We start from the raw sequence: 57,671 nt of genomic DNA on the forward strand, positions 1-57,671 counted from the left end.
TGGCGACTGTGATGGAAATCCGCATATTCAGGCAGGATGACTTTGAAGCCGTGATCACTCTCTGGGAGCGCTGTGATTTACTGCGCCCGTGGAACGATCCTGAAATGGACATCGAACGTAAGCTTAATCACGACCCCGATCTGTTTCTGGTCGCAGAGGTGAACGGCGAAATCGTGGGGTCGGTAATGGGCGGTTACGACGGCCACCGTGGATCGGCGTACTACCTTGGCGTACACCCTGATTTTCGCGGACGCGGCATTGCGAATGCATTAATTAGCCGACTGGAGAAAAAGCTCATTGCCCGCGGCTGTCCGAAGATCCACCTGATGGTGCGTGAGGACAACGATGCTGTCATCGGCATGTATGAAAAACTCGACTACGAGATGGTTGATAGCGTCACGCTGGGAAAACGCCTGATTGAAGACAGGGAGTATTGATTGTTATCTCACTGATGCCAAACTGCTATTCCTGCACCGTTTCTCCCTTCTGGTCTCCCTCTCAGTAAAAATGTGCGCCTCCGTTAGCGCACTTTTCTTTTTAACTCAACGTATTGCTTAGCTTTGTAATGGTATTGCATGCAATTTGTTAGACTTTATGGGTAACAGTTTTCATTTGTAAAACGATTCTCATTTGTATTATTATTTATTAATGTTCTCCGTTTGATCTTGACATGTTTTTTCATGTTCTGATTTTGCTTACATTTTATTGCCTGGAAGATTGTGATTGCACTACTGACACCAGGAAGTTCAAGAGATGGAGTTGGATAGTGAGTCGTGAAAATCTTCAGGGGGCTTTACTCGGTGCGAATCGCACTGGCGGTAGCGCATTGCTGACCCCTCGTTCTCTTGCTCATTCCTATTCAATTGCCGCGTCGAATTCCGATACCCCTAACTGGCGTTCTCTGGCCTTTTTTGTGTTGTCCTGTGTGGCGCATGCGTTACTGGCGGTTTTCTTTCTATTGCACTATTCCCCGAAAGAAAACATTGAAGATATGGCGGGAAACGCGGGCGGCAGCATGCAGGTGACCATGATGGCGGCTGCGATGTCACAGGCTGCCGACACGTCGCCACCCGTAGCCGATCCTCCCGCTGCGCAACCGACGCCCGTGGTGATGCCAATCCTAACGCCATTACCAGAACACCCCAATCCTGTTATTAAACAACCCGTCATTGAGCGTAAACCTGTCACGCCGACAGCGGAAAAAAAGCCGCCCGTGCGTGAGAAAAAACAGCCTGAAAAGAAACCGGAAGAGAAGCCGAAAGAACAGCAGCAGGCTAGATCGCAGCAGACACAACAGACCGAGAAGAAAAGTGAGTCTCCCGTAGCAACAGCACAAAGCGGTGATGCGCCTTCCCCAACGCCATCCTCGGTTGGTATGCCGGGGAGCGCAACAACGGCCAAAGCGGGGGAGAGTGATAGCGGTCAGGCGACTCGCGGTGCAGGGAAAAGCAGTAGTCAAAATTTCAAAGCGCTGCATCGCCGCGTGAATTACCCCGCTCGGGCAAAAGCGCTGGGCGTGGAAGGAAAAGTGCGCGTCAAATTCGATATTACCGGTAGCGGTACGGTCACTAACGTACAGATTCTGTCTGAAACGCCAGACGGCGTATTTGGCGATGACGTGATGAAAGATATGGCGCGCTGGCGCTATCGGACGGAGGCACCAGTTGAGAATCAGGTGGTTTCCATCGTGTTCAAACTCAATGGTCATATTCAGGTTGATGATTAGCAATACATGTTACATGCAGTAATTACAAAAAATAATTTTATTTTTCAAATGATAAGGTTCACTGGGGATTTTGAATAAATGAATAAGAACGTCTATTTAATGATGATTTTGTCATTATTATCAGGGCCTGCGCTCGCACAGCAAAACGATACCTCTGTCGATGACAATCAGCAGAAAAACAATGCAGAAACCGAAGAAGAACAGCAGGGTGATTCCTCTTCAGGAAATGGCGAAGATACAATTTTAGTTCGCTCAACCCCGACCAGTCAGTCGATGGGAACGCAGATTCTTAATGCCGAGCAGATTAAAAAGATGCCGACCGGAAACGGCTCGGTCACTGAATTATTAAAGAATAACCCGAATGTACAGTTCGCTAATACGGCGAATAGCAGCAACACGCCGGGTGAATTGGCACCGGAAAATGTCTCGTTCCACGGCGAGAAATTTTACAACAATAACTTTATGATCGATGGGTTATCGAATAATAACAATATTAACCCTGGCGCTAATAAGGGAGTGTTAGATGGCGATCCGGATGGTTACAGTCCGATTGATTTACCCGCAGGTGGCACGCAATCATTCTGGGTTAACTCGGAACTGATTGAATCACTGGAAGTGTTCGACAGCAATATCTCCGCTAAATACGGCGACTTTACCGGTGGCGTGGTGGATGCCAGACTGATGGATCCCAAGCTGGCTAAAGCCTCCGGCAAAGTATCTTATCGTACAACGCGTGACAGTTGGACCCGTTATCATGTTGATTCTAATATCAGTGATGAATTCTACTCTGGTACTAACCTCTACTACCAACCGAGATTTAAGAAACAGTTCTATTCAGCTACCTTTAATCAACCGTTGAGCGATAAAGCAGGCTTTATTTTTGCCTATAACCGCCAACAGTCGGATATTCCCTTTTATCATTCCTATTTGGGGCAATGGGACGATCAGGAACGGATGAGTGAAACCTATTTGTTAAAAGGTTCTTATCTGACGGATAACGGCGATATTGTGCGTATGACAGGTATGTATTCCCCGCACGAATCTAAATATTATAAAAAGAATATCAAGAACGGTGCATTTACCAATACTGGTGGCGGCTATCGCTTCAATATGGAATGGGAACACAATGCCAACTGGGGGAAAATGACCAGCCTGGCGGGGTATCAGTTTGAGCAAAACAAAATCGAACATGAATCTAATCAATTTATTACTTGGATCAACAATGCTCCTTCATTAGGCTTTGTCTCCCCGTCACTGGATTGGCAATCGTCCATTAGAAATTCATCGATTGGCGGTTATGGGACATTTGCAACAGAAAAAAATACCACCACGTTAAAGCAGAATTACGAACTTAATCCTGCATTCTTACTGGGAATGACTCATCAGGTCGATTTCGGCTGGCAGGCTGATTTTGCGAATGCACAGTATCGTCGTTTTCAGGATGCCTATGCGGCCAGCGTTTCACCGAATGCGACCTACATTAATCGTGGCATTGTGTGCTTACCCGGTGATCCATTGTGTATTCCCGGCGAGCAATTTGCAGGTACCCGTACACTCTATCCGGCGCGTTCTGTGCAAGTCAGCTATAGCAGCTATGCTGCCTATCTGCAAGACAGCATGAGCTATGGGCGCTTGGAGGTAACCCCTGGGGTGCGTGTTACGTACGATGATTTCCTGGAGAATCTGAATTTTGCTCCTCGTTTCGCCGCTTCTTATGATGTCTTCGGCGATCGCTCAACGCGCTTGTTTGGCGGGGCCAACCGCTATTATGCGGCGAATATGCTGGCATATAAGCTGCGGCAGGGGATCGGTACGAGTATCGCACAAAGGCGTACCTCGTCTACTATTCCGTGGACCTCTAACCCAGAAAGAGCCGGTACGAATTACACCGTATCTGATTTAAAAACACCTTATAGTGATGAGGTGACGCTGGGTTTATCTCAACGAGTCATGAGCACCGTATGGACGGCCAAGTGGGTTAATCGTCAGGGGAAAGAGCAATTTGGTCGTGAAACGATTACTAATAATGGTTCAAGTTACCGTGTGATGAATAATGCGGGGCGGACTGAAGGGAATACATTGTCTCTGGAAGTGCAACCCATCAGCCCTCATCGTTTTAGCTTTGCTGAAGTGAATTGGTCATTTGGTGCTTATGTTTCGAAAAATAAAGCTAACTCAATTGCTTACTACGATGATAGCGATACAGATGAAGTTCGAGTTATTGTTGACAATAAGCTGATATATAAGGGCGACATGGATGCGATGGACTTCAATACGCCTTGGAATGCCTTCTTGAACGTGGATACTTACTTCCCGGCAATTCGCCTCAATTGGGGCCAGCGTGTAGGTTATACCTCCGGCTATAAAGGGTATTCTTCTCTGCCATTGTATACTGTGTGCCCTGGTGGAAGTCCTGCATGTGACGCCGATCCTGGTTTTACTGGAAGTGCACAGGAATATGTGTCCACTAAATATGATAGCTTTATCTCTTATGATTGGCGTTTTTCCTATTCGCAGCCAGTATATAAAAAACAGACATTGGACATCACGTTGGATGTGCTGAATGTGCTCGATAACGTGGTTGAAACTCAGCAGAAAACGAATATCAATACCAAAATTGTGACCTATAAACCCGGCCGTCAGTTCTGGCTTGGCGTCGCTTACACCTGGTAAATCCTATGCCCCGCCTACGTCACAGCCTGACGTAGGCGGGGCATTTTGCATTCATGCATTCATGCATTCAGAAATTGCCTTACAGGCAAAAATAAAAACGAAAAGGTTGTTATGAACTGGAAGAAATGTTGCTGGTTATCGCTAACGGCTGTCGGCCTGTTAGCTGGAAGCGTTGTGAGCCAGGCCGAGGAAGTTAAAAGTCCGTTGCCAGCTTTTAAAGAAGGAACGCTGGCGAATGGATTGCGTTATACCCTCGTGCCGCTGGAAGGGCAGAAGTCACGGGTAGATGTTCGCCTGATTGTGGATGTCGGTTCGATTGATGAGAAAGACAACGAATCCGGCGTGGCGCACATGGTGGAACACATGGTGTTCCGCGCCAGCGATGCGTTTCCTCAAGGTGTGAGTACGGAACTGCATAAGCAAGGCTGGGGACGCGGACAGAGCTATAACGCGGTGACCAACTACGAGCGCACCATGTACATGATGAGCCCGCCGAAAGGGAATCGCGATCTGGGGACGACCTTGCAGGCGCTGAGCCAGATGACAGGTCACGCCAAGCTGCTGCAAAGCGATCTTGATGATGAGCGCAAAATTATTCTGGAAGAGTGGCGTGGCAAGCTGGGCGTAGCGGAACGCATGAACCAGCAGCGCGTACAGGCGATTCGCCATGACTCTCGCTATCCTTCCCGCCCGACGATTGGCACGGAAAAATCGATTAACGAAACACCAGCTAGCGTACTACAGGATTTCTATCAGCGCTGGTATCACCCGTCGAATATGCGGTTGATGATTATCGGTGATATCACGCCTGCGGAGGCGGAGCGCGACATTCAACGCTATTTTGCACCGCTGCCGAATGTTGCCGTGCCAGCCCGTGATTACTATGAGCCATTACTGAAACCGCAGCTCAAAGTGGCGCGTTTGCAGGATAGCCAAAGTGGTAGCAGTCAGGTGTCATTTGTCTACCGTTTCAATGACAAAGACACATTCGGCCAATCCGATTACCGTCACCGTTTGCTCACACAAATCACACTGTCTGCGGTAACGCGTCAGGTTCGCCGACAGCAGGCAGAGCTGCCGCAGGACGCCAGCAGCCTGGTGGTGCGTAAATCGGATATCGGTAAAACGACGGCGGCATTGGGCTTTTTCGCCAATGTGATGCCGGGAGGCCATGATGCCGCGATTTCTGCTGTACTGAAAGAGATCGAGCGGTTCAAACGCTATCCGTTAAACGAGCAGGACATCACGGAGATCACATCCGACATTCGTGAAGTCGCGCAGCGTATGAGTACTACCCCTGAAACCCGTGAGTTTGCAGACTGGGTGCAGCAGTTGACCATCGTCTGGCAGCAGGATCGCCCGTATGTCGGCAGCCAGCAGCGCGGTAAAGATGCGCTGGACGCGCTGGACACCATCACCGCGGAAGAGGTGAACCGCCATTGGCAACGCTGGTTAGCTTCTCCAGATACGTTGGTACAGTTTAGCGTGCCGGGTGCGACACCTTTCACGCTGCCGAAGCCAGAGGCGATGCGTAAGTTACAAGCTCAGTGGGCCGCAGCGACGCTGGCACCGTTACAGGTAGAGAAAGAAAAAGTCATCCCTGAGCTTCCTGCCGTGACGCAAAGCGGGAAACGTACGGCGATGAAGACGTTTGCCGCACAGAAGGTCGAGCAGTGGCAGTTGAGTAATGGCGATCGCGTCGTGTGGCTGCGTGCGCCGGAAGCGGGCAAGAAAGTGTATCTCACCGCGACGAGTCAGGCAGGATTCATGGCGACTTCGCTGAATCCGTGGCAGGCACAGTTGGCGAGTCAACTGGTCAATCAGAGCGGCCCTGCGACATGGAGTGGTGAAGCGCTAACGAACTGGAAAAAAGATAAATCCCTGTCGCTGAGCATCGATCAGGAAGCGGAGCAACTGACGGTAAACGGGAGCGCCCCCACTGAGCAACTAGCCAGTCTGCTGGGGTTATACCGCGAGTTGAATGTGGCACCGGGTATCGATCCTGAGGTGATGAAAGAGAGCATGATGAGTCTGGCGCGTCAGAAGGCCAATGACGATCAGTCCGTCGGTGGAAAACGCGCTGGCGAAATTGCCAAACTGCGCTTTGGTGGGCCAGCCTGGCAGCAACCTGAAATTGCAGAGCTGAAACAAATCTCAGCGCCAGCGTTGCTTTCACAGTGGCATAAAGCCGCTGCCGCACCGGTCACCTACTATCTGATAGCGGATATGCCTGCTGCACAGCTGTTGCCACAGGTTGAACGTTACCTTGCGACCATACCGCGTCAGCCTGCCAGCGAGGTGAAATCACATCTGGCACTACCGGGTAAACGTGAGGCGACATCGGCTATCAATATCGAACCGCGTGCCGATATTCTGGCCTGGAGTTTCACGCCACATACATGGACGCCACAAGCCGCAGTGCAGGTGAGTATTGCTCGTAATATTGCGAATAAATACCTCAAGACGAGCCTGCGTGATGACGCACTGGGTATTTACCGCATGCGTGTCGATAGCGAGCTGGAAGATAAAAAACAGCGTATTGAGACGGAAGTGAGTTTCAGCAGCGCGCCAGAACGTGCGCAAGAGCTGTGGAAACTGGCCGAGCACGTCTTTGCTGAACTGCCGACGAAGATTACTCAGGAAGATTTGGACGATCAAAAAGCACAGTTTATCCGTGCAGAAAAAGGGCGTCAGAGCGATCTCATGACAATACAGCGCCGCCTGCTTCTGAGCTACCGTCACTATGACGATCCGCGCTATCTGAGCAGTGTATCCAAACTGGCTGACAGCATCACGCTGGAAGGCGTGCGGGCGATGTCGGCGAAGCTGTATAACCCGGATAACCGCGTGCTTTACATCACCTTGCCGCAAGAGGTGAAAGAGTGAAAAAGATTGCGGCACAGTTTGCCGATCTCTGCCGCCCTTTCTGGCGGGGAAAACAAGGCTTGCTAGCGCTGTTGCTTCTCATCGCCGCCACCAGTATGGGATGGGCAATTGTCTATCTCAACGTGTTACTCAATGATTGGAGTAAAACGTTTTACGATGCGCTAGGGTCGTTTGATAGCAACGTGCTGATCTCTCTTATGAAAGAGTACGGCATCTATATCTTGATTTACATCGTGGTATTTGTGCATCAGGACTGGCTTACTCGCTGGCTGATCATTCGTTGGCGCAGTGCTCTGACGGAAGAGTTGGTGAATAGCTGGCTGGCAAAGCGGGCGTTCTATCGGATGTCGATAGCAGGAAAAATCGATAACCCCGATCAGCGTATCGCCGAGGATATCAGCTTGTTTGTGGATAAAACGGTCAGTCTGGTGGTGTCGTTTTTGGTTGTAACTGCCCAACTGTCGTCTTTCGTCATCATCCTCTGGGAGTTATCGGGCGTACAGCGCTTTACGTTGTTCGGCGAGGAGTGGGTAATCAAAGGCTATCTGGTTTGGGCTGTCATTCTCTATACCGTATTTGGCACGTTGATAACGCACCTTATTGGTAAACGGCTGCACGGTATTAACTATGAGAAACAACGGGCCGAAGCGAATTTTCGTGCGTCCTTGTTGCGTAAGCATGATAACGCCGAGCAAATTGCGCTCTATGGTGGTGAACAGCAGGAAAAAAACCATCTTCAACGGCAATTTTCTGCGATTGTCTCTAACTGGTGGCGTTCAATGAATGCGGAACGTAATCTGGGCTTTTTCACCACGGGTTACATGCGTATTAGCTTGATCGTTCCTATTTTTGCCGCCTTACCTGCGTTTTTGAGCAAAACGGTGACGCTAGGTGGGCTGATGCAGATCCGTGGCGCGTTTGCACAAGTGCATGGTGCATTGAGTTGGTTTATTCGCATGTATCGGGAATTCATGGAGCTTTCCGCGAGCATGGAGCGTCTCAGCCAGTTTAAACAGGAAATTAAACGCCATCAGTCTGAACAAGAAACGATCCCCGTTGGCGAGCGTTTGCAGGTGGATCAGCTTTCTTTCACCACGCCGCAGGGTTCTCCGCTGTTGCAAAATGTGGATCTGAGCTGCGAAGCAGGTAGCTGGAGTAAGTTTTCTGGCCGCAGCGGGCTGGGGAAATCTACGCTGCTGCGTACGTTAAGCGGTCTGTGGCCGTATTACGATGGCCGTTGGCAGTCGCTTGAAGGGCGCAGCCTGCTGTTGCCGCAGCAAAGCTATCTGGGGCAGGGTACGCTGGCGGAGATCCTCTGCTATCCGCATCCGCCGCTGGCTGACAGTGAGATGCTGCGTCAGACGCTGGATAGCGTCGGGCTGGGCGCGTGGCGCGATCGTCTGGATGAGCAACTGAACTGGGATCGGGTGTTCTCCGGCGGGGAGCGGCAGCGGGTCGCCTTTGCTCGCGCGCTGATTGCCAAACCCGATACGCTCTATCTGGATGAAGCGACTAGCAATCTGGATCATGACGCCGCCAGGCAGCTTCTGGCACTGATCAAGATGGCGTTGCCTGCGTGTACCGTGGTGGCAATTACGCACCAGACAGAGCTGGACGATCTGTTCCCGCACCGTTATGACTTAACCGATTTCTCCTCACAGCGCAGTTGATGCTGCCCGCAGGCCTTCCGAGTGTCGGGAGGCCTGCGGTTCTGGTAGGTTTCTTCCCATATGCCCCCTATAATCTTCCGCAGGATTATCTAATGCCGATCGTTTAAGGATCGAGATAGCGGGGCGACCACGGTGCGAGGCATCCCTGCGGGAGCCTCATCCCCGTGTTTCCCCTCAATCCACGATTAGGTGAATGCCAGGCATCTGGGTCATTTCGTCTTTTACGGCACTTTTCGTCGCTTGCAGACTCCAATCCCCATCTTATTAGGGTGGCTGATGACGGAAGCCGTTCAATCTTGAGGAGTACATGCTATGAATTTTCGCCCGCTGGGTTTATCGCTGGTGCTGGGTTTACCGCTGTTGCTGAGTGGATGCAGCACGCTTTCCAATTTCTCCTGGTCCAGCCTGTCGCCGTTTAACTGGTTCGGCAGTTCGCTGGAGGTGACCGATGCGGGTGTCGGTGGCATTAATGCCGGTACGCCATTGTCCGAAGGGGCGCTACAGAGCGCGCTGGATGGTGGTTATCAACTGCGTAGCGGAATGGGTACCTCCAACGGTCAACTGGTCGCGTTTTATCAGGCGCTGGATGGTAAAGAAGTGAAGATGATCATCAGCGGCCAGCCGAAGGGCAGCGTACGCAAAGTTGAGGTCATGGATCCAGCGATTGGCAGCGCAGGCGGTGTGAAAATTGGTGATGTTTTTAGCAATACCTACAGCAAAGCGTTTGAATCCTGCCAGTTAGGGCAAGGTGATGATGCGCAGAGCGTAGAATGTGCCGCCCCGCAGAGTACGCATATCAGCTACGTCTATTCCGGCGAATGGAGCGGCCCGGAAGGCTTGATGCCGCCGGACGATATTCTGAAGACCTGGAAAGTGAGCAAAATAGTGTGGCACGCGCAGGCGCGTAACACATCCGCTTTATAAAAGGGTGTCTCGTAACGGACTAATTTGTCTTTACGCAAGGTAAAAGTCAGGCGGCTTCCGGTATGATACCTGAGCCGCCTGATATCTTTTTCGGTATCCGTATTCGGTATCACGACCGTAGTAAAGCATAACAACAAAAGAAAAAACTGACGCTTGAGGAAGCAGAAATGACACCAATTCAAAGCGGTATTTTATTGGAACACCGCCGTTTTGCCATTTTTATGGAAGCGATGATTCAGGGAGAGTTTGATGCTATCCGGCAGGGATGCAAAAAATTCTGTCAGACATTACAAGCGTTACAGCAGCAGTATCCCGACGCGGGATTAGGCGCGGTGCTGGCATTTGGCAACGATGTCTGGCGCGATCTGGACTGCAACCGCGGCGCAGAGGAACTCAAGCCCTTTACGCCGTTGGGCAACGGGCTCGCTCCTGCCACGCAGCGCGATCTGCTGATCCATATCCAATCGCTGCGCCATGATGTGAACTTCACGCTGGCTCAGGCGGCGCTGGCCGCATTTGGTGGGGCGATTCGTATCGAGGAAGAGACGCACGGCTTCCGCTGGGTGGAAGATCGCGATCTCAGTGGTTTCGTTGACGGCACGGAAAACCCGCAGGGCGATGCCCGCCATGCCGTGGCGATTATCCCAGAAGGCCAGCCGGATGCGGGCGGCAGCTACGTGTTTACCCAACGTTGGGAACACAATCTGAAGCAGTTGCAGCGTTTTAGCGTGGAACAGCAAGAGCAGATGATCGGGCGCACGAAGCGGGATAACGAAGAGTTGTCTTCCGATGAACGCCCTGTGACATCGCATCTCAGCCGCGTGGATTTAAAGGAAGACGGCAAAGGGCTGAAAATTCTGCGCCAGAGCCTGCCTTATGGCACCGCGAGCGGAAAAAACGGGCTCTATTTTGTCGCCTACTGCGCACGTTTGCATAATATTGAGCAGCAGTTGCTGAGCATGTTCGGCGATCGTGACGGTAAACGTGATGAGATGCTGCGCTTTACGCGTGCCGTCAGCGGCAGCTACTTCTTCGCGCCGTCTCTGGATCAGCTTTTATCGCTGTAAGATCCAACGCGTTTTCCTGATGCCTGTACCTGCGCAGGCATCCATTCTTTTCAATTCTCTCCGTTCTCAACGTTTCACTTCCCGTCAGGCTATTTGATCGCGCCTTTTTTTACGTTTCTCTTGCCTCGGGGTTATGCCCTTTAGCGCTTAAAAAGCCCGAAATGTTATATATAAAGGTTATATGTTAACCGTCACTTCCCCCTACACTGAGTTGCGCTGACAAGTGCATTTTTTCAAAAAACGGCTATGCAAACGATAGATCCCCCATAACAAAGCCTACCGAATAGGCGCTAACTCTGGCAGGACATAAGATGAATCACGTACAGGTGAAAGGCTGGCTGGTGAAAGGTTCTCTGGCGCTGTCATTGCTGCTGGGTGGGCAGAGCGCTGTCTCCGCTACCGAGCTGCTGAACAGCTCTTATGATGTGTCACGTGAGCTCTTTGTTGCGCTCAATCCCGGTTTTGAAAAACAGTGGCTGTCGCAGCATCCTAACGATCCGCTGACGATCAAACAGTCGCATGCCGGCTCGTCTAAGCAAGCGCTGGCTATTCTGCAAGGCCTGAAGGCCGATGTCGTGACCTATAACCAGGTGACGGACGTCCAGATCCTGCACGATCGCGGGCAGTTGATTCCCGCCGATTGGCAAGCGCGTTTACCGAATAACAGCTCTCCATTCTACTCCACCATGGCGTTTCTGGTTCGCAAAGGCAACCCTAAAGGGATTCACGATTGGAACGATCTGGTGCGTGATGACGTTAAGCTGATTTTCCCGAATCCGAAAACCTCCGGCAATGCCCGTTACACCTACCTTGCGGCCTGGGGCGCGACCAGTAAAGCCAACGGTGGCGATGAGGCCAAAACTCGCGAGTGGGTAAAGCGCTTTCTGGCGAACGTCGCGGTATTTGATACCGGCGGCCGTGGCGCAACCACCACGTTTGTGGAGCGCCAGTTGGGCGATGTGCTGATCAGCTTTGAATCCGAGGTGAATAACATTCGCAACCAGTACGGCGCTGAGAACTACGAGGTGATCGTCCCGAAGGTCAACGTGCTGGCGGAGTTCCCCGTGGCGTGGATCGACAAGAATGTCGAGAAGAATGGCACCGAGCAGGCGGCAAAAACCTATCTGAATTATCTGTATAGCCCGGAGGCGCAGAAAATCATTACCGACTTTTACTACCGTGTGAATAACCCTGAATTGACGCAAACGCTGAAATCCCGCTTCCCGGAGACTACTTTATTCCGGGTGGAAGATCAGTTTGGAACGTGGCCGCAGGTGATGAAAACCCACTTCGACACCGGTGGTGAGCTGGATAAACTGCTGGCGGCTGGTCGTCAGTAATGTCTTTAGGGCCGGGTAATCTGTTTTCTGGTTCAGGTAAACGGGTGCTGCCGGGATTCGCATTGAGTCTGGGCAGCAGTCTGCTGTTCGTTTGTCTGATTCTGTTACTGCCTTTAAGCGCGCTGGTGATGCAGCTTTCAGAAATGAGTCTGGCGCAGTACTGGGCGGTGATTTCCAATCCGCAGGTGGTGGCGGCTTACAAAGTAACGCTCTTGGCGGCAGGGCTGGCGACGGTATTTAATGCGGGATTTGGCCTGTTAATGGCGTGGATTCTGACGCGTTATCGCTTTCCCGGACGAGCCCTGCTGGACGGGCTGATGGACTTACCCTTTGCGCTTCCCACGGCTGTGGCTGGACTAACGCTGGCCGCGCTATTTTCAACCACTGGCTGGTATGGGGCATGGCTGGCTGAATTCGGTATCAAGGTGTCGTACACCTGGCTGGGGATTGCGGTGGCGATGGCGTTCACCAGTATTCCTTTTGTGGTGCGTACCGTTCAGCCTGTGCTGGAAGAATTGGGGCCAGAATACGAAGAGGCGGCGCAGACCCTGGGGGCGAATCGCTGGCAGTGTTTTCGCTATGTCATTTTACCGGAATTAACTCCGGCGCTCTTAACGGGCACCGCGATGTCGTTTGCCCGCAGCCTGGGTGAATTTGGCGCGGTCATCTTTATTGCAGGGAATATCGCCTGGCAGACGGAAGTTGTTTCGCTGATGATTTTTATCCGCTTGCAGGAGTTTGATTTCCCTGCCGCGAGCGCGATTGCTTCCGTTGTGTTAGCGGCTTCCTTATTAATACTGTTCGCCGTCAATGTGCTGCAAAGCCGTTTTGGCCAACGGACCCGGAGCGTGTAATGGCTGAGATTCCTACCGTGAAGACTCGGCGTCAGGCTCATCCTGTTCGGCAGGAACGCAACCGGGGGAGGGCAGCGCTGATTGCGCTGGGCGTGATATTATCGCTCATCATGCTGGTCATCCCTTTGGTGTCAATTTTTGCCGCGGCGCTGGCGCACGGGCTGGGGGGCGTCTGGCGTAACCTGAGCGATCCTGACATGCTGCATGCGATTGGCCTCACGCTGCTGGTGGTCGCGATTGTTGTACCGGTAAATCTGGTCTTTGGCACGCTGCTGGCGTGGCTGGTCACGCGCTTTCAGTTTCCGGGGCGGCAACTGCTGCTCACGCTGATCGACATTCCTTTTGCCGTCTCGCCGGTGGTCGCGGGTTTACTGTATCTGCTTTTTTACAGCACCAACGGGCCGGTTGGCGGCTGGCTGGATGAGCAGGGGATACAGCTGATGTTTGCCTGGCCGGGCATCGCGCTGGTGACCATATTCGTGACCTGCCCGTTTATGGTCAGGGAGCTGGTTCCGGTGATGATGAGTCAGGGCAGTCAGGAAGAAGAGGCTGCCGTGCTGCTTGGTGCCTCGGGCTGGCAGGTGTTCTATCGGGTGACGCTACCGAATATTCGCTGGGCGCTGTTGTATGGCGTGGTGTTGACGAATGCCAGAGCGATTGGCGAGTTTGGCGCGGTATCCGTGGTGTCGGGGGCGATTCGCGGTGAAACCTATACGCTGCCGCTTCAGGTTGAATTGCTGCATCAGGATTATAACAGCGTAGGGGCGTTTACTGCGGCGGCGCTGTTAACCGTGATGGCGATCCTGACGCTGTTCATCAAAAGCGCTTTGCAGTGGCGAGTGAAGCGGCAAATGGCGCAAGGGCGGGAACAGAATCCGCCTGAAAAGCAGTAAATTGAGATTGCTGGCAAAGTCAGATTTTAGGGGAAACACAGGGATGAGGTTCCCGTAGGGATACCTCGCCCTGTGGTAGCCCCGTGTATCTCGAATTAACCATCATGGGTTTGTCAGCAACGTTAATTTTATCGTTCACTCCGTAAGTGGGTGAGACTTTTTAGGACTCAACTTGTGACAACGCTTGAGCAGTGTATTGGCAAGACCCCGCTGGTGAAATTGCAGCGCCTGACGCAGGGGTTGAACAGTGAAATCTGGCTGAAGCTGGAAGGGAATAACCCCGCCGGATCGGTAAAAGATCGGGCCGCGTTTTCTATGATCCAGCAGGCAGAGAATCGCGGTGACATTACTCCCGGCGATCGGTTGATCGAGGCGACCAGCGGGAATACCGGCATTGCACTGGCGATGATTGCGGCAGTAAAGGGTTATCGGTTACGTCTGCTGATGCCGGACAATATGAGCTATGAACGTCAGACTGCGATGCGCGCGTATGGCGCAGAGCTGGTTTTGGTGAATCGCAAGCTGGGGATGGAAGGGGCGCGGGATCGTGCAAAACAGATGGTGCTGGCGGGAGAGGGGAAAACGCTCGATCAGTTCAATAACCCGGACAATTCGCTGGCGCACTTTCTCACGACTGGCCCGGAGATCTGGCAGCAGACGGCGGGCAAACTGACCCACTTTATCTCCAGCATGGGAACGACCGGTACGATTTCCGGCGTCAGCCGCTATCTGAAGCAGCAGAATTCGGCAATCTGCACGGTCGGGCTACAGCCTGCGGAAGGCAGCCACATTCCCGGTATTCGCCGCTGGACGCCAGATTATATGCCGGGCATTTTCCGCGCCGATCTGGTCGATCGTATTTTGGATATGACGCAGACCGACGCCGAGAATACGCTGCGGCAGTTGGCGCGTCAGGAAGGCATCTTCTGCGGCGTCAGTTCCGGTGGTGCGGTGGCGGGCGCGCTGCAGATCGCAGCGGAAAACCCCGGCAGCGTGATTGTGGCAATCGCCTGCGATCGCGGCGATCGGTATCTGTCCACCGGGGTCTTTGACTGATTGCTATTCTCGCTCCAGCGCGTGAATCGGTTCCATCCGCGCCGCACGGCGGGCGGGGAAGAAGCCGAAGATAATGCCGATCAGGCTGGAGCACAGGAATGCAGCAATAATCGAGGAGCTGGAATAGATCATCGCAAAATTGCTGCTGAACTGTGCGAACAGTACGCCGATAGCCAGCGACAACCCCACGCCGATGATGCCGCCGAACAGGCAAACCAGTACGGCTTCGATCAGAAACTGCTGCATGATATCGCTGGTGCGCGCGCCGACCGCCATACGGACTCCGATCTCTCGGGTTCGTTCGGTGACGGAGACCAGCATGATGTTCATCACACCGATACCGCCGACCAGCAGCGAGATCAGCGCGATCATCGACACCAGTAGCGTAAGCGTGGTGGTGGTTTTCTCGATCATCTGACGGATGCTGTCCGTGTTCATGATAAAGAAATCTTTCGTACCGTGCCGCTGCGTCAGCAGAGCGGTGATGCTTTTCTCCGCGACGTTCATATCGATATTGTCTTTCACCCGCACCGTGATGCTTTTCAGGTAGGACTGCCCGACCATGCGCTTCATTACTGTGGTGTACGGTACCCAGACATTCAGATTTTCATCGCTGCCGAAGCCGCCCTGATTCTTGCTGACGACGCCGATAATCCGAACGGGCAGCGAGCCTAGTAGAATCACTTGTCCAATGGGATCTTCACCGTGGGGAAAGAGCTTGTTAAGCGTGTTTTTATCAATCACCGCGTCCTGCGTCAGTTCATCGACGCTGCTGCGAGGGAAAAGCACGCCGCGTTGCAGGGTGTAGCCACGCACGGTGAAGAACTGTTCGCCAACCCCGGAAACGCTGGCGGAAACGGCAATGTTGCCGTAACGCATCGTTACGCTGGTGGAGATAGAAGGCGTGACGCTATGCACGTAGGGCTGCTGTGTCAGCGGCTGAATATCGCTGGCCCGCAGCGTTTGGATGGCGCTGGCATCCATGTCGCCGAAGTCTTTTCCGGGGAAAATTTCCAGCGTGCTGGTGCCCATTGAGTTGATGTCGGCCAGCACTTGCTCCTGTGAGCCTTTTCCCAGGGCGACCACCGAGACGACGGATGCGATGCCGATGATAATGCCGAGCATGGTCAGAAAGGTGCGCATCCGCTGGGCATTCATTGCCAACAGCGCCATTTTAAACGCGTCAATAAAACGGTCTTTGAACTGATTCAGGGCCGAGGTTGCCGGAGAGCGGGTGGCTTCAGGCGACGGCGCAGTGGCCTCTTCGGGACGCGTTTGTCGATCGGCAATCACTTCGCCATCGCGCAGTTCGATGATGCGCTGAGCGTGCTCGGCAATCGTCATGTCGTGGGTGACGATCACGACCGTATTGCCCTGCCTGTGCAGGTCGCGAAGTATGCTCAGCACCTCGTTGCCACTGTGGGTGTCCAGTGCACCGGTGGGTTCATCCGCCAGAATAATACCGCCAGCGTTCATCAGCGCCCGCGCGATACTCACGCGCTGCTGCTGGCCGCCGGAAAGCTGGCTGGGGCGATAGTGGAGGCGATGTTCCAGCCCTAGCCGGGTTAACAGCTCCGCTGCCCGTTGACGGCGAGCCTGTCGGCTTTTACCGGCATAAATGGCCGGCACTTCGACATTCCCCAGCGCGCTGAGGTCGCCCAGCAGATGATAGCGTTGGAAAATAAAACCGAAATGCTCGCGACGTAGTTCTGCTAACTGGTCGTTGTCCAGTTCGCCAACGGCGCGTCCTGCCACCTGATAATCCCCGGAGGACGGTTTATCCAGACAGCCGAGAATATTCATCAGCGTGGATTTTCCCGATCCGGACGCGCCGACAATGGCCACCATTTCTCCCTGATTGATGGTCAGGTTGATGTCCTTGAGGACGGTGACGTCCTGTTCGCCGTTGGAGAAGCGGCGGGTAATGCCGGTCAGCTTAAGTAAGGATGTGGACATGCGTTACATCCCCATCGGTGGGCCGGGATGCGTGGACGCGACATCACCGGATGACGGGCTGACAACCACCTGTTCCCCCACGCTGAGCCCTGAACGGATCTGGGTGCGCACGTTATCATTGAGACCGAGCGTGACCAGACGCGATTCGACTTTCTTATTCGCATTAATGACCTGCACGTACCACATGCCATCACGCGAGGTTAACGCCGTCGCTGGGACGACAATGGCATTTTTCACCGAAGACAGCAGAATATACACCTGTGCCGTCATGGAAATGCGCAATACGCCGTCAGGGTTTTTCACATCAAACAGGCCGTTGTAATAGATTGCCGTGCTGGATGATGAACTGGTGCTGCTGCTTGAACTGGATGAGGTTGTGGTGGAGTCCGTATTGATGGAATCCGGCGCGGGTTCAATCGAGCTCAGCGTGGCTTCGTAACGCTTATTCGGCTCGCCCAGAATACTGAACCACACGGGCATGCCGGTTTTCACCTTGACGACGTCGGCTTCTGAAATCTTCACCTTGATGGTCATGGTGTCCAGATTGGCGACTTTGGCAATGGTCGGCGTAGTCTGGATGGCGTTAACCGTTTGGCCCGCTTCAACAGGAATCGCCACCACGGTGCCATCCATCGGTGAGCGAATCTGGGTATACCCCAGGTTAACCTTGGCGGTGTTGACGGTAATTTGTGCCTGAACGATCTGGGCGTCCAGCGCGTCGATATTGGCTCTGGTGGCATCCAGCGTGGCTTTCGCGCTATCGTAATCGGCCTGTGCGCCAACGCCGCGTTTCATTAACATTTGCTGGCGCTGCCAGCTTAATTCGTTGTTACGCAATTCCGCCAGTTTGGCGGCTCGCTGAGCCTGAATGTTTTTTAGCGCCGCTTCGCCATTTCTTAAGGTGTCCTGTTGGGTGAGGTCATCAATCTCGGCGATCAATTGCCCTTTTTTGACCTTATCGCCGAGTTCGACGTGCAGCGCTTTGATTTGTCCCGAGGCTTGAGCACCGACGCTGACCTGCTTCTGCGCCTCAATTTTGCCGTCAGCGAGTACCGTCTGTTCGAGATCTGCAATTTCTGCGGCGGTGGTTAGCGCGTTTGGTGCGGGCGCTGGCTTGTTGAAAAACAGGTGAATAAGCACGGCAGCGGCGATAAGACCCAGCGCGATCGTCGTACGGCGTCGTGTAAAAAATCGTGATTGCATCAGGGGAAGTCGTCCTTAATGAATGCATTTGAACGGAAATAAATAACGCAGGTGAGTAATTTACCCCGAGTCCGTAAAGGTAGCGGTAATCTTTGCTCAAAGAAATGGTAAGGATTAAGTAAATCTGGCTGCGAATATTAACGCCAAGCCTGAGAATACAACATCTATACCCGTCATACTTCAAGCGATATGTGCATTTTTTTCCGCAACTCGAATTATGTAGGGTATACCCGATTAATGAGGACAGGATATGAATATTTTACTGGTCGATGACGACGTAGAGCTGGGCGATATGCTCTGTGAGTACCTGAATGCTGAAGGGTTTTCGACCTCACGGGTGCTGACGGGCAAAGAAGGCGTCGAGGGGGCGATGTCGGGGGATTACACCGCGATGATTCTGGATGTCATGCTGCCGGATATGAGCGGGATTGACGTGCTGCGTCAGATCAGAAAAAACCAGCAGCTGCCCGTTATTATGCTGACGGCGCGCGGTGACAACATCGACAGGGTCATCGGTCTGGAAATGGGCGCGGATGACTATATGCCCAAACCGTGCTACCCGCGTGAGCTGGTGGCAAGGCTGCGGGCGGTGCTACGTCGCTATGATGATCAGCCAAGTGCAAAGCGGGACGAGAGTCTGGCAGCCAGCGGCGATCTGGTATTAAACCCTGCGACGCGCATCAGCGAATGGCGCGGGAAGCCGTTTGATCTGACGGCGTCTGAATTTAATTTGCTGGAACTGTTGTTACGTTCCCCCGAGCGGGTGGTGTCAAAGGATGAGCTGTCCGAAAAATGTCTGGGGCGTCGCCGCGAAGCCTATGACCGCAGCGTGGACGTACACATCAGTAATATTCGTCAGAAGCTTGGCGCATTGCCGGGCAACACCATGACGATTGAAACCGTACGCAGCGTGGGATACCGGATTCGCTGATGATGATTCGTGGAAGGCTTTTTTGGAAGATATTGCTCGGGTTCTGGCTGACGTTCCTCGTGATGTCTCAGTTGCTGTGGTTGGCTTTTTCTTTTTACGGCGAGCGCCATAAGCCGCTGGAAGAGATCGTGGTTTCCCGCATTGCGACGATGCAAACGGAGATGGTGGCGGCGGCGCTGCAACATGGCGGTCTGGGTGAGCTTAACGAGGTGATGTCGCTACTGCCGCAGCAAGAACAGCAATATATTTCCGTCACGGAATCGCCATTGCCGCTGTCGGAGCAGGAATTGAATTCCGCCTCGCAGAATGCGATGTCTGGCGATGATTTTGCACCGGGGCGACGTAACGCGCCGCGTGCTTCGCACATCATCAAGCAGGTCAGCGGGCCTGCCGGAAAGTGGTATCAGATACGCTATGACGCCGAACTGCTGCGCAGCGAGTTCCGTCCTCCTCGTCCGGTCGAGTTTCTTAACGTCCCCGTGCCGTTTGTCATCATCGCGGGGTTTGGCGGTCTGTTGTTCAGCTCGGTATTGGCATGGAGTCTGGCACGCCCGCTAAGCCAGATCCGAGCGGGGTTTGATCAGGTTGCGCAGGGCGATCTGAACGTGCGTCTGCTGCCGGTAATGCATAAGCGGCATGATGAAATCAGCGATGTGGCGCGTGATTTCGATTCCATGGTCGAACGGTTGGACAGCCTGGCCAGTGCGCGTGAACAGTTGCTTCATGATGTCTCGCACGAGCTGCGCTCCCCGCTGGCGCGTTTACAGCTCGCTATTGGGTTGATAAGACAGAACCCGGACAATGTAGAGAACTCCTTACAGCGTATTGAGCGCGAAGCGCTGCTGATGGATAAGATGATTGGCGAGCTGCTGACGCTGTCGCGCACCGAGCATTCTGGCATTGAGGAAGCCTATTTCGATTTACTGGGGCTGGTGACGGCCGTCGTCAACGATGCGCGCTATGAAGCGCAGGTCACTGGCGTCGAAATCCTGCTTGCGGCGGATGAAGACGAAGACTACACGATTAAAGGCAATGCGGAACTGATGCGCAGGGCGGTCGATAACGTGATGCGCAACGCGCTCCGTTTTTCAGCGCCTGAACAGCAGGTTTCGGTGTCGCTTATTGGCAATGAGCATGAGTGGACGATTCAGGTCGCCGATCAGGGGCCCGGCGTGGAGAAAAGTAAGCTCTCCAGCATCTTCGATCCTTTTATCCGTGTGGATTCGCCGCTGTCTGGCAAAGGTTATGGGCTGGGACTGGCGATTACCCGCAAAGTGGTGCTGGCGCACGGTGGGCATATTGAGGCGGACAACGGCGAACAGCGTGGATTAGTGATTCGCCTGTGTGTGCCGCGCTGGAAAGCCTGAAACGAAAACGGCACCATCCGGGTGCCGTTTCGTGCAAACGTAGTAGACCATCCGTAGAAGGGCGGTTTACTTTTTGATACGGATAACCGGCGTTTCGCCGACAACGACCGTACCACTCAGTTTGGTCAATTCCTTGATTTCATCCATGTTGGAAATAACCACTGGGGTCAGAGTAGACTTCGCTTTTTCTTCCAGCAGAGCCAGGTCAAACTCGATAACGAGATCGCCTTTCTTCACGCGCTGGCCTTCTTCGGCGATGCGCTTGAAGCCTTCGCCTTTCAATTCAACGGTATCAATACCAAAGTGCACAAACAGCTCAATGCCGCTGTCAGACTCGATGGAAAACGCATGGTTGGTTTCAAAAATCTTACCGATGGTGCCGTCTACCGGTGCGACAATCTTGTTGCCAGTTGGCTTGATGGCAATACCGTCACCGACGATTTTCTCTGCGAATACGACATCAGGAACATCTTCAATATTGACGATTTCACCGGACAGCGGGGCAATGATTTCGATGCTGCCAGTGTCTTTTTTGTCGTCAGAAACCAGAGATTTCAATTTATCGAACAAACCCATGATTCTCTCCTAAGCATTAATATTGGGCCAGCGTATACCCTAATCTTTCAAGTCATTGTGGCATTGGCTTTCTTCGCTACCCCGACTGCGATGATATCGCCTGTCGGGGGTGCTGATCGCCACCTTGAAACCTATTAGGTAAAGCAGAATCAGCAGAGCGTTTTTTCTTTAATGAAGCGGCTCACCAGATTGCTTAACTCTTGTGCTGTCGGTTGAGCTAATGCCTGCTCCGCCAGCGCCTTCGCATCTTCGTAATTCGCATTACGGATGATTTTCTTGATGCTCGGGATAGAGATCGCACTCATGCTGAATTCGTCCAGACCCATTCCCAATAACAGTAGTGTAGCACGTTCGTCACCGGCGAGCTCACCACACATCCCTGTCCACTTGCCTTCGGCATGAGACGCATCGATAACCTGCTTAATCAGGGTAAGGACGGCTGGGGACATCGGGTTATAGAGATGAGAAATCAGCTCATTACCGCGATCAACTGCCAGAGTATACTGGGTTAAGTCATTTGTCCCAATACTAAAGAAGTCGACTTCTTTGGCTAAATGTGGCGCGATTGCGGCAGCGGCAGGGGTTTCAACCATCACGCCGACTTCAATGCTTTCGTCGAAGGCTTTACCTTCTTCTCTCAGCTGCGCTTTCAGCATCTCCAGTTCGGCTTTCAGCTCACGCACTTCTTCCACGGAGATAATCATCGGGAACATGATACGCAGTTTGCCAAAGCTGGACGCGCGCAGAATGGCACGCAGCTGGGCGTGCAGGATTTCTTTACGATCCAGACAGATACGGATAGCACGCCAGCCAAGGAACGGGTTCTCTTCCTTCGGCAGGTTCATGTAAGGGAGATCTTTGTCGCCGCCGATATCCATGGTACGGACGATAACTGCCTGAGCGCCAACGGCTTCGGCAACTGCTTTATACGCCTGGAATTGCTCTTCTTCGGTAGGCAGGGAGTCACGATCCATGAACAGGAATTCGGTACGGTACAGGCCGACACCTTCTGCACCGTTACGCTCAGCACCAGCGACATCACGCACGGTACCGATGTTGGCACAGACTTCAACCTGATGACCATCCAGCGTGATGGCTGGCAGATCTTTCAGCTTGGCCAGCTCATACTTTTCAGCGTTGTACTGTTGCTGAATGGCTTTTAATTCTTCAATTTTTTCCGCGGTCGGATTCTGATAGATCTGGTTGTTTACGGCATCCAGAATCAGATAGTCGCCATTTTTGACCTGACGGGTCACATCGGTCGTGCCGACGATCGCAGGCAGTTCCAGCGAGCGGGCCATAATGGAGGTGTGGGACGTGCGGCCACCGAGATCGGTAATGAAGCCCAGCACTTTGTCCAGATTCAGCTGCGCGGTTTCTGACGGCGTCAGATCCGTTGCAACCAGAATGACTTCATCCTGAATATCGCCCAGATCGACGATGGTCATATTGAGAATGTTGCGTAGCAAACGCTTCCCGATATCACGCATGTCTGCGGCGCGTTCTTTCAGATATTCATCATCAAGCTCTTCCAGTGCTTTAGCCTGGTTTTCGATAACGGAAAACGCAGCGGCATCGGCGGAAGCATGTTCATCTTTAATCAGGGCTATGATTTCCTGCTCGAACTCTTCATCTTCCAGCAACATGATGTGGCCTTCGAAGATGGCTTCTTTCTCTGCGCCCAGCGTCTCGCCCGCTTTCTTCTTGATAGCTTCCAACTGTGCGGATGCTTTGGAACGGCCAGTCAGAAAACGTTCAATTTCCTGCTCCACCTGATCCGCAGAGATTTTTTTCCGGTTGATGATAATTTCATCTTCTTTCAGTAACAGTGCCTTACCAAAAGCAATTCCCGGTGATACTAATATGCCTGAAATCATAACCCTACCTTACTCGATTCTGATGTTCACTAAAAAGACCCGTTGCTTACTCGAGCTCGGCCATCAGCTTAACCAGATGTTCAACCGCTTTTTGTTCGTCTTCGCCTTCCGCAGCGATGGTAACCACAGTTCCTTGGGTTAAGCCGAGTGTTTGTAATTTGAACAGGCTTTTGGCGCTAGCGCTCTTACCGTTGGACGTCACGGTGATTTCAGAAGTGAAGCCTTTGGCTTCTTTGACGAACTGAGCAGCGGGACGAGTGTGCAGGCCATTCGGTGCGGTGATAGTCACTTCTTGCTGGAACATGCTTTTTTTCCCCAACTTATGGATTAGATTAATGTTGTGGAACTAAAGTTTAGCTGATTCACTGAACTTTAGCCTGTTTGGTTAGCTCCTGATTTATGTTACAGGGGCGGGCCACGATGCGACAAGAAAACCGTCAAACGTATTTCCTGGATAAAATACCATCAAATACCGTCGCCCCCGCTACCCATTATCTTAACCTCGGTCGCAAAACGGCGATGTGGCTATCGTGCGCAGGAAAAAAACGTTCTGCGCAGGACAAAAAACAATGTGATGGGGCGTGGTATTTGTCTGACATTAATTTCACGCATCAAAATAATTGTTCGGTTAAATACTAAACCTGATGTAGAAAAGCAATCTGTATGTGGTGGAAAGTTTGAAGTGTGCCACAAAAAAGCACCTAAATAGGTGCTTTTTTAACACATTGGTCACTTGTTGTTCGAGTGCGGCCGGGAGATTATTGTTGCAGTTCCTGCTCGGTAAACAGGTCGGCAAAGAGTGCCGTGCTGAGGTAACGTTCGCCGGAAGAAGGCAGAATCACAACGATGGTTTTGCCTTCAAACTCTTTCTCTTTGAGCAAATTCAGCGCTGCGGCAACGGCGGCACCGGAAGAAATCCCAGCCAGAATGCCTTCTTCTTCCATCAAACGGCGTGCGGTGCTGATCGCTTCTTCATTTGTCACTTTCTCTACGCGGTCAATCAGTTTCAGATCCAGGTTACCCGGAATGAAACCCGCGCCGATGCCCTGAATCTTGTGCGGGCCTGGTTTCAGCTCTTCGCCAGCCAGCGCCTGAGTGATTACCGGTGAATCGGTTGGTTCAACCGCCACGCTGATGATAGCTTTGCCTTTGGTGTTCTTGATGTAGCGGCTGACACCGGTCAGCGTACCGCCGGTACCGACGCCGGAGATAAAGACATCAACCTGACCATCTGTGTCTTCCCAGATTTCAGGACCGGTAGTTTTCTCATGAATTTCTGGGTTAGCGGGGTTGCTGAACTGCTGTAGCAGCAGATAACGGCTCGGATCGCTGGCGACAATCTCTTCCGCTTTGGCGATGGCACCTTTCATACCTTTCGCGCCTTCGGTCAGCACCAGATTGGCACCCAGCGCTTTCAGCAACTTACGGCGCTCGATGCTCATGGTTTCCGGCATGGTGAGCGTGAGTTTGTAACCGCGAGCCGCTGCGACGTAGGCCAGAGCAATCCCTGTGTTTCCGCTGGTAGGTTCAACCAGCTCAATGCCTGGTTTTAGAACGCCGCGTTTTTCTGCATCCCAAATCAGGTTGGAGCCGATACGGCATTTTACGCTGAAGCTGGGGTTGCGGGATTCCACTTTAGCCAGAATGCGTCCGTTGCCGATACGGTTCAGGCGAACCAGCGGCGTATGGCCGATTGTGAAAGAATTGTCTTCGTAGATCTTGCTCATAGCCTGTCCTTATAACTGTATGAAATTTTTGCGAACATAGAGAGAATACTCGTTCACACCTTTCAGTGAAGTAAAGAATTGCTATATCGTTATGTTCTTAAGAAATATCTTTTCATTACAATAGAAAGCACTGGCTGTGATCAGCCAGTGCACATGCGCTTTTTATGACGCTTTTTTCGGCAGCGTTGCAGACAGATCCCGATAGCGATCGACCCACAGTTGCGTTGCGCCACATACCGCGACGGGCATGATGACCAGATTCAAAAAAGGCACCAGCGTAAACAGGCTGACCAGAGCGCCAAACTGCATATTGGCGACCTTGTGGCGGCGTAATGCTTGCCGCATGGTGGAAAAGCCCACTTTGTGGTTATCAAACGGATAATCGCAGTACTGAATCGCCAGCATCCACGCGCTGAACAGGAACCACAGCACCGGCGCGACAGTTTGCCCGATGCCGGGGATGAAATAGAGGAGCAATAGCACAATCGCGCGTGGCAGGTAATACGCCAGCTTTTGAACTTCACGCTTCATAATCCGCGGGACATCCTTGGCGATGCCGAGCATGCCGCTGTCCGGCAGCGTCTGGCCGGTTAATTTTGCTTCCAATTGCTCCGCCAATAAGCCGTTAAACGGTGCGGCGATAAAATTGGCGATAGTACTGAATAGGTAGCTGAATACCAGCAGGATGGAGAGGACGGCGAGTGGCCAAATGAGGTAGCTAAGCCATTGCAGCCAGCTCGGAATGTGGCTCATGAGCTGGGGAATCCAATCATTCAAGCGGGTGAAAAGCCACCAGAAAGCACCGCCCATCAGCACGATGTTCATGAGTAAGGGAAGGATGACGAAACGTCGGATGCCCGGCAGTGAGATCAAACGCCATCCGGCAAGAAAATAGTGTATTCCGCTACGAACCTGGCCTGCGGTGTTGCCGTAAGACGGTTTTTCGAAAGACATAGTGACAATATACTCAGTCATTTGTTTGTTGAGGCATCATATCGGGATGATCTTATGCTGACTAGCCCGCATTTGGATGAAAAAACAGCAAAAAAGTGCGTTGTATCTATCTTTATTGTCATAAAGTACCGTGCAGGCTTGCACTTGTGTACTCAGGCAAATAGAGTTAGTAGTATAAGTATTTGCCGTGGTGGCAATGTATTGTTGGAACAATTGGGATAGCAATGATGCAGGACTTGCGTCTGATATTAATCGTTGTTGGCGCGATCGCTATAATAGCGCTTTTACTGCACGGCTTGTGGACTAGCCGTAAAGAGCGCTCGTCCCTTTTTCGTGACCGCCCGGTTAAACGCGCAAAGAAAGCGCGTGATGAAACGCCGCTTGACGAGCTGGATGAAGGCGTTGGCGAAGTTCGCGTGAAGGGTGCGCGTCCGCAACAGAATGAGCCCTCATTTGGCAGCGCGTCATTTGACAACTCGTCATTTGATAACCGTCCATTTGATAATCAGTCATTTGATAATAACAGTGCTCGTGAAGAGATTCGCCCAGAGGCGAAATCGCCGTTCGAGCATCTGTCTCCCGTCTCTTCTTACGATCCTTTACTGGATGAAGCCACGCCGGTGGATTCTCCGCGTTCACAGGTGCGTGGCGATAGCAACCCGCAGGTTGTCAATCCCAGAGAAACGCCTACCCAGCCGAACATTGACACACCGCGTGAGTCATTTGCATATGATGCGCCGCCATCTACCCCGCAGCAGCCTGCTGCGCATTCGCTGCATGAGAAGGTTCAACCTGCGCCTGCGCAGCCTCAGCAACCCGCTGAGCCTGTTGAACCCGTAGCGGCAAAAGAAGCGGTTCTGGTGCTGCACGTCGTGGCGCATCAGGGCGGAGTTATTGGCGGCGAACTGCTGTTGCAGAGCCTGCTTCAGGCCGGTTTCCAGTTTGGTGAAATGAACATTTTCCATCGTCATGTGAACCCAGCGGGTGCCGGTCCGGTGTTGTTCAGCCTGGCGAATATGGTTAAACCTGGTTCGTTTAATGTGGACGCGATGTCCGAATTCTCGACGCCCGGCGTGTCCATTTTCATGATGGTGCCGTCTTACGGCGACGCCAGCCAAAACTTTAAACTGATGTTACAGTCTGCGCAGCGTATTGCCGACGATGTTGGCGGCGTGGTGCAGGATGATGAGCGTCGCATGATGACGCCGCAGAAGGTTGAATCCTACAAAGCCCGCATTCGCGATGTGCTGAAAGCCAACGTCTGACAGCATAAAGTTTGTGAATGCTGTGGGTGAGAGAAGCCTCCGTTAGTGGAGGCTTTTTTTATTCTTCGACCCGGCCGTGGTGTGGTGTAAAAAGCAAGAAAAGGTGAAACGTTGTGAGTGAAGTAAAAGGATTAAAACAAGAGCTTGGTCTGATTCAGGGCGTGGGACTGCTTTCTACTTCTCTGCTGGGGACCGGCGTGTTTGCGGTTCCTGCTCTGGTCGCACAGCTGGCGCAGCAGGATAGCCTGTGGGCGTGGCCGATCTTGATTCTGTTTGTTTTTCCTATCGCTATTGGCTTTGCCGCACTGGGGCAACATTTTCCTAATGCGGGCGGCGCAGCACACTTTGTTAATCTGGCCTTTGGGCCGCGTATGGCGCGAGTGACCGGCTGGTTATTTCTTTCCGTTATTCCGCTGGGGTTACCCGCTGCTTTGCAGATTGCTGCTGGGTTTTGGCAGGCAGCATTTGGCTGGAGCGATCTGGGGTTGCTCTGCGTACAGTTGCTGACGCTGGGCGGCATCTGGCTGCTTGGCCTGCGCAGTGCAGGGTCCAGCGCCAACATTCAGATCGTTATCGCGATGTTGGTGGTGGGGTTGGTTGCTGCGATCTGGTGGCAGGGCGATATTACGCCCGCACACATTCCCTGGCCGTCGGTACAGGATCTGTCATGGTCTAACACCTTCGGCGCGCTGGCCGTGATGTTCTGGTGCTTCGTGGGTCTTGAAGCGTTTGCCCATATGGCGACGGAGTTTCGGGTGCCGGAGCGGGATTTCCCACGGGCTTTACTTATCGGCATGCTGGTTGCCGGCGCGGTTTACTGGGGATGCACGGTGGCGGTATTGCATTTTAAGGCTTACGGCGAAGGGATTGCCGCAACGGCTTCACTACCGGGTATTGTCGTGCAGCTGTTTGGTGAACATGCGCTGTGGATTGCCTGTTTTGTCGGGTATCTGGCCTGCTTTGCCAGCGTGAATATCTACACCCAGGGATTTGCCCGTCTCGTCTGGTCGCAGGCATCAAGAGGAAGTGCATTGGCAAAGCTGTCCGCGGGGCAGGCGCCGGTAAATGCGCTGTCGGTTGTGGTGACCTGTTGTCTGGTGTGCTGCCTGTTGATTTACTGGCTCAGGCTACCGCTGGATATGCTGATTGTGTACGCGAACGGCATCTTTGTACTGATCTATCTGCTGTGTATGCTGGCCGGATGGCGTTTGCTGAAAGGGCGTGCGCGCGTGATGGCGGCAATCGGGGGCCTGCTCTGCTGTGCGCTGTTGCTGATGATAGGCTGGAAATCTCTATATGCATTAATCATGCTGGCGGTGCTATGGCTGGTCCTGCCGCGCAAGTCGGTTGAACTGGTTTCTCACTGAGCCGTTGATTCTGAATTCTGTGGCGTGAAATCTGCGCTTCGGATATGCGGGGTAGGGAATTGAGCAGCGCCCTGATTAGGGCGCTGCATTGCGATGATGACGAGCTCTTGTGATGAGAAGAGTTGTTATAAGGATGAGTCGCTGTCCGTCGCTGCGGCAGGCTTTTCTTCCGTAGACAGTTTCGCTTCCAGCTCGGTCATACGCTGTTCCAGACGGGCAATCTTCTCGCGCGTGCGGAGCAGAACCTGCGTCTGAATATCGAACTCTTCACGGTTCACCAAATCCAATCGGGTCAGCTGTGCTTGCAAGACCTGACGAATCTTTTTCTCCACATCATCACCCAATTCCCGGATACCTTTTGGCATAGATTCATGCACTTGACGGGCGATTTGCTCAATCTTCTTTGGGTCAATCATGTCGCTTTCCTGATTAGGTTATATAAAGTCACTACTATAGTAGCAAGTGTAATGCCTATAAACGAAGTCTGACATCGGCTTTGCACATATTCAGCATGGTTTTACTGTAATTCAGAATAGTTTTACTGTAATTCAGCATACGTTTTGCCCTATTTCCTGCGGCGGATCAATTGCCCTATCGAGGTATTAGCGTTATAGTAAATGCGCTTATTCTCAGGGCGGGGTGTAATTCCCCACCGGCGGTAAACCAGTATACATACTGGAAGCCCGCGAGCGCTCATGCTGTGTTTTTTGATAGTAATTATCGATTTCGCAACGTGGGGTCAGCAGATCCGGTGTAATTCCGGGGCCGACGGTTAAAGTCCGGATGGGAGAGAGTAACGGTATCTGTCGGGCTATATGCCCGCTCGCGTTATTTTTGTTAGCCATTGCTATGCAACCAGTCGTAATGGTTACTCCTCAAGCTCGCCCTGATTCTGGTAATTCATAATAACATTGAGGTTTTTTACCATGAATCAGACATTACTTTCTGAATTTGGCAATCCTACTGAACGCGTAGAACGCGCACTTGATGCATTGCGTCATGGCCGCGGCGTGCTGGTGTTGGATGATGAAGATCGTGAAAACGAAGGTGACATGATCTTCTCCGCTGAAAATATGACCGTTGAACAGATGGCGCTGACGATTCGTCACGGCAGTGGCATCGTGTGCCTGTGCCTGACGGAAGAGCGTCGCCAGCAGTTGGAATTGCCGATGATGGTGGAGAAGAACTCCAGCCATTACCAAACGGCGTTCACTGTAACGATTGAAGCCGCCGAAGGTGTGACGACGGGGGTTTCCGCTGCGGACCGCCTGACCACTATTCGTGCCGCGATTGCGGATAACGCCAAGCCGAGCGACCTGAATCGCCCTGGTCACGTATTCCCGCTGCGCGCCCAACCGGGTGGCGTATTAACGCGCGGTGGTCACACTGAAGCAACGGTTGATCTGATGACGCTGGCGGGCCTGAAGCCGTCTGGCGTTCTGTGTGAACTGACGAACGATGATGGCTCAATGGCGCACGCGCCGGAAGTGATCGCGTTTGCCAAGCAGCACAACATGCCGGTACTGACGATTGAAGATCTGGTGGCTTACCGCATCGCGGCAGAGCGCAAAGCCAGCTGATTCTTGCGGATACCGCGCAAACAAAAGGGCCGATTAATCGGCCCTTTTCTGTTTTATGGCTTAGGTTTTGAACGATACGTTTTTCGAACAACCTAGCGTTTTAATGACTTACGGCTTTTTTGCCAGCAGCGTGGCGAAGCGCAGTTTGATGCGGTTGCCGTGTGCATCCGTCTTGTGCAGTTCACCCATATCCTCGTTGTATTTGAGGATCTCCCAGTCGGCGTAATAGTTCTTCAGCTCGCCTTCTTTAAAGGTAAATGAGAAGGGCATTGGGCATGGGCAATCTTCCGTCGACATCGCGGCAATAATCAGGTTATAGCCACCGTTAACGGTGCTGTCCTGCATATTGCTGATGATGTGCGGAATGCGATCGCGTTCCAGAAACATCAGCACGACAGTCGACAGGATAAAGTCGTACTGCTCTTTGATTTCCGCCAGATTGATGTTGTAAACGCCTGCACGGATGTTTTCCAGCGCTTCGCTCTTGATGATGTTATTCAGCGAATCAATGCTCTGCTCGTGCTTATCACAGGCTGTTACGTCAAACCCACGCAGGTTCAGATACAGTGAGTTACGACCGCCGCCGCAGCCTAAATCCAGCGTTTTGCCCGGTTTGATGTACTGCACCGCGTTGATCACTTCGGAGTGGGTTCGCGTCAGACCGTATTTTTTATGATAGAAATCTTCCGCCGAGCAGAAAAAGCTGAGCTGACATTCCAGATCGTCAGAGAAGGAAACAATGCGGTGCCACGCCTGCGGCTCAACAAACGGCGGCTGCTTCTCCTCGGAGAACTGGAACGTCTCCAGCGTCTCGCCGTCTTCGGTCAGCATGGAAAAGGTCATTTCCCCTTTCAGCACAGTCAATTTTGCCCAGGTGCCTTCCTGCGTGTTGTGCTTTTCCTGAAACGCGGCAGGCAGCGTCTGGCTGTTCCACTGCGGCATTTTCTTATAACAAATGAGATCTTGCATCTTTACCTCTGTAAATTCCAAAAGCGATGGCCGTATTCTATTAATCCGCACGCAGACTGACTAGAAAATATGTATTTTAAATGCATTATTTATTTTGCCGTGTCAGGCCGTGGTTGAAGTTACAGTGGAAAGCTGTCGCAGCAGCGGAAATGCCTCTTTCATGCGTTCACCGCCGACTACAAAGGCGCGCAGCGCCTGCTGACTATCCAGCGCTTTCGCTACCATCCCCTGCTCGTTCCATTCCTGCTGCCAGTGCAGGTCGCCACTCGTGATATCACCCGCCATCTGTAAAGGAAACAGCGGCGTTTTGATTTTAACCAGCATCGGCGGCAGCGTCAGCACCTCACTGGCTCCCAGCAGGTTTTTCGCCAGCGTCATCGCGCTGAGCTGAATCGGCTGCAGGAAAGGCAGGAGCTTGCCGCCAATCTCTGCGCAGTCGCCCAGCGCGTAAATCTGCGGGTCGGTGGTCTGTAACTGTGTATTGGTCTGAATGCCTTTCTGCACCGTTAACCCCGCCGCTTTCGCCAACTGCGTGTTGGCCTGCAAACCGATAGCGGAGAGGACTTCGTCCACTTCGACAGCCCGACCATCGGTAAATGTGGCCAGCACGCCGGTTTCGGTTTTTTCCAACTGCTGTAAGTTCATGTTCAGCAGCAGTGAAACCCCTTGTTGCGTCAGCGTGAATTGCAGGCGCGCGCTGACTTCGGGCGGCATCAACGCGGGCAGAATGCTGCTGGCGCAGTCAACCAGCGTGACCTGTTTTCCTGCGCGCTCCAGATCCATCGCCAGCTCAGTACCGATGAGCCCGGCACCAAGCACCAATATCCGCTCGGCCTGCCAGAGTCGGCCTTCATGGGCGCGGTATTCCTGCTGACTATTGAGCGTCAGCATATGTTCGCGTCCCGGAATCGGCGGCACCATCGCACTGGCACCCGTTGCGAACACCAGCTTGTGGTAATCATAGCGATCCGTGCCGCAGATGACCTGCTGCGCATGGCGTTCAATGGCGGTGACGCGCGTGTTGGCCAGCAGCGCAATACGGTTTTCTTCGGCAAATGCGCTTGCCTGCATCTTGGTCAGATCGTCGGCGTGCTGTTGCAGGCTGATCACATGGCTTAAATCCGGTTTGTTGTACTCATCGCCGCTGTCGGCGGTGATCAGGCGGATAGGGCAGTGCGCATCCAGCTTGCGCAGTTGCCGGATGAGCTGGCGGGCAGCAAAGCCCGCGCCAATAATCACGATATCTTTCATCATCCTCTCCTTAGCGAATCGGATTGAAAACGTCTTTGCCCAGCCCGCATTCCGGGCAGAGGAAGCTGTCTGGTACGTCCGACCACAGGGTGCCAGGTGTAACATCCTGCATCGGCTCGCCAAGTGCCGGATCGTAAATCCATTGGCAGACGCTGCACTGCATACAGCCGCTTTCTGACTGCACCGCTGGCTGTGCGGTTGACTGTGGCGCCGCGACTTCACTGCAACCACAGGCGCTCTCGGCGGGGGCGCTCACACTCTGCGGGGCGCTGGCGGTTTGCGGTGCCGCAGTGGGCTGTTTTACTGGCGAAATGACACGACGGGCTGGTGTATCATCCAGCGGATGCAGCGCCCACTGACGAGCGATTTCGCGGCCGTGTTCGCGGCAAATTTCCAGTGCGGAACCGTCAGGACGCCACTTGGTTTTCAGCGCCAGCGTGGTTTCAAAACCGGCGTCCATCAGACGGGTTTGAATGCGATCTACCGCGCCGCCGTTCCAGCCGTAGCTGCCGAACGCTGAGGCTTTCTTGTTTTGGAAACGCAGGCCGGTGATCTCTTCCAGCATGGCGGCGACCTTCGGCATCATCACGTTATTCATGGTGGATGAACCGACTAACACGCCTTTCGAGCGGAAGACCTGCGTCAGTATTTCGTTCTTGTCGTGGCGGGCGACGTTATAGATTTTCACCGCTACGCCGGGGTCAACATCGTTGATGCCTTGCGCGATGGCGTCGGCCATCATGCGGGTGTTATTGGACATCGTGTCGTAAAACAGCGTGATGCGGTCTTCCTGATAGCTGTCCGCCCATTTCAGATACAGGTGGATGATCTGGGCAGGATCGTCACGCCATACCACGCCGTGTGAGGTTGCAACCATCGACAGCGGCAGGTTGAAGCCCAGCACTTCATGGATCTTGGCGGTGACTAAGCGGCTGAACGGCGTCAGAATATTGGCGAAATAGCGCTGGCACTGTTCGAACAGTTCTGTCTGATCTACCTCGTCATTAAACAGGTGCTCATCGCAATAGTGCTGGCCGAACGCATCGTTACTGAACAGCACGGCGTCCTCGGTCATATAGGTCATCATGCTATCCGGCCAGTGCAGCATTGGCGTTTCGATAAAGATCAGCTGCTTGCTGTTGCCGATATCCAGCGTGTCGCCGGTTTTGACCGTGTGGAAATTCCACTCCGGGTGGTGGTGGTGACCGGTGATGGAATCGATCGCGTTGTGGGTACAGTAAATTGGCGTGTTGGGAATACGTGCCATCAGTTCGCTCAGCGCGCCGGCGTGATCCTCTTCGGCGTGGTTGATCACGATGTAGTCAATCGTGTTCAGATCCACTTCTGCCATCAGGTTCTGCACAAAATCGCGGCTGAACTTGTGATCGACGGTATCGATCAGCACGGTTTTTTCTTCGCGGATCAGGTAGCTGTTGTAGCTGCTGCCTTGCAGCGTCTTGTATTCGGTGCCGTGAAAATCACGCACTTCCCAGTCGCGTTGTCCAACCCAGTGGATATTGTTCTTAACGTGAATTGTCATGTTCTGAAACCTCGATAGTCGTATACGGGAATATGCTGTAGAGATTGCAGAAAGCGTGCCAATTTTTAATATGTTGATTTATAACGGTTTAATAAATGATGATTGTCAAAATGACATGATTTATCTATTGTCTTAATGACACAGACTCTGTCATTAGGACACACCATGACACTCTCTATTAACGCCCTTGCCCGCATTGCCATTGAGCTACAAATGGGGCTATCAAATCAGGATCGTTTTCAGCGCTTGATTAACAGCCTGCGCCAGCTGCTACGCTGTGATGCCTCGACGCTGCTGCGTTACGAAAATCAGCTGTTCCGCCCGCTGGCGATCGACGGTCTGGCACCAGACGTGCTGGGGCGACGCTTTCGTCTGTCCGATCATCCCCGTCTGGAGGCCATTGCCCGTGCGGGCGATGTGGTGCGCTTTCCGGCAGATAGCCAGCTTCCCGATCCCTATGACGGCCTGATCCCCAGTCAGGAAGATCTTAAGGTGCATGCCTGCGTCGGCTTGCCGCTATTTGCTAATCAGAATCTGATCGGCGCGCTGACTGTGGACGGTATGGATCCCTGTCAGTTCGACCATTTTAGCGATGAAGAACTGCGGCTGGTGGGAGCGATGGCGGCGGCGGCGCTGAGCAACGCGCTGTTGATGGAACGTCTTGAGCGGCAGTTGCCCGCACCGGTGCGAGCTGAAAGTCCGGCGGCGGAAAGCGTTGAGGAAATGGTCGGGCTGTCGGAACCGATGCAGCGGCTGAAGAAGGAAGTCGATATCGTCGCGGGTTCCGATCTGAACGTGCTGATTATGGGAGAAACCGGCGTCGGTAAAGAGCTGGTGGCGCGGGCGATTCATCGCGGTTCCAGCCGGGCAACTCATCCTCTGGTGTACCTGAACTGCGCCGCGCTGCCGGAGTCGGTTGCGGAGAGCGAGCTGTTTGGTCATGTGAAGGGCGCGTTTACCGGTGCGATCCATCATCGCACCGGCAAGTTTGAAATGGCGGATAACGGCACGCTGTTTCTGGATGAGATTGGAGAACTGTCGCTGACGCTACAGGCGAAGCTGCTGCGCGTATTGCAGTATGGCGATCTCCAGCGCGTAGGCGATGACAATAGCCTGAAAGTGAACGTGCGCGTGCTGGCGGCGACCAACCGCGATCTGCGGCAGGCGGTGCTGGATGGCGCGTTCCGTGCTGACTTGTTCCACCGTCTGAGCGTGTTCCCGCTATCCGTACCGCCGCTGCGCGAGCGTCGTCAGGATGTGGCGCTGCTGGCGGGATTCTTCTGCGAGCGCAGCCGTGCGCAGCTGGGGCTGGCGCGTTTGGCGTTAACGGCCGACGCGGGCGCGCTGTTGGAACAGTACGACTGGCCGGGGAACGTGCGTGAGCTGGAACACGCTATTTATCGTGCCACCGTGCTGGCGCGAGCAGGTCAGGAATCAGGCGAGGTGCTGTTAGGCCCTGAACACTTCAATCTCGAACTTCCCTCCCAGCCTGTTCATGCGACCTCCGGTTCATCGAGCGCTATCGACATCGCGCCGGCGTATTTCATCAGCGGCGGCCTGCGGGAGGCAACGGACGACTATCAGCGTTGGGTCATCCAACAAACGCTGGTGCGCCATGAGAGCAACTGGTCATCCTGCGCAAGGGAACTGGAAATAGACAGCGGCAACCTGCATCGGCTGGCAAAGCGATTGGGCATCAAATAAACAAACGCCCCGAAAATTGGGGCGCTGTAGACCGTAGACAAACCTATTTACCGAACGAAAACGGGAGTAACGGAATAGAAGAGTAAAGCGTTTGCGCCATGGACAAAAACGTCAGGAACGTTTTTGAACGTTGCTCGCGACGGCCCTGAAAGGGTGAATCTCGGGATGAGATTCATATCTGCGCAAGCCGAGCGCACATGGACGTGTTTACAGCGACTTTACGATCTATCCGTTACTCCCGCTCGGCTGGCGTTAGCTACTAACCTCTAATGACTACAGGACGTAGTTAACCGCATTTCACGCACTTGGCGCTCTGAATCACCTGGAAGAAATCGTTGCCTTTATCATCGACCAGAATAAAGGCTGGGAAATCTTCGACTTCGATTTTCCAGATAGCTTCCATTCCCAGTTCCGGGTATTCCACACAGGTCAGGCTCTTGATGCTGTTCTGCGCCAGAATTGCTGCCGGGCCGCCGATGCTGCCGAGGTAGAAACCGCCGTGTTTATGGCATGCGTCGGTCACCTGCTGGCTGCGGTTGCCTTTTGCCAGCATGATCATGCTGCCGCCGTTGGCTTGCAGTAAATCGACGTAGGAATCCATACGGCCAGCGGTGGTTGGGCCTAACGAGCCGGACGGGTAGCCTTCTGGCGTTTTCGCCGGGCCCGCATAGTAGATCGGGTGATCTTTGATGTACTGCGGCAGGCCTTCACCGTTATCCAGACGTTCTTTCAGCTTGGCGTGAGCAATGTCACGGCCCACGATGATGGTACCGGTCAGGGAAAGACGGGTGGATACCGGATACTGCGACAGCGTTTTCAGGATCTCGGCCATCGGACGGTTCAGGTCGATTTTAACCGCATCGCCTTCGCCCGTTTCACGCAGATGTTCAGGGATATATTTACCCGGATTCTGCTCTAACTGCTCCAGCCAGACGCCCTTGCGGTTGATCTTGCCTTTGATGTTACGGTCAGCGGAACAGGATACGCCCATGCCGACAGGGCAAGATGCGCCGTGGCGCGGCAGGCGGATAATCCGCACGTCGTGCGCAAAATATTTACCACCGAACTGCGCGCCCAGACCCAGATCGCGCGCGGCTTCCAGAATTTCCTGCTCCAGCGCGACATCACGAAACGCCTGACCGTGTTCATTGCCTTCGGTCGGCAGTTCATCATAGTACTTGGTTGATGCCAGTTTAACGGTTTTCAGCGTGGTTTCTGCCGAGGTGCCGCCAATGACAAACGCGATGTGGTACGGCGGACAGGCCGCGGTGCCCAGTGAACGCATTTTCTCGATCAGGAAACTTTTCAGTTTACCCGGCGTCAGCAGCGCTTTGGTTTCCTGATACAGGTAGGTTTTGTTGGCGGAACCGCCGCCTTTGGTGACAAACAGGAATTTATAGTCTTCGCCTTCGGTACTGTAGAGGTCAATCTGTGCGGGCAGGTTGGTGCCGGTGTTAACCTCTTTGTACATATCCAGCGCGGCGTTCTGCGAGTAGCGCAGGTTGTCTTCAATGAACGTGTTGTACACGCCCTTGGACAGCGCTTCGGCGTCGTTACCGCCGGTCCAGACGTTCTGGCCTTTTTTACCGACGATGATCGCCGTACCCGTATCCTGACAGGTCGGCAGGATGCCCTTGGCTGAAATTTCTGAGTTGCGCAGAAATTGTAGAGCAACGTATTTATCGTTTTCGCTGGCTTCCGGATCGCTAAGAATATCGGCAACTTGCTGCTGGTGAGCGGGGCGGAGCATGAAAGAGGCATCGTGGAAGGCTTGCTGAGCCAGAAGCGTCAGCGCGGCTGGCTCGATCTTCAGGATGTCCTGACCTTCAAACTGGGCGACAGAGACAAAATCGCTGCTCAACAGGCGATATTCGGTGTCATCTTTACTGAGTGGAAACGGATCTTGGTAATAGAAGGGTTTATTCGACATTTTTTTCTCACTTGCAATTGCATTAATTAGTAAATTTTCACCTTATAGGATTCAGCATCTTATTATTAAGGCGTATTACCGCAGCACTACAGGGATGTCTCGAATACAAAAGTAGTAATCGCCATAATAGTATGGTTTTTTGTCGGGAAGTACCACTTTGGTACATCACAATAATAGGGATGCGCGTGTTATTTTTTCCCCGCAGCAGACGCGTGGAACGGCGGCACGGCACAGGTTTCCTGTATACGAACGCCACGGGAAATGGCACGCGGTTTAATGTGAAGATATTCCTCTTTTATACCCGTTATACTTCAAATTGCATGTGCGTTGGCTACGTTCACTCACCCGAATCACTTACCTGAGTAAGCTCATCGGGATTCCTTCTCTTGCCGCCTTCCTGAAATTCGAATTATTTAGGGTATAATTGGCTTAATTAAGTAAAGTAAATGGTGAAATTAAAAACAATAACCATTTATTCTTTAATGTTATTTGATGGCGATATAAAGAAATCGTTATTGGCTTTTTATCGCCTGACGAAAAATGAGATCGCCATAAAAGCCACAGTGCTGTGGCCGGTAGGATTACTGATGTGATTTTGCCAACGTAATGGCGGCAGCGATGGCAGCGCGCGCCTGCGGGCTGTTTTTCCAGCAGGTTGAGCCCGTCAGTGCGGCGGCGTTCGCCACAATATCGCTAACGTCGGCTTCACTCAGCTGTGCCAGCGTGGTGAAGCCCATTTGCTCCAGACGGGCGACTACCGCAGGGCCAACGCCTTTTACGGCCAGCAGCGCCTCACGTTCCTGTGGGGAAAACATCATGATGACTCCGTAGATAAATCAGCGAGTGTCACCATAGTGTAGCGTACTCTCTTGTTGGGCAAGGAGATTGTCGATCATCCACAGCCCTGCCGGACCGGGTGGATGCGGTTTGGACCAGACAACGTCCACGTCAATCCACTGAGGCCAGCCCGCGACAGGCAATTCCACCAGCTTTTTCCGATCGTATTGCGCCACCAGCCAGCGTGGCAGGATGCTCCAGCCGTGCCCCTGCTGCGCCATTTCCAGCAGCATAAGGTAGGACGGCGCAGACCAGACTATCCCTTCCGGTTGCAGCCGATCGCTGCGTTTATAGGTATTGAGATAGAGCTGGCGGACAGTCGCTAACTGGCTGCGCGTCACGGTTTTTTCCGTTGTCAGCGGGTGCGCGGCCGATACGAAGATGGCCATGTCGGTCTTAATCTGTAAACGCGCGGCGGCAATATCGGGCGGGTAATCCGTCTGGGCGCGCAATAGCCCGACATGCGCACGGTTCATTTGCAGCAGATCGATCACGTCATCGCCTTCCGCAATCAGGCATTCAAACTCAATATCAGGAAAATGCTGGGCGAAACGCTGAAGCACGGGTTCGTAGTGGGGCGCTTGCCAGATATCGGACAGCACAAACGTCAGACGGGGTTCGATATGGTCGGCCAGACGGATCGCCAGCCCATCCAGGTCTTCGCTGGCAGATAAGATCGCCTGCACGTGGGAAAGCACTTTTCTGCCTGCCAGCGTGAGCACCGGCTGGTGACCGGATCGATCAAACAGCGTCAGACCCAGATCGGCTTCCAGATTGGCGATGGCCGCGCTGATGGTGGACTGGCTTTTATGCAATCGTCGAGCGGCGGCGGAAAACGAGCCCGCATCAACGGTGGTAACAAAAGCCAGCAAGGATTCTGGTGAATATCGCATCGTTATCTATACCCTAAATAATTCGAGTTTCAGGAAGGCGGCGACGCAGTGAATCCCCAGGAGCTTACATCAGTAAGTGACTGGGGTGAGCGAGGAAAGCCAACGCACATGCAACTTGAAGTATGACGAGTATATCGATTTTATCGATGGAATCTAACTGTACTCTACCACCTTATGCGATGAAAATAAGGCCGTAATACGAGGCCATCCATGGTCATGGCGAAAATTGACCAGCAACGTGCAATAAATAAAAGTGAATGTGTTATGCAGAACAAAACCAGCAAAACCTTACGTGAACGTGTATACCATGCGGTAGGCTTTGAACTGATCGCGTTGTCGATCTGTGCGCCGGCGGGTGCCTGGCTGCTGAATAAGCCGCTCTTCGATATGGGGGCACTGGCTATCATGCTGTCCAGCGTCGCGATGATCTGGAATATGATCTACAACACGATATTCGATCGTCTGTGGCCGGCAGATCGCGTTAAGCGTCGGCTGCCGATTCGTATTGCTCACGCGTTGGGGTTTGAAGGCGGTTTTATCCTGATTGGTTTGCCGCTGGCGGCGTGGATGCTGAACGTCACGTTGTGGCAGGCGCTGATGGTGGAGATCGGCTTCTTCCTGTTCTTCCTGCCGTACACCGTGGTGTATAACTGGGCCTACGATGCCCTGCGGGAGCGCATAGTGAACCGCCGTCGCCACGTTCGTCAGGTGTCGACCAGCTCCCGTCTGCGCTAATTCATTTGCGTTAATTCTGTGCGTTACCGGTGTGTCAGTTTAAAGTGCTGATACGCCGGTAGCTCCAGCGATCGCCATAAATACCATGACGCCACCGTGCGATAAGGCCGACATGGCAGGCTGAGTGCCTGCAAATCGCGCGGTTTCGGCATGTCCTGCAAATCGTAAACGTAGCGCAACCCCTGACGAATACCGAGATCGTCGAGCGGCATGATGTCGGTGCGTTCGAGCGAATAAATCAAAAACATTTCTACCGTCCAGCGCCCGATCCCCTTTAGCGACGTCAACTGCTGAATGAGCGTGTCATCATCCATCTCTGCGGCTCGTTCGAGGCTGGGCACCAAACCGCTCAGGGCTCCCTGCGCGATACCGTGCAGCGTATCCGCTTTGCGGGCGGAAAAACCGCACTGCCGCAGCGTGTCGGTGGAGCAGGCCTGCATCTGTTCCGGGCTGGGGAAGGCACCGTCATGTACCCGCAGGAGCTTCGCCACCATCGCGTCCCCGGCTCGCGTCGTTAATTGCTGATAGGCAACGGCACGCATCAGCGCCTCATAGGGTTCCCGGTGTGGCGCGGTCTGATGGCGACAATCGCCAACCTGTTCGATCAGGCTGGCCCAGCGCGTATTGATGGCGCTGAGATGGGTTTTGGCCTGCTGCGTGAAATCCAACGGCGGATGGGATGGCATAAACGGCTTCCATGATGAGAATGCAAAGGGCAGAAAACGAGCATAGGAGATTGCCGCATGGCGCGCCATGTGGAAAGGATTATTCGGATAAAAAAGCAAGAAGTGGCGAGGGGGATTACACGCTGTCGCGGGAACGGCCAGAGGGGAGATTTCAGCGGCAGGCTATGCCGCTGTTATGCGTTAATAATACTCGCCGTGGCGATAGTCCCAGGTGGTGAAGGTATCAGACAGTAGCAACATGACCTTGTCCACATCCAGCCCCTTGCGTATCAACGCCGGGCACGGATACACGCTTCGTCTGCCTTTCTGTTCTGGTATCAACTGACCGTCCGTATCCACCATCGACACCATTACGCCTTGCTCGTAGCGTGTGTCATGGGATTTATTCGGCTGGATAGATTTCACATAGTCGTCGGCTTCGATAATCAGATCGGCAAAGGCACTGATACGTTCACCGATACCTTCCACTTCGCCCCGGTTACCTTTGCCTGACGGATTGGCTGAACTGGCAAAGGTTAATTTACCGTACCCTTCCCACAGCGCCTGCGTGAGGATTTCACTCGGTTTACCGAATTTAATCACAAAGCAGCTGGTTTTGCGGTCATCCATCATCAGCGCTTTCGAGCCGTCTTTAGGGATGCGCGCTAAGGCGTCGTCGTGCCAAGGCAGGATGCAGCCCAGCAGCACATCGGCGTCCCAATGGCGTTGATATAGCCGTTCGATTTCTGGATTCAACTGCGCCAGCGCTTTCAACTGCGCAAGTGAGCCACACAGCACGACACCCGGCTTGTTGCGGTTGCGCTGTTTGGCGTCAAATTTGCGCTCCAGCCCGACCTTATCTGAAGCAATGATGATGTAACCCACTTTGGTTGGTGAAACGATGATTCCCCCGCCGCGTGACATAATGTGCACAGCATCATCATGTAAACCGCCATTCCAGTGAACCTTATTTCCGCTCATGTTGCCCCCTCGCTTGCAGAGAAAAAGCCTGAACCTCACCGTGTACCATGTATTCGCATCACAGATTTGTTCAAAAAGTAACCGACAATGTCGCTGGAAATAGCAACATCGGCGCGATCCGAATGAAAAAGCAAGAGTGGGACGTGTGCATAAGGTCGCTTCGGTTTAGCGTTAGCACATGGCATGACTTTCAGTAATAGTAAGATTGGCAGTAATGCCGAGATTGGAGTGAGGTGTACAAATGCGTAACGATACGATGCTGAGTGATACGCTGTTTCAGGATGCCGACTCGCGCTGGCAGGCGGTGGTGAAGCGTAATCACGCGGCTGACGGCTGCTTTATCTATGCGGTGAAGACGACGGGGATTTACTGTGTGCCTTCCTGTGCGTCACGCCAGCCCCGGCGTGAAAATGTGGTGTTTTTCGCGACGGCCGATGAGGCGCAGGCAGCGGGGTTTCGCCCGTGTAAACGGTGTCGTCAGGGAACGCTTTCGCGGCAGGAACAGCAGGCGCAGCAGATTGCCCACGCGTGCCGGATGATTGAGCGGTCAGCGCATCAGCCGACGCTGGCGGTGCTGGCCCAAGCCGTGGGGATAAGCGCGTTCCATTTTCATCGCGTGTTCAAAACCATCACCGGTCTGACGCCAAAACAGTATGCCAGCGCCCACCGTAATCGGCAGCTGCGTGAACAGCTGGTGGAAAAGAGTGCGGTCACCGACGCTATTACGGCGGCGGGCTATGACGCCAGTGGGCGCTTTTATGCCGCAGCAGGCGCGCATTTAGGGATGACGCCGACGGCGTTTCAGAACAAAGGAAAAGGGATGACGATCCGCTTTGCCGTTGGCCGCTGTTCACTCGGCGAGGTGCTGGTGGCGGAAAGCGAGAAAGGGATCTGCGCGATCCTGCTGGGAGACGATCCTGAATCGCTGCTCAACGCGCTTCAGGAGATGTTTGCTAACGCACAGCTGATTGGCGGCGATGCGGCGTTTGAGCAACGGATGGCGCAGGTTGTCGGGTTTGTCGACGATCCGGCTATCGGGCTGACGCTGCCGCTGGATATTCGCGGTACGGCATTCCAACAGCGTGTCTGGCAGGCGCTGCGGGCGATCCCCGCAGGAGAAACGCAGAGCTATCGTGAGGTCGCTGAACGTATTGGCGCACCGGCCGCCGTGCGTGCGGTCGCGGGTGCCTGTGCGGCAAACCGGCTGGCGGTTGCCATTCCCTGTCATCGCGTGGTCCGGCACGATGGGGCGCTGTCAGGCTATCGCTGGGGCATTGTGCGTAAGCGCGCCCTGCTGGATAAAGAGCAGTTGGACAAAGAACTGCTGGAGAAAGAACAGGGCACGCATCTGTAAGGGGAATCGTTATCGTGAATTTTGATTTATTTGCCGATGAAGCACCGCGTCGCTGGACGGAAACGCTGGCACCGGGTGCGGTCATCCTGCGCGGTCGCGCCTATGACGATGCCCCGTCGTTGCTTGCGGCGCTGAATGCCGTCACCGCGCGTGCGCCGCTGCGGAATATGGTGACGCCGGGCGGTTTTGTGATGTCAGTGGCGATGAGCAACTGCGGGAAACTCGGCTGGGTGACGGATGAACGCGGCTATCGCTATACCTCACACGATCCGCTGAGCGGAGAGGCATGGCCGGCCATGCCGGAGGCCTTTTCCCGGCTAGCGAAGCAGGCGGCGAGTGAAGCCGGTTTTGCTGATTTTGAGCCGGATGCTTGCCTCATCAACCGATATGACGTCGGCACGCGCATGTCCCTGCATCAGGATAAAAACGAACGGGATTTTCGCCAACCTATTGTGTCTGTCTCGCTGGGGCTCAGCGCGACGTTCCTGTTTGGCGGCATGGCGCGCAGTGATAAAGCGCAGCGTGTGGCACTGACGCATGGTGATGTGGTGGTCTGGGGCGGTGAGTCGCGGCTCTATTTCCACGGTATCCTGCCGTTGAAAAGCGGCAATGTGCCGGAAGGGATGTCCGACGAATGCCGTTTTAACCTGACGTTTCGTAAAGCGGGATAAGAGGAATGACCAGCCCGCATGGAGCAATACAGGCTGGTTTTGGGTTGGACGCTTATTTCTTGCTGAACTTCATATAATCAAGGGCGCTTTCTGCCGCGATACGACCGGAGTTGAGCGCAAAGCCAAATGTGCCGCCGCCTAACAGCAGGTCATAGGTGTCGCCATACATGCCAGCAGCATCATTACCCGTGACGTACAGACCCGGAATGACCTCGCCGGATTTATCGATTGCCTGCATTTTCTCATCAATCTTCACGCCGCCGAGTGTGCCCAGCGCGGCAGGCTGCATTCTTACCGCATAGAACGGGCCGGTTTTTACCGGACGCAGGTAATCCATGTTTTTGTTAAACACCTCATCCCGCTTTTGTGCCGCAAACTTATTGTTCTCTTCCAGCGTATGCTTCAACACGCTGGCATCAACGCCCATCTCTTTCGCTAGCCCGTCAACGGTGGCGGATTTGAAGACGAAGCCACGGTTTTTCTGACTTTCCTTCGTAAATTCGCTATCAAATTTCGTCAGCTTGGTATTGGCGATCACCCATTCGCCAATCGGCACATCAATGCCGTCTTCGACGTAATGCTTGCGGGAGGTTTCGTCGAAAATGGAATACATGATGCCGCCCGCTTTTGACAGCGCATTGCCGGAGTGTGGCCAGATGATGACGTTGGATTCATCCGTAAAACGGCGGCCGTGTTGGTCAACCCACAGATAGGGCTGACGCGCGGCGGCCAGCAGGTGTGAATTCGGCGCGTAGTCTGGCAAGCCGGGGCGATAGGCTTGCAGCAGGCCGAGGCCGTCCGGTTTGGCACCGGCTTTCCAGGCCATATTAATTCCGTCGCCGTCTTTACCGACGTTACCGACCATAATGGTATCGGGGAAGGCGGCGTATTTTTGCAGCATCTCTTTATTGTTGGCGTAGCCGCCGGTCGCGATGATGACTGCCTTGGCGTCTATTTGGACGGTGTTGCCGTCGCTATCTTGCGCGATAACGCCCGTGACTTTGCCGTCTTTCACGACCAGATCTTTACCTGCCGTTTTCACCAGCGTGGTGACATCCATGCTTTTAAACTGCTCGTGGAATGTCTTGATCAGATGGCGACCATGGCCGGGGCCGTCGATCACATGCCAGGTCAGCATGCCGCCAGGGCCACCGGGGCCGATGTATTCAAACTTGATGCCTTTCGATTTTACCCATTCAATCGTGTCGGCAGAGCGGTTTACGAAGGCGCGCACTACGAAGGGGTTGGCCATCCAGTGGCTGTAATCCATGATGGTCTTAAAGGCCATATCGTGCGTCACCACAATCCCCTGACGTTTTTGCATGCTGCTGTTGGCGGCGAAGATGCCTTCGGCAAAGTTACCCGTGCCGCCAACTATCGGTTGTTTTTCCAGTAAGACGATTTTTGCCCCTTTCTCGGCAGCGGCCATGGTGGCCGAGGTGCCAGCCGCGCCCGCACCGATAATCACGATATCGGCGCTTTTTGGGATTTCCGGTTTCGCCGCGTCCGCTGCCTGTGCAGCAGACCAGCTCATCATTGAGAGACAGAGCGTCGCGAGTACACTTTTTCTGAAGCGTTTCATGATGTTTTCCTTCATGTTATTCGTATTCTTAGAATGCAGCTGTGCTGCGCGTGGAGAACCAACGGTATTAATTCGCCTTAGCCTGTGAGTACGCGTCTTCCGCCGCTTCTTTCACCGCACCGCTGGTCATCGTGGCGCCAGATACCCCATCAACCTCAATGCTCTGTTTTTCGGTCATGGTTTTTGCGAGTTCGATGGCTGCTTCCCCGCCGACTTCCGGCGTTTCTTCCGGGGCATCAATCGTCGATTTGAGGACTTTCCCCTGTGCATCGATGTCGAGCGTGACGGTGACGTCCCCGCCGATACCCTGTCTGGCGGCGGAGTAGGTACCGGCTTTAAAATTCCCTTCTTGCGCGACCGCGGTACCCACTGCGAATAGCAGGCAGAGTGGAAGCATTCCTGAGCAGATTTTCATATCAATATTTCCCGTCGTTTTTGAATAAATACGGTGAATCACAAGGTTATCTCCCATGAATAAAGTGGTAGCCGTCGTCGTTATTGAGGGGCCTGAATATCAGGCAGCACATTGGTAAGCCAATGCCGAGTAATAAAAACAGCAGGCTGAAAGGGTTAAGGTTGAAGAGGTGTTCAAACTGAGAAAGAAAACGTAATAGCGGAAACGTCAGCGTCATACTGAGCATGACGGACAGTAACTGGCTAATGGTCAGTAGATTATTGCCGCTGTGGTATGTGCTGTTATTCAGGTTGCTAAAGGCCAGGGTGCTTTCTGCTGAATATAAGGTCGAAATCAGCACGCCTAATATCATGGCAATAATGCCGATGAGAGGCATCGATTGCTCCTGCACGGCGGCGCTCAGGGCGAGGATACATAGCGATGTCACGCCGGTTGTCAGCATCAATAGCCGCCGGTAGCCAGTACGCTTGACCAGCGGTTCAAACAGCAGCTTTGACAGCAGCGCGCCGCTGGAAAAAAGCAGCAGAATCAGGCTGGTTTCAGCGGGTTTGCAGGCCAGCGTTGTTTGCAGCATTAACGACAGGACGACGGGTGTTGATGCCAGCAGCGTTCGCGTTGCGACGCCGCCAATTATGCCGACAGAAAAGGTTCTGATGCCGAACAGTGCGCGGGGGAATAGCGCAGTCTCTGCGATGAGGTGCTGCCGATAGTAAAGCAAAACCAGCCCCAGCGTGCTGCAAGACAGAAATAACATGACGAACGTTGGCAATATATTTTTCGTGGCGGTGGTTAGCATGAAGGCCACGAGAAATAACATCAAAATGGGAAAGGCTAATTCATAGGCGCCGGTGCGAGATGTCTCTTTTAGCGGCGCTGCAGGAATAGTGTGGCTTGCCAGAAAAAAGCAGACTACAGCCAGCGGAATATTCACGAGGAATATCGCCTGCCACGAGAGCAAGCTAACCAGAATATTACCGACAACGGGGCCGAGCAGGGTGCCAAGTAATCCCAATAAGGTCACCCGATTCAGGAAGCGTAATTTCAGACTCTGCGGCGTGGTGCGCAAGATGACGGTTCTGATGATGGGTAGCATGAGCGCACCGCCGATGCCCTGAATAAAGCGGTATACGCTTAAACTGCCGAGCGTGGTTGCCGTCATGCACAGCAGCGAGCCGATCATGAACGTGGCGATGGCGATCTGGTAGGTTTTCTTCTCTCCCAACCGTTCCGCCAGCCAGCTATTGGCCGGCGTAAACGCGACAACCGTGACAATGTAGGCGATCACAATCGCCTCCATATGCAACGCCGGCTGGTGTAGCGACTGCGCAATGGCGGGGATGGCGACGTACACCATGGTGGTATCCAGGGACTGCATGAAAAAAGTAACCGAAGCAATCCAGAATAAGACCCATGACGTATTCATTCAGGCCACCGTCATTTGTCCGGCATAAAGCACGAACAGTCGCAGCAGGAACACGCCGAACAGGCTCATGACGGCTAACGTAATCAGCTGGCCTTTACTGGCATGGACAGAAGGCTTACACACCCGATTGGCAATGGAGGGAATCACAATGCCGATACCGATAATGCCAATCCAGAATACGCCACCCCAGAAGCCCGAGAGCGCAGTCTGTGCGGCGACAACCTTTTGTCCGCCGCCAAGTAGCAGCCCGATAAAAAACGCGAACAGCAGGAACAGTTCGGCGTACACCACCGGTGTTTCCACGCGGTGGATGAAATGCAGGGAGCGTGAATGGCTTGAGGTCGTGTTCCCCCACGCGCTGGCCAGCAGCATGACGGCAATGCCGGAGGTGGTGCCGGATACCAGAAACAGGACGGGCAGAATGGGGTTATTCAAGAGCGGGAACGATTTCAACGCGGACAGCAAGAAGCCGGTATAGCAGCCGAGCAGGATGGCCAGCACCAGCAGCAGGTTTTCAATTATCGCGGCCTTGTTTACGATCATCTCCGCCAGCTTACGCACTTTCGCCGCCAGCGCAGGCCGATGCCAGACGGCCTCAAGCTGCGTCAGCCACCCGTCATGATAAAGCGTGATGAGCCATAACAGCATCACGACGAAGTACACCTGAAAGAGCATTACGCCCAGCGACATGATGGACGTCGGGTTGTAAAAGACCATCAAATACCAGAAGGTCAGCGGTTGAGTCAGATGAAAAATCAGAATCGCCAGCCCGAGGATGACGGCGAGCGGTGCCACGATGGCGGTGGCTTTGATGAGGCGATTACTGCCGTGATACTCGCTGGGAACGTAGTGCCTGAGGAACATCGAGAGCGTGACCATTCCTGCCGAAATGCCGACCAGAAGAAGATAAACGGCGATGGGCCAGTCCCATACCAGCGTATCGAACGTGAAGGCGTTATGCATTGTCGATTTCTCCTCGTTTCCCCGGCATACGGTAGAGTTGGGGTTCGGTGCCCAGATAAACCTTGGAACGGTAAGTCGCGTTGCTGGCGATCATCTTGGCAATGTTGCTTTCAGGATCGTTGAGATCGCCAAATACCAAGGCTTTGGTGGGGCAGATTTCGACGCAGGCGGGCTGCTTTCCGGCGGCCAGATTGGTTTGCCGACAAAAGTTACATTTGTCCGCCGTCTTCGTGACCGGGTTGATGAAACGCACATGGTAAGGACACGCGGCAATGCAGTAGCGGCAGCCCACGCAGCGCTTGTCATTGACGTCGACAATACCGGTGAGCGCATCTTTGAAGGATGCCCCCGTTGGGCAGACGGCAACGCAGGGCGGGTTCTCACAGTGCTGACAGGATTTACGGAAAAATTGCTTAATGGCGCGCGTTTTCTCGACGGCGGAAATATCGACGGTTTGCAATATATCCAGCCGGGTTACACCATCGGGCACGTTATTGGTCTCTTTACAGGCCTTGATACAGGCTTTGCAGCCGATACAGCGCATTTCGTTATGCAATAAGCCATATTTAACGGCTACTTTACCCTGCGCTTTTTCGGGCTCATTTTGCGCGTGGGCGAAACCGATATGCCCACTAATGGCAATCGTACTTCCCATATAGGCAATAAAACGACGGCGAGATAATTCTTCCATATTATAAATCTTCACATTGAGATGATAGCCGTGCGAATACCATAAGATGTCATAGACATTATTAATGTCGCCATCGTGTTAATATTTCGCAGTGTGGCGCTAATAGAAAATAGCGGTCCATCGTTACGATGGAAATAATAAATAAGCCACGTTGTTATTATGGTTTTATTGGAGCATGGGGATAAAAGACTAAGTGTGCGCTTGGTCACGTTTGTTTTTTTGTATATCCGTATATAACAAATACTGATTTGTTATAAATGCAGTTTTATTTCTCTCGTTAGCTTAAGAAATTGTGTTTCTATTATATGGATGCAAGTTGCTATTTTTATTTTTGTGATAAAAACGAATAATTGATGTGTATCAGATTGTCGATTTTTTATGTGAGTAGTAAAGGGGGGCGGAATGGATAATGACTTTTTCCGTAACAAATAAAAAACGTTAGTGCGTATTTAGCACTAACGTTTGTGTAACAAAATAATGGAGGGATAGACTAAAAACCGTAAACGGGTATTAAGGTTTTAGGTGTTTATCAAGAAAGCCCACGGTAATTTTCATGATTTCAGGCTGTAGCCAATGCGACCCGCCATGCTCTGCGTCTTTAACGCGGTAGTACGTTGATTCAATGTTTTTTGCCGTCAGAGCCTGATATAACCGCTCGGTCTGGCGTGGCGAAACCGAAGTATCGTTGGTACCGTGCATAATCAGGAACGGCGGTGTAGTGGTGCCGATAAAATTAATCGGGTTGGCTGCTGCGGCTTTGTCAGGGTAGCGGGTGATGGCGCCTCCTTCGTTAAACACGGCGGTGCCGTTGACCCAGATAGCTTCTGTTGCAGAAGGCGATGCGTGTTTCTGAACGACATCATCAGGGAAGCCTTCGCCGACGAGCGTCAGATCGGATAAGCCATAGAAATCAATGACGGCCTGGACATCACTGCTTTGGTCGAGATTATCGCCTTTATCGTAGGCTTTTGAGCCATTTGTCACCCCGGCAAACGCCGCCAGGTAGCCTCCTGCCGATGAACCGAAAACCGCGGCATGTCGGCCGTCAATGCCGAACTTTTTCGCATTGGCGCGTAGATAGCGAATGGCGGATTTGACATCTTCCAACGGCGAGGGGAAAAGAACGGTGGGGGCGACGCGGTATTCCATGCTGGCAACCACATAACCGGCTTCGGCAATGCTCAGGCGCTGTTGCAGGTAATTATCTTTATTGGCGTTAATAAAGCCGCCGCCGGTAATGAATAACACAACGGGGAGCGCCTTCTTCGCGTCGGGCTGAAGAATATCCATTTTTAATGCCACATTCGGATAGCCCCGCATCGATACCTGAGAATAAACGACGTCAGAGATTAACTTCACGGATATCGTTTCCTGCTTTACGGTAATTTCATACTGATTCTGTGCCGCATTGATTGCGGTCGTGCTCATCATTGCCAAGGTCGCTAACCCTATTTTTGTTGTTGTCGAATAATCCATATCTTAAGTCCTTTTGTTAGGGAAATGTAAACTTTTTGGTTTGTGAGAGGTGATGTCGTATTTGTAAAAATAATATTAAAAAATCTTTAATATTATTGGTGCTTCATCTTAATTGAATAAATTATTTCCTCGTTGATAATAAGTTGACTATATCTACTATTAACGTTATTTCTCATGAATTAAATGTGCATCTAATCACATTTGATTATTTACAAATCATTATAATTGTTATTATGGCCGCTTATAGAAGCTATCGTTGATGCGTAATATAAAGCAATGCTCAGTATAAAACGTGTGATTTATTATCAGGAACTCATCCGGGTCGGGAGTTTCACTAAAGCGGCAAAAGCGCTGAATATCTCTCAGGCGTTTTTGTCGCAGGAGATCGCGCGGCTGGAACTTGAAACGGAAAGAAAACTGATTAACAGAACCACCCGGCAGTTTTCTCTGACGCCATTCGGGAAGATCTTTGCTGACAAAATTCAGGGGATGATTAAAGAGCACTATGAGCTGGAGCAATTCGTCAGTAGCTATGAGGAAAGCACGGATGGCGCGCTACTGGTTGGTGTGATCCCGATATTCAATCGCTTGGCCCACTACAATATGTTTAACCTGTTTCAGAAAGCCTATCCTAATATCGATATCTCTTTCATTGACGGCGTAAGCACGGACTTACTGGAAAGAGTGCGCAATGGCGAGATCCACCTGTCTTTCTCGACGCCTTTTGATGAGTACCTGAACGATCCATTGTTTCATCACACCATTTGCCAGATCGATGACATTGTGGCAGTGATGGCGACGTCGCACCCGCTTGCTGACAATCAGACGCTAAGTTTGCCGCAGCTGGTAAAAGAAAAGCTGATCGTGCCGCAAAAAGGGACGGGGGAACACGCCGTGGTTTCCGAATCCTTCACCCGACAGGGCATCAACCCCAGCTACTTTCGTGAATGCAGTAACATGGACATCATTATGGATCTGGTGATCAACCTGTCCGGCGTGGTCTTCCTCTGTTCATCTGTCGCCAAAAGCCTGACCGCTTACGATGTCGCGGTTATTCCGCTGGAAGAGAAACTGAAAAGGACTTTCGCTATTAGCTATCTGAAACGCAGCACGAACATTCCCATGGTGCGACTGTTTCTGGATTTCCTGCAAGACTACAGCGAGTCCGTTCGGTAAGGGTTTTCCTTGTTTGGAAGGGGCGGATAGCCTGCGCGCGTACCGCCGCAGAGAACGTGCTTCGCGCTCCTGCCATCCCTGATGCGCTGACTTGATGAACGGTTGCCGCCTTTTTCTCCCCCCATGTTTTATCCCTTCGATGCGCCCTGGTTTCTCTTCCCGACCTTCATAGATTTTAGATAAATGTTGCAGATGTGAATAAATGTGAGGCGATTCAAATTATCGCTATTAATATACTTGTATGGTAGTCAGCATAAACGAATGGCTACATGCACAGAAGGATAAGTAACGTGAAGATTGTCAGCGCTGAAGTGTTTGTCACCTGCCCGGGACGGAACTTTGTCACCCTGAAAATTACGACCGATAGCGGATTAACCGGCCTTGGCGATGCGACGCTCAACGGGCGTGAACTGCCGGTCGCTTCTTACCTCAAAGATCACGTGTGTCCGCAGCTTATTGGCCGCGATGCGCACCAGATCGAAGACATTTGGCAATATTTCTACAAAGGCGCGTACTGGCGCCGTGGCCCGGTGACGATGTCTGCCATTTCGGCGGTCGACATGGCGCTGTGGGACATCAAGGCCAAAGCCGCCAACATGCCGCTCTACCAACTGCTGGGCGGGGCATCGCGCACGGGTGTGATGGTGTATTGCCACACGACGGGCCACTCGATTGATGAAGTGCTGGATGATTACGCCAAGCATCGCGATCAGGGCTTCAAGGCGATTCGCGTACAGTGCGGCGTGCCGGGTATGAAAACCACCTACGGTATGGCGAAAGGCAAAGGGTTGGCGTATGAGCCGGCGACAAAAGGCAGTCTGCCGGAAGAACAGCTGTGGTCGACGGAAAAATACCTCGATTTCACGCCGAAGCTGTTTGAGGCGGTGCGCGATAAGTTTGGCTTCAACGAGCACATGCTTCATGACATGCACCACCGCCTGACGCCGATTGAAGCAGCGCGCTTTGGCAAAAGCATTGAAGACTATCGCCTCTTCTGGATGGAAGATCCGACGCCTGCGGAAAACCAGGAGTGTTTCCGTTTAATCCGCCAACACACCGTCACGCCGATTGCGGTCGGTGAAGTCTTTAACAGTATTTGGGATTGCAAGCAACTGATCGAAGAACAGCTCATCGACTACATTCGCACGACGATTACCCACGCGGGCGGGATTACCGGCATGCGTCGCATCGCCGATTTTGCCTCGCTCTATCAGGTGCGCACCGGTTCGCACGGGCCATCGGATCTGTCGCCTATCTGCATGGGGGCGGCGCTGCATTTTGACCTCTGGGTGCCAAACTTCGGCGTACAGGAATACATGGGTTATTCGGAGCAAATGCTGGAGGTGTTCCCGCATAGCTGGACGTTTGATAACGGCTACATGCACCCAGGCGAAAAACCGGGGTTAGGCATTGAGTTCGATGAAAAGCTGGCGGCCAAATATCCCTATGACCCCGCTTATTTGCCAGTTGCCCGTCTGGAAGACGGCACGTTGTGGAATTGGTAAGAGTGGAATTTGGAATAAGAGGCCAACACATGAAAAGCATTGTGATACAGCAGCCGAATACGCTGGTGATTGAAGAACGTCCGATTCCACAACCCGCGGCAGGTGAAGTTCGGGTGAAGGTGAAACTGGCGGGCATCTGTGGTTCGGACAGCCATATCTACCGCGGGCATAACCCCTTTGCCAAGTACCCGCGCGTGATTGGGCATGAATTCTTCGGCGTGATTGAGGCGGTGGGTGAGGGCGTGGGGGCATCCCGTCTGGGCGAACGCGTGTCGGTCGATCCGGTCGTGAGCTGCGGCCACTGCTACCCGTGTTCCATCGGCAAGCCGAACGTCTGTACCTCGCTGGTGGTGCTGGGCGTGCATCGTGACGGCGGGTTCAGCGAATATGCTGCTGTACCGGCGAAGAATGCACACGTCATTCCCGATGAAATTCCTGACGAGTTCGCCGTCATGGTGGAACCCTTCACGATTTCCGCCAATGTGACCGCGCAGGTGAAACCGACGGAGCAGGATGTCGCCCTGATTTATGGCGCGGGGCCGATGGGGTTGACCTCGGTTCAGGTGCTGAAAGGCGTGTTCAACGTGAAGGAGGTGATTGTTGTTGACCGCATTCCTGAACGTCTGGATATGGCATTGCGTAGCGGAGCGGACAGGGTCATCAACAACGCATCGCTGTCATTAAAAGACGAACTGGAAGCGTTGAATATCAAGCCTACGCTGATCGTTGACGCTGCCTGTCATCCGTCTATTTTGCAGGAAGCGATTACGATTGCCTCTCCGGCAGCGCGTATCGCCATCATGGGCTTTTCCAGCGAACCTTGCCAGGTTAGCCAGCAGGGCATCACCAGCAAAGAGCTCTCCATCTTCTCATCACGATTGAATGCCAACAAATTCCCTATCGTGATTGCGTGGCTGAAAGAGAAACGTATCGATCCGGCAAAACTGATTACGCATCGGTTTGATTATCAGCAGGTGGTACAGGCGATTGAGGTCTTTGAAAAAGATCAAAAGTGCTGCTGTAAAGTCCTGCTGACGTTTAATGAAGCATGACAGATATAAATAATGGTACCGAATAATATAAAAGGAAAAACGTTATCGATTACAGAATAATATCATGATTCCTTTGAAGTAATTATTTCTCTCTTAATCACTCCAGACCGCTAATAACGGACTGGAGTGGATTGCGACACCATGATGAACGGTAATTTTATTTACTGTGCTCTACCATAATTACAAATCGTCGAGAGTATATATATGAATACGCATAAAATAGCATCTGGACAAAATAAGCCTGCAAGAAGTACCTCTGACTTAGTCAAAGCGGCGGTGTCCGGCTGGCTGGGCACCGCACTGGAATTTATGGATTTCCAGCTGTATTCGCTCGGGGCGGCGCTGGTTTTCCATGAAATCTTCTTCCCTGAACAATCGGCGGCGATGGCGCTGATTCTGGCAATGGGGACTTATGGTGCTGGCTACGTGGCACGTATCGTCGGCGCCTTTATTTTCGGCCGTATGGGTGACTCCATCGGTAGAAAGAAAGTGCTCTTTATTACCATTACCATGATGGGTATCTGTACCACGTTAATCGGCGTGCTGCCGACCTACGCGCAGATCGGTATTTTCGCGCCGATATTGCTGGTGACCTTGCGCATCGTGCAGGGGTTAGGCGCGGGCGCGGAGATCTCCGGTGCGGGAACGATGCTGGCGGAATATGCGCCGAAGGGGAAACGCGGGATTATTTCCTCACTGGTGGCGATGGGCACCAACTGCGGTACGCTTAGCGCCACCGCTATCTGGGCCTTCATGTTCTTTGCCCTCTCCAGAGAAGAATTACTGGCGTGGGGCTGGCGTGTACCGTTCCTGGCCAGCGTCGTCGTGATGATATTCGCGATCTGGCTGCGTATGAACCTGAAAGAAAGCCCGGTCTTTGAGAAAGTCAGCAATGACGTATCCGGTACCGAAGAGCCATCCCCCGCGCTGGTGGTTGAGCAAAGCGAGCAGAAATCGATCCTGTCGATGTTCAAAAGCAAAGCGTTTTGGCTGGCTACCGGGCTGCGTTTCGGTCAGGCGGGAAACTCAGGGTTAATTCAGACCTTTCTGGCCGGATATTTGGTTCAAACGCTGCTGTTTGAGAAATATATTCCTACTGACGCGTTAATGATTAGTTCTATTATCGGATTTATTACGATTCCATTATTAGGATGGCTGTCAGATAAAGTCGGTCGCCGCGTACCTTATATTATCCTGAATATTTCGGCGATATTGTTAGCCTACCCGATGCTCTCTCTTATTGTTGATAAAGAGAATAGCGTCAATGTGATTATCGTCAGCATCATCATTATTCATAACTTCGCGGTACTGGGATTATTTGCGCTGGAAAATATCACCATGGCGGAAATGTTCGGTGGACGCAGCCGCTTTACGCAAATGGCGATTGCCAAAGAAACCGGTGGTTTGGTTGCCGTTGGTTTTGGTCCGGTATTAGCGGGTATTTTCTGCAACATGACCGGTTCCTGGTGGCCGATTGTTGTGATGCTGATTGCTTATTCAGTGATTGGTTTATTCGCGGCCATCTGCATGCCTGAAGTGAAAGATCGCGATTTAGATGAATTAGACGACGCAGCATAACGTTCAGATTGTCATTGTTCGAGTTGCAGATGAGGTGACCTTGCTGCAACTCGAATCATTTAGGGCGTAGACGTATTTTTTGAATCACCTATCAGGGATAACGATGAGTATCAGCGAATTTTCTACTCTTAAACCGCAGGTTGTGGTGCCGCGTTACAACCGCAGCCTGCTAAAAACACGTATTGCGCATATTGGCTTTGGCGCATTCCACCGGGCGCATCAGGCGGTCTGTGCCGATAAACTGGCGGCTGAGCACGGTAGCGACTGGGGCTATTGCGAAATTAACCTGATTGGCGGCGAACAGCAGATTGAGGCTATTCGCCAGCAGGATTTGCTGTGGTCGGTTTCCGAAATGGCGGACAGCGGCTGGCATAGCCGGGTCATCGGCGTAGCAACCGGTGCGCTGCATGCGGAAGTCGAAGGCATCGAGGCGGTGCTGGAAGCGCTAAGCGTGCCGGATATCGCCATTGTGTCGATTACCGTCACGGAGAAAGGCTATTGCCACCATCCGGCGACGGGGCAGTTGAATAGTGAACATCCGCTGATTTGCCACGATCTGGGGTTGCCCGCAGAACCACGCTCCCTGCCCGGTGTGATTCTGGCTGCTATCAAACGCAGACGGGAACGCCAGCTACCGGCATTCAGCGTGATGTCCTGCGACAATATGCCGGAAAACGGGCACGTCACGCGCAACGTGATTGTGCAACTGGCCGAGCTGCAGGATGTCGAATTGGCGCGCTGGATTGAACAGCACGTCACCTTTCCGTCCACGATGGTGGACCGGATTGTTCCGGCTATCACTGAGGAAACGCTGGAGACGATTCAGGGACAGCTGGGTGTCGCCGATCCGGCGGGTATTGCCTGCGAGCCGTTTTTCCAGTGGGTGATTGAAGACAACTTCGTTAACGGTCGTCCCGCGTGGGAAAAAGCCGGTGCGGAATTGGTACAGGATGTCCTGCCGTTTGAGGAAATGAAGCTACGGATGCTGAACGGCAGCCACTCGTTTCTGGCATATCTGGGCTACCTTGCTGGCTATCAACATATCAGCGAGTGCATGCAGGACAGCGACCTGGTCGCGGCGGCGCATCACCTGATGTTGCATGAACAGGCGCCGACGCTGCGTACACAGGGAGTCGATCTCGCCGCCTATGCAGATGCGCTACTGGATCGCTATCGCAATCGGGCGTTAAAACACCGTACCTGGCAGATTGCGATGGACGGTTCGCAAAAACTGCCGCAGCGGATGCTGGATTCGATCCGCTGGCATCTGGCGCGCGGTAGCCGTTTTGATGCGCTGGCGCTCGGCGTGGCGGGGTGGATGCGCTATGTCGGCGGCGTAGACGAGCAAGGAAAACCGATTGAAATCAGCGATCCGCTAAAAGATCAGATCGCTGAAGCGGTGCAACGCAGCCCGGAAGGCGAGAGCCGGGTTGCGGCGCTGCTGACGCTGACGGTGATTTTCGGTGAGGACTTACCGAAAAATCCTGTCTTTGTCGATGTGGTGACGCAGCACTACCTGTCATTGCTAGAGAAGGGCGTGAAGGGCACATTGCAGGAGTGTGACTGGTAAGACGAAAGCGCGATGGCGATGGCCGTCGCGTGACGGCATTAGATAGCCGTGACGATAAAACAACGCAGGGTGAGGCAAATGCCGACGATGCCTCGCTCTGTGTCTCCCACTCTCACTACGACTGGCGTTGTAACACTGACACTCGCTGCGCTAAGCGTGTATCATAAGCGGTAAATTTCTTGGCTAAGCACAGCGGCATGGATACCTCTTTTCAGATCAACAACAACGAACCAGTCAACCAGCAAATTTATCGCGTACTGCGCAAAGACATTGTGGAATGCAATATTCCGCCGGGTAAGCTGCTGTCTGAAAAAGAAATTTCTGTGCGTTTTGACGTTTCCCGCCAGCCGGTCAGAGAGGCTTTTATCAAGCTGGCAGAGGCCGGGCTGGTGCAGATCCTGCCGCAGCGCGGCACGTTTGTGATGAAGATCTCCGAGCAGCGCGTGGCGGATGCCCGCTTTATCCGTCAGGCACTGGAATGCGCGATTGTGCGTCGGGCGGCAGAAATGGTGACGGAAGAACAGCTGCTGACGCTGGAGCACAATTTACGCCGTCAGGAACTGGCCGCGCAGAATGAGCAGGTACGCGAGTTTCTCAGCCTTGATGACAGCTTCCATCAGCTTCTGACGCAGATTGCCAACTGTCCGCTGGCGTGGGAAACCATTGAGTCGATTAAAGCGACGATGGACCGCGTACGTTTTCTCAGCCTGAGCCAGGTTTCACCGCCAGTCAGTCTGATCCAACAGCACTACCTGATTTTTAACGCCCTGAAAGCGCGTGACCCTGATGCCGCGGAAAAAGCGATTCGTGAGCATTTG

General features: G+C 53.0%; 48 protein-coding genes and 1 riboswitch (1 of these 49 running past the window's edge). Of the genes, 26 read left to right on the forward strand and 22 right to left on the reverse strand.

What is annotated here, in order from left to right:
* Positions 1 to 11: 11 nt before the first annotated feature.
* The 11 genes from R9X49_RS00005 (at position 12) to cysM (ending at position 15,089) form a co-directional block, all read left to right on the forward strand.
* Positions 12 to 437 carry a GNAT family acetyltransferase gene (locus tag R9X49_RS00005; RefSeq protein ID WP_180743370.1) on the forward strand — a complete coding sequence of 142 codons (426 nt, stop codon included), beginning with the start codon at positions 12 to 14 and terminating at the stop codon, positions 435 to 437.
* Between the two features lie 329 nt (positions 438 to 766).
* A complete protein-coding gene (locus tag R9X49_RS00010) occupies positions 767 to 1,726 on the forward strand; it encodes a TonB family protein (RefSeq protein WP_319846703.1) in 960 nt (319 codons plus the stop codon).
* Between the two features lie 78 nt (positions 1,727 to 1,804).
* On the forward strand, positions 1,805 to 4,399 hold the full coding sequence (locus R9X49_RS00015; RefSeq protein WP_319846704.1) for a TonB-dependent receptor plug domain-containing protein: 2,595 nt from the start codon (positions 1,805 to 1,807) through the stop codon (positions 4,397 to 4,399).
* 111 nt (positions 4,400 to 4,510) lie between these two features.
* Positions 4,511 to 7,285, forward strand: a complete 2,775-nt coding sequence (locus R9X49_RS00020) for a M16 family metallopeptidase (RefSeq protein ID WP_319846705.1) — start codon at positions 4,511 to 4,513, stop codon at positions 7,283 to 7,285.
* A complete protein-coding gene (locus tag R9X49_RS00025) occupies positions 7,282 to 8,955 on the forward strand; it encodes an ABC transporter ATP-binding protein/permease (RefSeq protein ID WP_319846706.1) in 1,674 nt (557 codons plus the stop codon). Before R9X49_RS00020 ends, R9X49_RS00025 begins: the two co-directional genes overlap by 4 nt.
* A 312-nt stretch (positions 8,956 to 9,267) precedes the next feature.
* Positions 9,268 to 9,879 carry an RpoE-regulated lipoprotein gene (locus R9X49_RS00030; protein ID WP_319846707.1) on the forward strand — a complete coding sequence of 204 codons (612 nt, stop codon included), beginning with the start codon at positions 9,268 to 9,270 and terminating at the stop codon, positions 9,877 to 9,879.
* Positions 9,880 to 10,046: 167 nt separating this feature from the next.
* Complete coding sequence (locus tag R9X49_RS00035; protein WP_319846708.1) at positions 10,047 to 10,946, forward strand: Dyp-type peroxidase; 900 nt, start codon at positions 10,047 to 10,049, stop codon at positions 10,944 to 10,946.
* A gap of 311 nt (positions 10,947 to 11,257) precedes the next feature.
* On the forward strand, positions 11,258 to 12,286 hold the full coding sequence (locus R9X49_RS00040; RefSeq protein WP_319846709.1) for a sulfate ABC transporter substrate-binding protein: 1,029 nt from the start codon (positions 11,258 to 11,260) through the stop codon (positions 12,284 to 12,286).
* A gap of 20 nt (positions 12,287 to 12,306) precedes the next feature.
* Positions 12,307 to 13,140, forward strand: coding sequence for a sulfate/thiosulfate ABC transporter permease CysT (cysT, locus tag R9X49_RS00045; protein ID WP_319848552.1), 834 nt, complete (start codon positions 12,307 to 12,309; stop codon positions 13,138 to 13,140).
* Complete coding sequence (gene cysW / locus R9X49_RS00050; protein WP_319846710.1) at positions 13,140 to 14,033, forward strand: sulfate/thiosulfate ABC transporter permease CysW; 894 nt, start codon at positions 13,140 to 13,142, stop codon at positions 14,031 to 14,033. The genes cysT and cysW overlap by 1 nt, the downstream gene beginning before the upstream one ends.
* A 174-nt stretch (positions 14,034 to 14,207) precedes the next feature.
* Complete coding sequence (gene cysM / locus R9X49_RS00055; RefSeq protein WP_319846711.1) at positions 14,208 to 15,089, forward strand: cysteine synthase CysM; 882 nt, start codon at positions 14,208 to 14,210, stop codon at positions 15,087 to 15,089.
* 3 nt (positions 15,090 to 15,092) lie between these two features.
* Here the strand turns inward: cysM and R9X49_RS00060 are convergent, their stop codons facing one another.
* The gene (locus R9X49_RS00060) at positions 15,093 to 17,045 is read right to left on the reverse strand and encodes a MacB family efflux pump subunit (protein ID WP_319846712.1); all 1,953 of its coding nucleotides are present in this window, start codon (positions 17,043 to 17,045) and stop codon (positions 15,093 to 15,095) included.
* A 3-nt stretch (positions 17,046 to 17,048) separates the two neighbouring features.
* On the reverse strand, positions 17,049 to 18,248 hold the full coding sequence (locus R9X49_RS00065; RefSeq protein ID WP_319846713.1) for an efflux RND transporter periplasmic adaptor subunit: 1,200 nt from the start codon (positions 18,246 to 18,248) through the stop codon (positions 17,049 to 17,051).
* Positions 18,249 to 18,498: 250 nt separating this feature from the next.
* On the opposite strand from R9X49_RS00065, the gene R9X49_RS00070 reads away from it, so the two are divergent.
* Together R9X49_RS00070 and R9X49_RS00075 are read left to right on the forward strand one after the other, a co-directional pair.
* Positions 18,499 to 19,179: a response regulator transcription factor gene (locus R9X49_RS00070; protein WP_319846714.1), complete on the forward strand. Its 681-nt coding sequence runs from the start codon at positions 18,499 to 18,501 to the stop codon at positions 19,177 to 19,179.
* Positions 19,179 to 20,546 (forward strand): ATP-binding protein, encoded by a 1,368-nt coding sequence (locus R9X49_RS00075; RefSeq protein ID WP_319846715.1) that lies wholly within the window; start codon positions 19,179 to 19,181, stop codon positions 20,544 to 20,546. Before R9X49_RS00070 ends, R9X49_RS00075 begins: the two co-directional genes overlap by 1 nt.
* A 66-nt stretch (positions 20,547 to 20,612) precedes the next feature.
* On the opposite strand, the gene crr is transcribed toward R9X49_RS00075, so the two are convergent.
* From crr to cysZ, 5 genes are all read right to left on the reverse strand, one after another.
* Positions 20,613 to 21,122, reverse strand: coding sequence for a PTS glucose transporter subunit IIA (gene crr, locus R9X49_RS00080; RefSeq protein ID WP_010284368.1), 510 nt, complete (start codon positions 21,120 to 21,122; stop codon positions 20,613 to 20,615).
* A gap of 149 nt (positions 21,123 to 21,271) precedes the next feature.
* Entirely contained in the window at positions 21,272 to 22,999 is a 1,728-nt protein-coding gene (gene ptsI, locus R9X49_RS00085; protein WP_319846716.1) for a phosphoenolpyruvate-protein phosphotransferase PtsI, read from the reverse strand.
* Positions 23,000 to 23,045: 46 nt separating this feature from the next.
* Entirely contained in the window at positions 23,046 to 23,303 is a 258-nt protein-coding gene (gene ptsH, locus R9X49_RS00090; RefSeq protein ID WP_005971891.1) for a phosphocarrier protein Hpr, read from the reverse strand.
* Positions 23,304 to 23,757: 454 nt separating this feature from the next.
* The gene (cysK, locus tag R9X49_RS00095; RefSeq protein WP_039348726.1) at positions 23,758 to 24,726 is read right to left on the reverse strand and encodes a cysteine synthase A; all 969 of its coding nucleotides are present in this window, start codon (positions 24,724 to 24,726) and stop codon (positions 23,758 to 23,760) included.
* Between the two features lie 162 nt (positions 24,727 to 24,888).
* Positions 24,889 to 25,680, reverse strand: coding sequence for a sulfate transporter CysZ (gene cysZ / locus R9X49_RS00100; protein WP_319846717.1), 792 nt, complete (start codon positions 25,678 to 25,680; stop codon positions 24,889 to 24,891).
* A 224-nt stretch (positions 25,681 to 25,904) separates the two neighbouring features.
* On the opposite strand from cysZ, the gene zipA reads away from it, so the two are divergent.
* Together zipA and yjeH are read left to right on the forward strand one after the other, a co-directional pair.
* Positions 25,905 to 26,945 carry a cell division protein ZipA gene (zipA, locus tag R9X49_RS00105; RefSeq protein ID WP_319846718.1) on the forward strand — a complete coding sequence of 347 codons (1,041 nt, stop codon included), beginning with the start codon at positions 25,905 to 25,907 and terminating at the stop codon, positions 26,943 to 26,945.
* Positions 26,946 to 27,058: 113 nt separating this feature from the next.
* Positions 27,059 to 28,312, forward strand: a complete 1,254-nt coding sequence (gene yjeH, locus R9X49_RS00110; protein ID WP_319846719.1) for an L-methionine/branched-chain amino acid transporter — start codon at positions 27,059 to 27,061, stop codon at positions 28,310 to 28,312.
* 125 nt (positions 28,313 to 28,437) lie between these two features.
* On the opposite strand, the gene ubiK is transcribed toward yjeH, so the two are convergent.
* Entirely contained in the window at positions 28,438 to 28,728 is a 291-nt protein-coding gene (ubiK, locus tag R9X49_RS00115) for a ubiquinone biosynthesis accessory factor UbiK (protein WP_319846720.1), read from the reverse strand.
* Between the two features lie 205 nt (positions 28,729 to 28,933).
* Positions 28,934 to 29,111: riboswitch (FMN riboswitch) on the forward strand.
* 127 nt (positions 29,112 to 29,238) lie between these two features.
* On the opposite strand from ubiK, the gene ribB reads away from it, so the two are divergent.
* Complete coding sequence (gene ribB / locus R9X49_RS00120; protein ID WP_104210040.1) at positions 29,239 to 29,892, forward strand: 3,4-dihydroxy-2-butanone-4-phosphate synthase; 654 nt, start codon at positions 29,239 to 29,241, stop codon at positions 29,890 to 29,892.
* Positions 29,893 to 30,000: 108 nt separating this feature from the next.
* On the opposite strand, the gene tehB is transcribed toward ribB, so the two are convergent.
* The 3 genes from tehB to norV all read right to left on the reverse strand — a co-directional run bounded on the left by tehB (position 30,001) and on the right by norV (position 33,652).
* Entirely contained in the window at positions 30,001 to 30,861 is an 861-nt protein-coding gene (gene tehB, locus R9X49_RS00125) for an SAM-dependent methyltransferase TehB (protein ID WP_319846721.1), read from the reverse strand.
* A gap of 102 nt (positions 30,862 to 30,963) precedes the next feature.
* Positions 30,964 to 32,115, reverse strand: a complete 1,152-nt coding sequence (gene norW, locus R9X49_RS00130; protein WP_319846722.1) for an NADH:flavorubredoxin reductase NorW — start codon at positions 32,113 to 32,115, stop codon at positions 30,964 to 30,966.
* A 7-nt stretch (positions 32,116 to 32,122) separates the two neighbouring features.
* A complete protein-coding gene (norV, locus tag R9X49_RS00135; protein ID WP_319846723.1) occupies positions 32,123 to 33,652 on the reverse strand; it encodes an anaerobic nitric oxide reductase flavorubredoxin in 1,530 nt (509 codons plus the stop codon).
* A gap of 165 nt (positions 33,653 to 33,817) precedes the next feature.
* Here norV and norR point away from each other — a divergent pair, with 165 nt between their 5' ends.
* Complete coding sequence (gene norR / locus R9X49_RS00140) at positions 33,818 to 35,356, forward strand: nitric oxide reductase transcriptional regulator NorR (protein ID WP_319846724.1); 1,539 nt, start codon at positions 33,818 to 33,820, stop codon at positions 35,354 to 35,356.
* 286 nt (positions 35,357 to 35,642) lie between these two features.
* Here norR and fumA read toward each other — a convergent pair whose 3' ends face one another.
* The 3 genes from fumA to R9X49_RS00155 all read right to left on the reverse strand — a co-directional run bounded on the left by fumA (position 35,643) and on the right by R9X49_RS00155 (position 39,016).
* Positions 35,643 to 37,286 carry a class I fumarate hydratase FumA gene (gene fumA, locus R9X49_RS00145; protein ID WP_268579966.1) on the reverse strand — a complete coding sequence of 548 codons (1,644 nt, stop codon included), beginning with the start codon at positions 37,284 to 37,286 and terminating at the stop codon, positions 35,643 to 35,645.
* A 581-nt stretch (positions 37,287 to 37,867) separates the two neighbouring features.
* The gene (locus R9X49_RS00150) at positions 37,868 to 38,104 is read right to left on the reverse strand and encodes a helix-hairpin-helix domain-containing protein (protein ID WP_319846725.1); all 237 of its coding nucleotides are present in this window, start codon (positions 38,102 to 38,104) and stop codon (positions 37,868 to 37,870) included.
* An 18-nt stretch (positions 38,105 to 38,122) separates the two neighbouring features.
* Entirely contained in the window at positions 38,123 to 39,016 is an 894-nt protein-coding gene (locus R9X49_RS00155; RefSeq protein ID WP_319846726.1) for a LysR family transcriptional regulator, read from the reverse strand.
* Positions 39,017 to 39,280: 264 nt separating this feature from the next.
* Here R9X49_RS00155 and R9X49_RS00160 point away from each other — a divergent pair, with 264 nt between their 5' ends.
* Positions 39,281 to 39,751 carry a multidrug/biocide efflux PACE transporter gene (locus R9X49_RS00160; protein WP_319846727.1) on the forward strand — a complete coding sequence of 157 codons (471 nt, stop codon included), beginning with the start codon at positions 39,281 to 39,283 and terminating at the stop codon, positions 39,749 to 39,751.
* 23 nt (positions 39,752 to 39,774) lie between these two features.
* Here the strand turns inward: R9X49_RS00160 and R9X49_RS00165 are convergent, their stop codons facing one another.
* Together R9X49_RS00165 and R9X49_RS00170 are read right to left on the reverse strand one after the other, a co-directional pair.
* Positions 39,775 to 40,437 (reverse strand): DNA-3-methyladenine glycosylase 2 family protein, encoded by a 663-nt coding sequence (locus tag R9X49_RS00165; RefSeq protein ID WP_319846728.1) that lies wholly within the window; start codon positions 40,435 to 40,437, stop codon positions 39,775 to 39,777.
* A 180-nt stretch (positions 40,438 to 40,617) separates the two neighbouring features.
* A complete protein-coding gene (locus R9X49_RS00170; RefSeq protein WP_319846729.1) occupies positions 40,618 to 41,397 on the reverse strand; it encodes an L-threonylcarbamoyladenylate synthase in 780 nt (259 codons plus the stop codon).
* A 241-nt stretch (positions 41,398 to 41,638) separates the two neighbouring features.
* Between R9X49_RS00170 and ada the strand changes: the two genes are divergently transcribed.
* Both ada and alkB read left to right on the forward strand, forming a co-directional pair.
* Complete coding sequence (gene ada, locus R9X49_RS00175) at positions 41,639 to 42,751, forward strand: bifunctional DNA-binding transcriptional regulator/O6-methylguanine-DNA methyltransferase Ada (RefSeq protein WP_319846730.1); 1,113 nt, start codon at positions 41,639 to 41,641, stop codon at positions 42,749 to 42,751.
* 14 nt (positions 42,752 to 42,765) lie between these two features.
* Complete coding sequence (gene alkB, locus R9X49_RS00180) at positions 42,766 to 43,422, forward strand: DNA oxidative demethylase AlkB (RefSeq protein WP_319846731.1); 657 nt, start codon at positions 42,766 to 42,768, stop codon at positions 43,420 to 43,422.
* Positions 43,423 to 43,474: 52 nt separating this feature from the next.
* On the opposite strand, the gene R9X49_RS00185 is transcribed toward alkB, so the two are convergent.
* The 6 genes from R9X49_RS00185 to R9X49_RS00210 form a co-directional block, all read right to left on the reverse strand.
* Positions 43,475 to 45,004, reverse strand: coding sequence for an FAD-dependent oxidoreductase (locus R9X49_RS00185; protein ID WP_319846732.1), 1,530 nt, complete (start codon positions 45,002 to 45,004; stop codon positions 43,475 to 43,477).
* 67 nt (positions 45,005 to 45,071) lie between these two features.
* A complete protein-coding gene (locus R9X49_RS00190) occupies positions 45,072 to 45,419 on the reverse strand; it encodes an FMN-binding protein (RefSeq protein WP_319846733.1) in 348 nt (115 codons plus the stop codon).
* Positions 45,420 to 45,465: 46 nt separating this feature from the next.
* On the reverse strand, positions 45,466 to 46,842 hold the full coding sequence (locus tag R9X49_RS00195) for an MFS transporter (protein ID WP_319846734.1): 1,377 nt from the start codon (positions 46,840 to 46,842) through the stop codon (positions 45,466 to 45,468).
* Positions 46,843 to 47,805, reverse strand: coding sequence for a cytochrome c nitrite reductase subunit NrfD (gene nrfD, locus R9X49_RS00200; protein WP_319846735.1), 963 nt, complete (start codon positions 47,803 to 47,805; stop codon positions 46,843 to 46,845).
* Positions 47,798 to 48,496 carry a 4Fe-4S dicluster domain-containing protein gene (locus R9X49_RS00205; RefSeq protein ID WP_319846736.1) on the reverse strand — a complete coding sequence of 233 codons (699 nt, stop codon included), beginning with the start codon at positions 48,494 to 48,496 and terminating at the stop codon, positions 47,798 to 47,800. Before R9X49_RS00205 ends, nrfD begins: the two co-directional genes overlap by 8 nt.
* 510 nt (positions 48,497 to 49,006) lie before the next feature.
* A complete protein-coding gene (locus R9X49_RS00210) occupies positions 49,007 to 49,972 on the reverse strand; it encodes an alpha/beta hydrolase (protein ID WP_319846737.1) in 966 nt (321 codons plus the stop codon).
* 276 nt (positions 49,973 to 50,248) lie between these two features.
* Here R9X49_RS00210 and R9X49_RS00215 point away from each other — a divergent pair, with 276 nt between their 5' ends.
* The 6 genes from R9X49_RS00215 to R9X49_RS00240 all read left to right on the forward strand — a co-directional run.
* Entirely contained in the window at positions 50,249 to 51,148 is a 900-nt protein-coding gene (locus tag R9X49_RS00215; RefSeq protein WP_319846738.1) for a LysR family transcriptional regulator, read from the forward strand.
* A 290-nt stretch (positions 51,149 to 51,438) separates the two neighbouring features.
* Positions 51,439 to 52,653: a D-mannonate dehydratase ManD gene (gene manD / locus R9X49_RS00220; protein ID WP_319846739.1), complete on the forward strand. Its 1,215-nt coding sequence runs from the start codon at positions 51,439 to 51,441 to the stop codon at positions 52,651 to 52,653.
* 29 nt (positions 52,654 to 52,682) lie between these two features.
* Positions 52,683 to 53,705, forward strand: a complete 1,023-nt coding sequence (locus tag R9X49_RS00225) for a Zn-dependent oxidoreductase (RefSeq protein ID WP_319846740.1) — start codon at positions 52,683 to 52,685, stop codon at positions 53,703 to 53,705.
* 204 nt (positions 53,706 to 53,909) lie between these two features.
* Positions 53,910 to 55,283, forward strand: a complete 1,374-nt coding sequence (locus R9X49_RS00230) for an MFS transporter (RefSeq protein ID WP_319846741.1) — start codon at positions 53,910 to 53,912, stop codon at positions 55,281 to 55,283.
* Positions 55,284 to 55,386: 103 nt separating this feature from the next.
* Positions 55,387 to 56,853, forward strand: coding sequence for a mannitol dehydrogenase family protein (locus tag R9X49_RS00235; protein ID WP_319846742.1), 1,467 nt, complete (start codon positions 55,387 to 55,389; stop codon positions 56,851 to 56,853).
* Positions 56,854 to 57,050: 197 nt separating this feature from the next.
* Positions 57,051 to 57,671: the 5' portion of a GntR family transcriptional regulator gene (locus R9X49_RS00240; RefSeq protein WP_319846744.1), read on the forward strand. 66 nt of this gene lie beyond the right edge of the window; 621 of the gene's 687 nt are visible here — the first part of the coding sequence; its start codon is at positions 57,051 to 57,053; its stop codon lies off the right edge, out of view.

It is taken from the genome of Pectobacterium carotovorum, from assembly GCF_033898505.1.
GTDB classification, from domain to species: domain Bacteria; phylum Pseudomonadota; class Gammaproteobacteria; order Enterobacterales; family Enterobacteriaceae; genus Pectobacterium; species Pectobacterium carotovorum_J.

Bases quoted from the DNA above. Each gene is read 5' to 3' on its own strand.
- R9X49_RS00005 (WP_180743370.1), top strand. From the start codon at position 12: ATGGAAATCCGCATATTCAGGCAGGATGACTTTGAAGCCGTGATCACT.
- R9X49_RS00015 (WP_319846704.1), top strand. From the start codon at position 1,805: ATGAATAAGAACGTCTATTTAATGATGATTTTGTCATTATTATCAGGG.
- R9X49_RS00020 (WP_319846705.1), top strand. From the start codon at position 4,511: ATGAACTGGAAGAAATGTTGCTGGTTATCGCTAACGGCTGTCGGCCTG.
- R9X49_RS00030 (WP_319846707.1), top strand. From the start codon at position 9,268: ATGAATTTTCGCCCGCTGGGTTTATCGCTGGTGCTGGGTTTACCGCTG.
- R9X49_RS00035 (WP_319846708.1), top strand. From the start codon at position 10,047: ATGACACCAATTCAAAGCGGTATTTTATTGGAACACCGCCGTTTTGCC.
- R9X49_RS00040 (WP_319846709.1), top strand. From the start codon at position 11,258: ATGAATCACGTACAGGTGAAAGGCTGGCTGGTGAAAGGTTCTCTGGCG.
- cysW (WP_319846710.1), top strand. From the start codon at position 13,140: ATGGCTGAGATTCCTACCGTGAAGACTCGGCGTCAGGCTCATCCTGTT.
- R9X49_RS00060 (WP_319846712.1), bottom strand. From the start codon at position 17,045: ATGTCCACATCCTTACTTAAGCTGACCGGCATTACCCGCCGCTTCTCC.
- R9X49_RS00065 (WP_319846713.1), bottom strand. From the start codon at position 18,248: ATGCAATCACGATTTTTTACACGACGCCGTACGACGATCGCGCTGGGT.
- R9X49_RS00070 (WP_319846714.1), top strand. From the start codon at position 18,499: ATGAATATTTTACTGGTCGATGACGACGTAGAGCTGGGCGATATGCTC.
- R9X49_RS00075 (WP_319846715.1), top strand. From the start codon at position 19,179: ATGATGATTCGTGGAAGGCTTTTTTGGAAGATATTGCTCGGGTTCTGG.
- crr (WP_010284368.1), bottom strand. From the start codon at position 21,122: ATGGGTTTGTTCGATAAATTGAAATCTCTGGTTTCTGACGACAAAAAA.
- ptsI (WP_319846716.1), bottom strand. From the start codon at position 22,999: ATGATTTCAGGCATATTAGTATCACCGGGAATTGCTTTTGGTAAGGCA.
- ptsH (WP_005971891.1), bottom strand. From the start codon at position 23,303: ATGTTCCAGCAAGAAGTGACTATCACCGCACCGAATGGCCTGCACACT.
- cysK (WP_039348726.1), bottom strand. From the start codon at position 24,726: ATGAGCAAGATCTACGAAGACAATTCTTTCACAATCGGCCATACGCCG.
- cysZ (WP_319846717.1), bottom strand. From the start codon at position 25,680: ATGTCTTTCGAAAAACCGTCTTACGGCAACACCGCAGGCCAGGTTCGT.
- zipA (WP_319846718.1), top strand. From the start codon at position 25,905: ATGATGCAGGACTTGCGTCTGATATTAATCGTTGTTGGCGCGATCGCT.
- ubiK (WP_319846720.1), bottom strand. From the start codon at position 28,728: ATGATTGACCCAAAGAAGATTGAGCAAATCGCCCGTCAAGTGCATGAA.
- ribB (WP_104210040.1), top strand. From the start codon at position 29,239: ATGAATCAGACATTACTTTCTGAATTTGGCAATCCTACTGAACGCGTA.
- tehB (WP_319846721.1), bottom strand. From the start codon at position 30,861: ATGCAAGATCTCATTTGTTATAAGAAAATGCCGCAGTGGAACAGCCAG.
- norW (WP_319846722.1), bottom strand. From the start codon at position 32,115: ATGATGAAAGATATCGTGATTATTGGCGCGGGCTTTGCTGCCCGCCAG.
- norV (WP_319846723.1), bottom strand. From the start codon at position 33,652: ATGACAATTCACGTTAAGAACAATATCCACTGGGTTGGACAACGCGAC.
- norR (WP_319846724.1), top strand. From the start codon at position 33,818: ATGACACTCTCTATTAACGCCCTTGCCCGCATTGCCATTGAGCTACAA.
- fumA (WP_268579966.1), bottom strand. From the start codon at position 37,286: ATGTCGAATAAACCCTTCTATTACCAAGATCCGTTTCCACTCAGTAAA.
- R9X49_RS00150 (WP_319846725.1), bottom strand. From the start codon at position 38,104: ATGATGTTTTCCCCACAGGAACGTGAGGCGCTGCTGGCCGTAAAAGGC.
- R9X49_RS00155 (WP_319846726.1), bottom strand. From the start codon at position 39,016: ATGCGATATTCACCAGAATCCTTGCTGGCTTTTGTTACCACCGTTGAT.
- R9X49_RS00160 (WP_319846727.1), top strand. From the start codon at position 39,281: ATGCAGAACAAAACCAGCAAAACCTTACGTGAACGTGTATACCATGCG.
- R9X49_RS00165 (WP_319846728.1), bottom strand. From the start codon at position 40,437: ATGCCATCCCATCCGCCGTTGGATTTCACGCAGCAGGCCAAAACCCAT.
- R9X49_RS00170 (WP_319846729.1), bottom strand. From the start codon at position 41,397: ATGAGCGGAAATAAGGTTCACTGGAATGGCGGTTTACATGATGATGCT.
- ada (WP_319846730.1), top strand. From the start codon at position 41,639: ATGCGTAACGATACGATGCTGAGTGATACGCTGTTTCAGGATGCCGAC.
- R9X49_RS00185 (WP_319846732.1), bottom strand. From the start codon at position 45,004: ATGAAACGCTTCAGAAAAAGTGTACTCGCGACGCTCTGTCTCTCAATG.
- R9X49_RS00190 (WP_319846733.1), bottom strand. From the start codon at position 45,419: ATGAAAATCTGCTCAGGAATGCTTCCACTCTGCCTGCTATTCGCAGTG.
- R9X49_RS00195 (WP_319846734.1), bottom strand. From the start codon at position 46,842: ATGAATACGTCATGGGTCTTATTCTGGATTGCTTCGGTTACTTTTTTC.
- nrfD (WP_319846735.1), bottom strand. From the start codon at position 47,805: ATGCATAACGCCTTCACGTTCGATACGCTGGTATGGGACTGGCCCATC.
- R9X49_RS00205 (WP_319846736.1), bottom strand. From the start codon at position 48,496: ATGGAAGAATTATCTCGCCGTCGTTTTATTGCCTATATGGGAAGTACG.
- R9X49_RS00210 (WP_319846737.1), bottom strand. From the start codon at position 49,972: ATGGATTATTCGACAACAACAAAAATAGGGTTAGCGACCTTGGCAATG.
- R9X49_RS00215 (WP_319846738.1), top strand. From the start codon at position 50,249: ATGCTCAGTATAAAACGTGTGATTTATTATCAGGAACTCATCCGGGTC.
- R9X49_RS00225 (WP_319846740.1), top strand. From the start codon at position 52,683: ATGAAAAGCATTGTGATACAGCAGCCGAATACGCTGGTGATTGAAGAA.
- R9X49_RS00230 (WP_319846741.1), top strand. From the start codon at position 53,910: ATGAATACGCATAAAATAGCATCTGGACAAAATAAGCCTGCAAGAAGT.
- R9X49_RS00235 (WP_319846742.1), top strand. From the start codon at position 55,387: ATGAGTATCAGCGAATTTTCTACTCTTAAACCGCAGGTTGTGGTGCCG.